This window comes from Immundisolibacter sp., from assembly GCF_050250495.1.
Taxonomy (GTDB): Bacteria; Pseudomonadota; Gammaproteobacteria; order Immundisolibacterales; family Immundisolibacteraceae; genus Immundisolibacter.
Genome location: NZ_JBFWOM010000016.1, coordinates 1 through 54,828, shown reverse-complemented (window position 1 = coordinate 54,828; position 54,828 = coordinate 1). Strand labels below are relative to the sequence as shown.

General features: G+C 69.0%; 57 protein-coding genes and 6 tRNA genes (1 of these 63 only partly in view). 46 read left to right on the top strand and 17 right to left on the bottom strand.

The annotated features are described in order from the left end of the window. Window positions 1–42: the beginning of a c-type cytochrome gene (locus AB7F93_RS10925; protein ID WP_428302938.1), read on the bottom strand. 564 nt of this gene lie to the left of the window's left edge; the window shows 42 of its 606 coding nt (coding positions 1–42); it begins with the start codon at window positions 40–42; its stop codon lies off the left edge, out of view. A gap of 172 nt (window positions 43–214) precedes the next feature. On the opposite strand from AB7F93_RS10925, the gene yihA reads away from it, so the two are divergent. After that, window positions 215–859, top strand: coding sequence for a ribosome biogenesis GTP-binding protein YihA/YsxC (gene yihA / locus AB7F93_RS10920; protein WP_428302937.1), 645 nt, complete (start codon window positions 215–217; stop codon window positions 857–859). Here the strand turns inward: yihA and AB7F93_RS10915 are convergent. Continuing rightward, the gene (locus tag AB7F93_RS10915) at window positions 846–1,313 is read right to left on the bottom strand and encodes a peroxiredoxin (protein ID WP_428302936.1); all 468 of its coding nucleotides are present in this window, start codon (window positions 1,311–1,313) and stop codon (window positions 846–848) included. The two genes, yihA and AB7F93_RS10915, sit on opposite strands and share 14 nt — an antisense overlap. 101 nt (window positions 1,314–1,414) lie before the next feature. Between AB7F93_RS10915 and dapA the strand changes: the two genes are divergently transcribed. From dapA to purL, 5 genes are read left to right on the top strand one after another with little or no spacing between them, the layout of a single operon-like run. Then, the gene (gene dapA / locus AB7F93_RS10910) at window positions 1,415–2,290 is read left to right on the top strand and encodes a 4-hydroxy-tetrahydrodipicolinate synthase (protein WP_428302935.1); all 876 of its coding nucleotides are present in this window, start codon (window positions 1,415–1,417) and stop codon (window positions 2,288–2,290) included. A 14-nt stretch (window positions 2,291–2,304) separates the two neighbouring features. After that, window positions 2,305–2,970 carry an outer membrane protein assembly factor BamC gene (bamC, locus tag AB7F93_RS10905; protein WP_428302934.1) on the top strand — a complete coding sequence of 222 codons (666 nt, stop codon included), beginning with the start codon at window positions 2,305–2,307 and terminating at the stop codon, window positions 2,968–2,970. A 6-nt stretch (window positions 2,971–2,976) separates the two neighbouring features. Beyond that, window positions 2,977–3,744 (top strand): MBL fold metallo-hydrolase, encoded by a 768-nt coding sequence (locus AB7F93_RS10900; RefSeq protein WP_428302933.1) that lies wholly within the window; start codon window positions 2,977–2,979, stop codon window positions 3,742–3,744. A gap of 29 nt (window positions 3,745–3,773) precedes the next feature. Then, a complete protein-coding gene (purC, locus tag AB7F93_RS10895) occupies window positions 3,774–4,502 on the top strand; it encodes a phosphoribosylaminoimidazolesuccinocarboxamide synthase (RefSeq protein WP_428302932.1) in 729 nt (242 codons plus the stop codon). Window positions 4,503–4,504: 2 nt separating this feature from the next. Then, window positions 4,505–8,410: a phosphoribosylformylglycinamidine synthase gene (purL, locus tag AB7F93_RS10890; RefSeq protein ID WP_428302931.1), complete on the top strand. Its 3,906-nt coding sequence runs from the start codon at window positions 4,505–4,507 to the stop codon at window positions 8,408–8,410. 101 nt (window positions 8,411–8,511) lie between these two features. Here the strand turns inward: purL and gstA are convergent, their stop codons facing one another. Beyond that, the gene (gstA, locus tag AB7F93_RS10885; protein WP_428302930.1) at window positions 8,512–9,123 is read right to left on the bottom strand and encodes a glutathione transferase GstA; all 612 of its coding nucleotides are present in this window, start codon (window positions 9,121–9,123) and stop codon (window positions 8,512–8,514) included. Window positions 9,124–9,283: 160 nt separating this feature from the next. Here gstA and AB7F93_RS10880 point away from each other — a divergent pair, with 160 nt between their 5' ends. Then, the gene (locus AB7F93_RS10880; protein ID WP_428302929.1) at window positions 9,284–10,114 is read left to right on the top strand and encodes an NAD-dependent epimerase/dehydratase family protein; all 831 of its coding nucleotides are present in this window, start codon (window positions 9,284–9,286) and stop codon (window positions 10,112–10,114) included. Window positions 10,115–10,135: 21 nt separating this feature from the next. Here AB7F93_RS10880 and moeA read toward each other — a convergent pair whose 3' ends face one another. Beyond that, entirely contained in the window at window positions 10,136–11,401 is a 1,266-nt protein-coding gene (gene moeA / locus AB7F93_RS10875) for a molybdopterin molybdotransferase MoeA (RefSeq protein WP_428302928.1), read from the bottom strand. 56 nt (window positions 11,402–11,457) lie between these two features. On the opposite strand from moeA, the gene AB7F93_RS10870 reads away from it, so the two are divergent. Genes AB7F93_RS10870 through AB7F93_RS10855 form a run of 4 tightly spaced genes read left to right on the top strand, consistent with a single transcriptional unit; the run spans window position 11,458 to window position 15,163 of the window. Next, window positions 11,458–12,273, top strand: a complete 816-nt coding sequence (locus tag AB7F93_RS10870) for an arylamine N-acetyltransferase family protein (RefSeq protein WP_428302927.1) — start codon at window positions 11,458–11,460, stop codon at window positions 12,271–12,273. After that, window positions 12,270–13,310 carry an S-methyl-5-thioribose-1-phosphate isomerase gene (gene mtnA / locus AB7F93_RS10865; RefSeq protein WP_428302926.1) on the top strand — a complete coding sequence of 347 codons (1,041 nt, stop codon included), beginning with the start codon at window positions 12,270–12,272 and terminating at the stop codon, window positions 13,308–13,310. Before AB7F93_RS10870 ends, mtnA begins: the two co-directional genes overlap by 4 nt. Then, window positions 13,307–14,548 (top strand): glycosyltransferase, encoded by a 1,242-nt coding sequence (locus AB7F93_RS10860; RefSeq protein WP_428302925.1) that lies wholly within the window; start codon window positions 13,307–13,309, stop codon window positions 14,546–14,548. The genes mtnA and AB7F93_RS10860 overlap by 4 nt, the downstream gene beginning before the upstream one ends. 18 nt (window positions 14,549–14,566) lie before the next feature. Next, complete coding sequence (locus tag AB7F93_RS10855; protein ID WP_428302943.1) at window positions 14,567–15,163, top strand: class I SAM-dependent methyltransferase; 597 nt, start codon at window positions 14,567–14,569, stop codon at window positions 15,161–15,163. Between the two features lie 212 nt (window positions 15,164–15,375). On the opposite strand, the gene AB7F93_RS10850 is transcribed toward AB7F93_RS10855, so the two are convergent. After that, a tRNA-Lys gene (locus tag AB7F93_RS10850) sits at window positions 15,376–15,454 on the bottom strand. Between the two features lie 147 nt (window positions 15,455–15,601). On the opposite strand from AB7F93_RS10850, the gene AB7F93_RS10845 reads away from it, so the two are divergent. The 9 genes from AB7F93_RS10845 (at window position 15,602) to AB7F93_RS10805 (ending at window position 23,194) form a co-directional block, all read left to right on the top strand. Continuing rightward, window positions 15,602–16,849: a tyrosine-type recombinase/integrase gene (locus AB7F93_RS10845; protein ID WP_428302924.1), complete on the top strand. Its 1,248-nt coding sequence runs from the start codon at window positions 15,602–15,604 to the stop codon at window positions 16,847–16,849. A gap of 36 nt (window positions 16,850–16,885) precedes the next feature. After that, on the top strand, window positions 16,886–17,161 hold the full coding sequence (locus AB7F93_RS10840; RefSeq protein ID WP_428302923.1) for a type II toxin-antitoxin system RelE/ParE family toxin: 276 nt from the start codon (window positions 16,886–16,888) through the stop codon (window positions 17,159–17,161). Between the two features lie 37 nt (window positions 17,162–17,198). Then, window positions 17,199–17,531 (top strand): HigA family addiction module antitoxin, encoded by a 333-nt coding sequence (locus AB7F93_RS10835; protein ID WP_428302922.1) that lies wholly within the window; start codon window positions 17,199–17,201, stop codon window positions 17,529–17,531. Window positions 17,532–17,549: 18 nt separating this feature from the next. Further along, window positions 17,550–18,563: a hypothetical protein gene (locus AB7F93_RS10830; RefSeq protein WP_428302921.1), complete on the top strand. Its 1,014-nt coding sequence runs from the start codon at window positions 17,550–17,552 to the stop codon at window positions 18,561–18,563. Window positions 18,564–18,724: 161 nt separating this feature from the next. Beyond that, on the top strand, window positions 18,725–18,934 hold the full coding sequence (locus tag AB7F93_RS10825; RefSeq protein WP_428302920.1) for a helix-turn-helix transcriptional regulator: 210 nt from the start codon (window positions 18,725–18,727) through the stop codon (window positions 18,932–18,934). Window positions 18,935–19,055: 121 nt separating this feature from the next. Beyond that, complete coding sequence (locus tag AB7F93_RS10820; RefSeq protein ID WP_428302919.1) at window positions 19,056–21,776, top strand: DUF927 domain-containing protein; 2,721 nt, start codon at window positions 19,056–19,058, stop codon at window positions 21,774–21,776. A 185-nt stretch (window positions 21,777–21,961) separates the two neighbouring features. Further along, a complete protein-coding gene (locus AB7F93_RS10815; protein ID WP_428302918.1) occupies window positions 21,962–22,330 on the top strand; it encodes a hypothetical protein in 369 nt (122 codons plus the stop codon). Window positions 22,331–22,341: 11 nt separating this feature from the next. Continuing rightward, on the top strand, window positions 22,342–22,707 hold the full coding sequence (locus AB7F93_RS10810) for a hypothetical protein (protein ID WP_428302917.1): 366 nt from the start codon (window positions 22,342–22,344) through the stop codon (window positions 22,705–22,707). Between the two features lie 25 nt (window positions 22,708–22,732). Then, window positions 22,733–23,194, top strand: a complete 462-nt coding sequence (locus AB7F93_RS10805) for a hypothetical protein (protein WP_428302916.1) — start codon at window positions 22,733–22,735, stop codon at window positions 23,192–23,194. 302 nt (window positions 23,195–23,496) lie between these two features. Here AB7F93_RS10805 and AB7F93_RS10800 read toward each other — a convergent pair whose 3' ends face one another. Further along, window positions 23,497–23,859: a hypothetical protein gene (locus AB7F93_RS10800; protein ID WP_428302915.1), complete on the bottom strand. Its 363-nt coding sequence runs from the start codon at window positions 23,857–23,859 to the stop codon at window positions 23,497–23,499. A 216-nt stretch (window positions 23,860–24,075) separates the two neighbouring features. Between AB7F93_RS10800 and AB7F93_RS10795 the strand changes: the two genes are divergently transcribed. Continuing rightward, the gene (locus AB7F93_RS10795; RefSeq protein WP_428302914.1) at window positions 24,076–24,678 is read left to right on the top strand and encodes a recombinase family protein; all 603 of its coding nucleotides are present in this window, start codon (window positions 24,076–24,078) and stop codon (window positions 24,676–24,678) included. Window positions 24,679–25,187: 509 nt separating this feature from the next. Here the strand turns inward: AB7F93_RS10795 and AB7F93_RS10790 are convergent. The 4 genes from AB7F93_RS10790 to AB7F93_RS10775 form a co-directional block, all read right to left on the bottom strand. After that, window positions 25,188–25,263: transfer RNA gene (locus AB7F93_RS10790), tRNA-Lys, on the bottom strand. A 19-nt stretch (window positions 25,264–25,282) separates the two neighbouring features. Beyond that, a tRNA-His gene (locus AB7F93_RS10785) sits at window positions 25,283–25,358 on the bottom strand. Window positions 25,359–25,379: 21 nt separating this feature from the next. Next, window positions 25,380–25,457 (bottom strand) — tRNA-Arg (locus AB7F93_RS10780). Between the two features lie 39 nt (window positions 25,458–25,496). Next, window positions 25,497–25,573, bottom strand: a tRNA-Pro gene (locus AB7F93_RS10775). Between the two features lie 146 nt (window positions 25,574–25,719). On the opposite strand from AB7F93_RS10775, the gene ndk reads away from it, so the two are divergent. From ndk to der, 8 genes are read left to right on the top strand one after another with little or no spacing between them, the layout of a single operon-like run. After that, window positions 25,720–26,151: a nucleoside-diphosphate kinase gene (gene ndk, locus AB7F93_RS10770; RefSeq protein WP_428302913.1), complete on the top strand. Its 432-nt coding sequence runs from the start codon at window positions 25,720–25,722 to the stop codon at window positions 26,149–26,151. Between the two features lie 14 nt (window positions 26,152–26,165). Further along, entirely contained in the window at window positions 26,166–27,260 is a 1,095-nt protein-coding gene (gene rlmN, locus AB7F93_RS10765) for a 23S rRNA (adenine(2503)-C(2))-methyltransferase RlmN (protein ID WP_428302912.1), read from the top strand. Between the two features lie 4 nt (window positions 27,261–27,264). Beyond that, window positions 27,265–28,080 carry a type IV pilus biogenesis/stability protein PilW gene (pilW, locus tag AB7F93_RS10760; protein WP_428302911.1) on the top strand — a complete coding sequence of 272 codons (816 nt, stop codon included), beginning with the start codon at window positions 27,265–27,267 and terminating at the stop codon, window positions 28,078–28,080. Continuing rightward, window positions 28,077–29,036 (top strand): RodZ domain-containing protein, encoded by a 960-nt coding sequence (locus tag AB7F93_RS10755; RefSeq protein WP_428302910.1) that lies wholly within the window; start codon window positions 28,077–28,079, stop codon window positions 29,034–29,036. Before pilW ends, AB7F93_RS10755 begins: the two co-directional genes overlap by 4 nt. A gap of 34 nt (window positions 29,037–29,070) precedes the next feature. After that, on the top strand, window positions 29,071–30,357 hold the full coding sequence (gene hisS, locus AB7F93_RS10750; RefSeq protein WP_428302909.1) for a histidine--tRNA ligase: 1,287 nt from the start codon (window positions 29,071–29,073) through the stop codon (window positions 30,355–30,357). Next, entirely contained in the window at window positions 30,354–30,968 is a 615-nt protein-coding gene (locus tag AB7F93_RS10745) for a YfgM family protein (protein WP_428302908.1), read from the top strand. The genes hisS and AB7F93_RS10745 overlap by 4 nt, the downstream gene beginning before the upstream one ends. After that, window positions 30,965–32,203, top strand: a complete 1,239-nt coding sequence (bamB, locus tag AB7F93_RS10740) for an outer membrane protein assembly factor BamB (RefSeq protein WP_428302907.1) — start codon at window positions 30,965–30,967, stop codon at window positions 32,201–32,203. Before AB7F93_RS10745 ends, bamB begins: the two co-directional genes overlap by 4 nt. A gap of 8 nt (window positions 32,204–32,211) precedes the next feature. Further along, entirely contained in the window at window positions 32,212–33,615 is a 1,404-nt protein-coding gene (gene der / locus AB7F93_RS10735) for a ribosome biogenesis GTPase Der (RefSeq protein ID WP_428302906.1), read from the top strand. On the opposite strand, the gene AB7F93_RS10730 is transcribed toward der, so the two are convergent. Beyond that, entirely contained in the window at window positions 33,605–34,588 is a 984-nt protein-coding gene (locus AB7F93_RS10730; RefSeq protein ID WP_428302905.1) for a helix-turn-helix transcriptional regulator, read from the bottom strand. The genes der and AB7F93_RS10730 overlap by 11 nt on opposite strands. Window positions 34,589–34,691: 103 nt before the next feature. On the opposite strand from AB7F93_RS10730, the gene AB7F93_RS10725 reads away from it, so the two are divergent. After that, a complete protein-coding gene (locus tag AB7F93_RS10725; protein WP_428302904.1) occupies window positions 34,692–35,306 on the top strand; it encodes a glutathione S-transferase family protein in 615 nt (204 codons plus the stop codon). A 74-nt stretch (window positions 35,307–35,380) separates the two neighbouring features. Further along, window positions 35,381–35,803 carry a BphX family protein gene (locus tag AB7F93_RS10720; RefSeq protein ID WP_428302903.1) on the top strand — a complete coding sequence of 141 codons (423 nt, stop codon included), beginning with the start codon at window positions 35,381–35,383 and terminating at the stop codon, window positions 35,801–35,803. A 30-nt stretch (window positions 35,804–35,833) separates the two neighbouring features. On the opposite strand, the gene AB7F93_RS10715 is transcribed toward AB7F93_RS10720, so the two are convergent. Continuing rightward, window positions 35,834–36,256 carry a type IV pilin protein gene (locus AB7F93_RS10715; protein ID WP_428302902.1) on the bottom strand — a complete coding sequence of 141 codons (423 nt, stop codon included), beginning with the start codon at window positions 36,254–36,256 and terminating at the stop codon, window positions 35,834–35,836. Between the two features lie 121 nt (window positions 36,257–36,377). Between AB7F93_RS10715 and AB7F93_RS10710 the strand changes: the two genes are divergently transcribed. From AB7F93_RS10710 to AB7F93_RS10695, 4 genes are read left to right on the top strand one after another with little or no spacing between them, the layout of a single operon-like run. Then, a complete protein-coding gene (locus AB7F93_RS10710; RefSeq protein ID WP_428302901.1) occupies window positions 36,378–36,965 on the top strand; it encodes a GspH/FimT family pseudopilin in 588 nt (195 codons plus the stop codon). Window positions 36,966–36,985: 20 nt separating this feature from the next. After that, on the top strand, window positions 36,986–37,684 hold the full coding sequence (locus tag AB7F93_RS10705; protein WP_428302900.1) for a prepilin-type N-terminal cleavage/methylation domain-containing protein: 699 nt from the start codon (window positions 36,986–36,988) through the stop codon (window positions 37,682–37,684). 18 nt (window positions 37,685–37,702) lie between these two features. After that, entirely contained in the window at window positions 37,703–39,160 is a 1,458-nt protein-coding gene (locus AB7F93_RS10700) for a pilus assembly PilX family protein (protein WP_428302899.1), read from the top strand. Between the two features lie 17 nt (window positions 39,161–39,177). Then, complete coding sequence (locus AB7F93_RS10695; protein ID WP_428302898.1) at window positions 39,178–41,304, top strand: hypothetical protein; 2,127 nt, start codon at window positions 39,178–39,180, stop codon at window positions 41,302–41,304. A gap of 247 nt (window positions 41,305–41,551) precedes the next feature. On the opposite strand, the gene AB7F93_RS10690 is transcribed toward AB7F93_RS10695, so the two are convergent. Continuing rightward, window positions 41,552–42,376: an alpha/beta fold hydrolase gene (locus AB7F93_RS10690; RefSeq protein WP_428302897.1), complete on the bottom strand. Its 825-nt coding sequence runs from the start codon at window positions 42,374–42,376 to the stop codon at window positions 41,552–41,554. Beyond that, window positions 42,357–42,914: an isopentenyl-diphosphate Delta-isomerase gene (idi, locus tag AB7F93_RS10685; RefSeq protein WP_428302896.1), complete on the bottom strand. Its 558-nt coding sequence runs from the start codon at window positions 42,912–42,914 to the stop codon at window positions 42,357–42,359. The genes AB7F93_RS10690 and idi overlap by 20 nt, the downstream gene beginning before the upstream one ends. A gap of 55 nt (window positions 42,915–42,969) precedes the next feature. Between idi and AB7F93_RS10680 the strand changes: the two genes are divergently transcribed. Next, entirely contained in the window at window positions 42,970–43,200 is a 231-nt protein-coding gene (locus AB7F93_RS10680) for a glutaredoxin family protein (RefSeq protein ID WP_428302895.1), read from the top strand. Window positions 43,201–43,374: 174 nt separating this feature from the next. Next, window positions 43,375–44,334 carry a dihydrodipicolinate synthase family protein gene (locus AB7F93_RS10675; RefSeq protein ID WP_428302894.1) on the top strand — a complete coding sequence of 320 codons (960 nt, stop codon included), beginning with the start codon at window positions 43,375–43,377 and terminating at the stop codon, window positions 44,332–44,334. 67 nt (window positions 44,335–44,401) lie between these two features. Here AB7F93_RS10675 and AB7F93_RS10670 read toward each other — a convergent pair whose 3' ends face one another. Next, window positions 44,402–45,070: a Bax inhibitor-1/YccA family protein gene (locus AB7F93_RS10670; protein WP_428302893.1), complete on the bottom strand. Its 669-nt coding sequence runs from the start codon at window positions 45,068–45,070 to the stop codon at window positions 44,402–44,404. Window positions 45,071–45,181: 111 nt separating this feature from the next. Between AB7F93_RS10670 and AB7F93_RS10665 the strand changes: the two genes are divergently transcribed. Both AB7F93_RS10665 and AB7F93_RS10660 read left to right on the top strand, forming a co-directional pair. Then, window positions 45,182–45,269 (top strand) — tRNA-Ser (locus tag AB7F93_RS10665). Between the two features lie 404 nt (window positions 45,270–45,673). Next, window positions 45,674–46,960, top strand: coding sequence for a DEAD/DEAH box helicase (locus AB7F93_RS10660; RefSeq protein ID WP_428302942.1), 1,287 nt, complete (start codon window positions 45,674–45,676; stop codon window positions 46,958–46,960). A 265-nt stretch (window positions 46,961–47,225) separates the two neighbouring features. On the opposite strand, the gene AB7F93_RS10655 is transcribed toward AB7F93_RS10660, so the two are convergent. Together AB7F93_RS10655 and AB7F93_RS10650 are read right to left on the bottom strand one after the other, a co-directional pair. Continuing rightward, window positions 47,226–47,600, bottom strand: a complete 375-nt coding sequence (locus AB7F93_RS10655) for a type II toxin-antitoxin system PemK/MazF family toxin (RefSeq protein ID WP_428302892.1) — start codon at window positions 47,598–47,600, stop codon at window positions 47,226–47,228. Next, window positions 47,597–47,851 carry an AbrB/MazE/SpoVT family DNA-binding domain-containing protein gene (locus AB7F93_RS10650; protein WP_428302891.1) on the bottom strand — a complete coding sequence of 85 codons (255 nt, stop codon included), beginning with the start codon at window positions 47,849–47,851 and terminating at the stop codon, window positions 47,597–47,599. Before AB7F93_RS10650 ends, AB7F93_RS10655 begins: the two co-directional genes overlap by 4 nt. Before the next feature lie 240 nt (window positions 47,852–48,091). Here AB7F93_RS10650 and AB7F93_RS10645 point away from each other — a divergent pair, with 240 nt between their 5' ends. From AB7F93_RS10645 to AB7F93_RS10615, 7 genes are all read left to right on the top strand, one after another. Then, window positions 48,092–48,883 carry an enoyl-CoA hydratase-related protein gene (locus AB7F93_RS10645; protein WP_428302890.1) on the top strand — a complete coding sequence of 264 codons (792 nt, stop codon included), beginning with the start codon at window positions 48,092–48,094 and terminating at the stop codon, window positions 48,881–48,883. Between the two features lie 24 nt (window positions 48,884–48,907). After that, the gene (locus AB7F93_RS10640) at window positions 48,908–49,687 is read left to right on the top strand and encodes an enoyl-CoA hydratase/isomerase family protein (RefSeq protein WP_428302889.1); all 780 of its coding nucleotides are present in this window, start codon (window positions 48,908–48,910) and stop codon (window positions 49,685–49,687) included. Window positions 49,688–49,696: 9 nt separating this feature from the next. Continuing rightward, the gene (locus tag AB7F93_RS10635) at window positions 49,697–50,146 is read left to right on the top strand and encodes a MaoC family dehydratase (protein ID WP_428302888.1); all 450 of its coding nucleotides are present in this window, start codon (window positions 49,697–49,699) and stop codon (window positions 50,144–50,146) included. Between the two features lie 28 nt (window positions 50,147–50,174). Then, entirely contained in the window at window positions 50,175–52,310 is a 2,136-nt protein-coding gene (locus AB7F93_RS10630; protein ID WP_428302887.1) for a thiamine pyrophosphate-dependent enzyme, read from the top strand. Window positions 52,311–52,325: 15 nt separating this feature from the next. Beyond that, a complete protein-coding gene (locus tag AB7F93_RS10625) occupies window positions 52,326–53,915 on the top strand; it encodes an indolepyruvate oxidoreductase subunit beta family protein (RefSeq protein WP_428302886.1) in 1,590 nt (529 codons plus the stop codon). Window positions 53,916–53,917: 2 nt separating this feature from the next. Further along, complete coding sequence (locus tag AB7F93_RS10620) at window positions 53,918–54,259, top strand: 2Fe-2S iron-sulfur cluster-binding protein (protein ID WP_428302885.1); 342 nt, start codon at window positions 53,918–53,920, stop codon at window positions 54,257–54,259. Between the two features lie 58 nt (window positions 54,260–54,317). Continuing rightward, on the top strand, window positions 54,318–54,828 hold a 511-nt coding region (locus AB7F93_RS10615), incomplete at its 3' end, for a VOC family protein (protein ID WP_428302884.1).

Below are 54,828 nucleotides of genomic sequence, written 5' to 3'. Positions count from 1 at the left end.
CGTCAGGGCGAACGCCACCACAATCCACTTGCCGCCTCGCATCCGCAGACTCCCGATATGCATACTGGTTGAAATTGGGTATCGATGTGCCGCGCCCGTCGTCGGGGGCGGCGCAAACGGGGCGGTATTCTAGCAGCACACTCACCGGCCATTCCCTGCCCGCGATGCGCGGCAGCGTGGCCGTTTGACCGGATTTTTCTGCCGCAGAGCGCCGATGACCGACTCCCTATCCAACCCGCTGAACGGGGCCCGCTTCTGGCGCTCGGCGACAACGCTCGATCACCTGCCGCCGGACGAGGGCGCCGAGGTCGCCTTCGCGGGACGATCCAATGCCGGCAAGTCCAGCGCGCTGAACACGCTCACCGGCCAGCGTTCGCTCGCGCGCGTCAGCAAGACGCCGGGGCGCACGCAGGAGTTGCTGTTCTTTCGCATCGACGACGCGCGCCGCCTGGTCGACCTGCCGGGCTACGGGTATGCCGCCACCTCCGCCGCCCGGCGCCGCGATTGGGGCGAGGTGATCCCGGACTATTTCGCCACCCGCCGAAGCCTGCGCGGGCTGCTGCTGTTCATGGACATACGCCACCCGTTGCAGGCGGGCGATCGTCAGCTCATCCAGGCGGCGGCGGAACTTGATTTGCCGGTGCAGCCGGTGCTGACCAAGGCCGACAAGCTGGCCCGCGGCGCGCTGCACAAGGCACTGCGCGAGGTGGCGAAGGAACTCGCAGGGCTATACTCGGTGCTGCCGCCGCTGCCGCTGTCGAACCTCAACGGCGATGGCGCGCAGGCCATTCGTGAACTCGTGCGGGCGTGGCTGGACGGCAGCGCAGCGGAAACCGCGGGCGCCGTCACAGCGCCCTGAGCGCCCCGAGCACGGCCCGGGCGTGGTCCTTGACCTTCACCTTGCGCCAGGCCGCGCGCAGCACGCCTGTGGCATCGATGAGAAACGTACTGCGCTCGATGCCGAGCACGGTCCGGCCGTACATGTTCTTCTCGCGAATCACGTCGTAGGCGCGGCAGGCGGTCTCGTCGGCATCCGACAGCAGGTCGAACGTGAAGCCCTGTTTGGCGCGGAACCTGTCGTGGCTCGTCACCGAGTCGCGACTCACGCCGAGGATCACCGCGCCCGGCGCCGTGAATTCACTCGTCAGCGCCTGAAAGTCCAGGCCCTCCTGGGTACAGCCGGGCGTGCTGTCCTTGGGGTAGAAGTACAGCACCACCGGATGCCCGCGCAGGTCGCCCAGGCTGACGGTGCGCCCGCCGCTCGCCGGCAGACTGAATGCGGGCGCGGGGGCGCCGATGGCGGGCTCGGTCATGAGGTTTTCCGCAGGTTCAATGGGGGTCGGGCGTCGGGCTGAGGTTGTCAGCCGGCGCGGCCGGTCAGTACCATACCCGACTTTTCCAGCCGGACTTTTGCATGATCCACGGCAGCGTTGTCGCCCTGGTCACCCCCATGACTGCGTCCGGGGCGATCGATCACGCGGCCCTGGCACGGCTGGTCGAGTTCCACATCGCGGCCGGCACGCACGGCATCGTGGCGGTCGGCACCACCGGCGAGTCGCCCACGCTGGACCACGACGAGCACATCGGCGTGATCGCCGAGGTGGTGCGTCTGGTCGAGGGACGCATCCCGGTCATCGGCGGCACCGGCGCCAATTCCACCAGCGAAGCGATCGAGCTCACGCGCGCGGCGGCCGACGCGGGCGTCGACGCGTGTCTGCTGGTGACGCCGTACTACAACAAGCCGCCGCAGGAAGGCCTGTACCGGCACTTTCGGGCCGTGGCCGAGGCGGTGGCGATTCCGCAGATTCTTTACAACGTGCCGGGGCGCACGGCGTGTGACCTCCAGACCGACACCGTCCTTCGCCTGGCCGAGATTCCGAACATCGTGGGCCTGAAGGATGCCACCGGCAGCCTGGAGCGTGGCGCGGAGTTGCTGCAACGGGTTCCGGCCGATTTCTGGCTGTTCAGCGGCGAGGACGCAATCGCTTGCGAACTCATGCTGCGCGGTTATCGCGGCGTGATTTCCGTGACCGCCAACGTGGCGCCCAAGGCCATGGCGGCGATGTGCGAAGCGGCGCTGGCCGGCAACCGCGAGCTCGCGCTGCGGCTCGACGCGCCGCTGCAGGCGCTGCACCGGGACCTGTTCGTCGAGGCCAACCCGATTCCGGTGAAGTGGGCGCTGACGGCGCTCGAACTGATCGAGCCCGGCATCCGCCTGCCGCTGACGCCGTTGTCAGTCGCCTATCACGACACGCTCCGCGCCGCCTTGCGCGCGGCTTCCCTTCTGTGAGTTCGCGAGGCTTCATGCAGTTTTCCGGTCGCTCGTCCCGTGCCCTGATCGCAACGCTTCTGGTGCCCCTGTTGGGTGGCTGTGGGGCGTTCTCGGGCCTGCTCAGTCACGACCCGCAGGAGCAGCAGTACGGGCAGGCCGAGGCGCTGCCGCCACTCGAAATGCCGCCGGATCTCACCGGCGCGGGTGGCTCGTCGGCGCTGGTCGTGCCGGGTGTCGACGACGGTGCCGCCGGCGCGCGGGCGGCCGACGGGGAGGGCGCGGGCGCAGCGCCGCCACCCGAGCAGCTGGCAGGTGACGCGGGCGTTCAACAGCCGGCGGTCGCCCGCATCGAAAAAGGCACCGAGGGCGCGCCGCGCCTGGTGGTGCCGGAAGACTTCTCGCGCGCGTGGCGCACCGTCGGCAAGGCCATCGAGGCGGCCGAGATGAAGGTGGACGACCGCGACCGGTCGCGCGGCCTGTACTTCGTCGACTACAAGCACAGCAAGCCGCGTGGGCGCGTGGCGCGCACGCTGATGTTCTGGAGCAGCGACGAGACGAGCGCCAGGGACCGCTTCCTGGTGCTGCTGCAATCCGAAGGCGAGCAGACCAACGTGCTGGTGTTCGACGAGAAGGAAAAGCTGGTCACGGCGCCGATCGCCGAGGACATCCTGCGCAAGATTCAGCAGAACCTCGACTAGCACTTCATGCGCTTTGCCTCGCTCGGCAGCGGCAGTCGGGGCAATGCCACCGTCGTGCAGGCGGGTGCGACCACGCTGCTGATCGACTGCGGGTTCGGGCTCGCGGAAACGCGCCGGCGCCTGGGGCGCGTCGATCTGGACCTGTCCGATGTGACGGCCATCCTGCTGACGCACGAGCACGGCGACCACGTGGCCGGCGTCGGCCCGGTTGCGCGGGCCGGTCGTCTGCCGGTGTGGGCTACGCCCGGCACGCTCGCGGCGCTTGCGCCGCAGGTGGGCGAATTGCCGCAGGTGCACAGCATCAACTGCCACGCGCCGTGGTCGATCGGCGACCTGCACATCACGCCGTTTCCGGTGCCGCATGACGGGCGCGAGAGCTGCCAGTACCTGCTGTCGGACGGTGCGCGGCGGTTTGCGGCGGTGACCGATCTCGGCCACACCACCGCGCACATGCAAAGCGTGCTCGCGGACTGCGATGGCCTGCTGTTCGAGTGCAATCACGACCGCGAGCTGTTGCTCGGTGGCCCGTACCCGCCGGCGCTCAAGCGGCGCGTGGACGGCGATTTCGGGCATCTGTCCAACGACGCGGCGGCGGCCTTCGTTGGGCGCCTGGGCAACCGGCGCCTGCAGCACTTCGTGGCGGCGCATCTGAGCGAGCAGAATAACCGCCCGGCTCTGGCCCGCGCCGCCATCGCCGATGCGCTCGGTTGCAGCGCGGCCTGGATCGGCGTCGCCGATCAGGATCTCGGCCTCGACTGGCGCGCGCTCGCCTGACGTTTTTCTCTCTCACACGGAATCCGCCCATGAGCTACCCGCACGGCGCCGAGCTGTACCGAGGCAAGGCCAAGACCGTCTACGCCACCGCCGACGTGGACCTGCTGCTCATGCACTATCGCGACGACACCTCCGCCTTCGACGGCGAGAAGAAGGCCGCGCTCGCCCGCAAGGGCCTGGTCAACAACCACATCAACGCCTTCATCATGGGCAAGCTGGCGGCGGCCGGCGTGCCGACGCATCTGGTGCGCGTGGTGGGGGCCGACGAGAGCCTGGTGCGCCGGCTCGACATGGTGCCGGTGGAGTGCGTGGTGCGTAACGTGGCCGCCGGCAGTCTCGTACGGCGGCTTGGCGTGACCGAAGGCCTCGCGCTCGACCCGCCGCTGTACGAGCTATTCCTGAAGAACGACGCGCTGCACGACCCCATGATCAGCGAGGACCACGCGCTCGCCTTCGGCTGGGCGAGCGCGCAGGACCTCGCGCGCATGCGCGAGCTGAGCCTCAAGGTGAACGCGGTGCTGAAGCCGCTGTTCGCCGCCTCCGGCATCACGCTGGTGGACTACAAGCTCGAATTCGGCCGCTGCGGCGGCGAGCTGCTGCTGGGCGACGAGTTCACGCCCGACGGCTGCCGGCTGTGGGATGCCGCCAGCGGCGAGCGGCTCGACAAGGACCGCTTCCGGCGTGATCTCGGCGGCGTGGTGGAAGCCTACGAGGAAGTCGCCCGGCGGCTCGGCGTGGACCTGCCGGCGGGGGGGTGAGCGTGACACAGCCTGCGTTCCTGACCGGCGCGCCGGCGCTCGGCGAATTTCGTCTCGCGCGCCTGCAGGACGCGCTCCGGGCGTGCCTGCCGGCGCTGACCGGCGTGCAGGCGGACGCCGTGTATCTGGCCGACCTGGGGGCCGACCTTGCCGGCGGCGTCGATCTCGACCGCCTGGCCGCGTTGCTGCCGGCCACGCCCGCGCCGCTGGTGCTGGCGCCGGGCGAGCTGCTGGTACTGCCGCGTCCGGGCACGCAGACGCCCTGGTCCAGCAAGGCGACTGACATCGCCGCCGTGTGCGGTCTCGCCGGCGTGCGGCGCGTGGAGCACGGCGTGCGCTATCGCCTGACGTTTGCCGACAGCGTGCCCGACGCCGCGCAGCTTGCCGCCGCGGCGCCGCTGCTGCACGACCGTATGACCGAGGTCGTGATCGCCGACGCCGCGCAGGCCGCGCGTCTGTTCGAGGCGCCGGCACCGGCGCCACCGGTGGAGGTTGATCTGGCCGGCGGCGGGCGGGCGGCGCTCGAAGGCGCCAACCGTGACTGGGGCCTCGCGCTGTCGGCCGACGAGCTCGATTACCTCGAACGCTGGTTCGCGCGCCTGGGTCGCAACCCGAGCGACGTCGAACTCATGATGTTCGCGCAGGTCAACTCCGAGCACTGCCGGCACAAGATTTTCAACGCCGAGTGGCTCATCGACGGCGTGGCGCAGGAACTGTCGCTGTTCGAGATGATCCGCCACACGCATCGCCGCAGCCCGCAGGGCACGCTGGTGGCCTACAAGGACAACGCCGCGGTGCTGGAAGGCTCGCCGGCGCGGCTGCTGGTGGTCGATCCCGACACGCGCGAATACCGGCCGCTCGAAACGTACGCGCACATCCTGGCCAAGGTGGAGACGCACAACCACCCGACGGCGATCGCGCCGTTCCCGGGTGCCGCCACCGGTGCGGGTGGCGAGATTCGCGACGAGGCCGCCACCGGGCGCGGCGCCTTCACGAAGGCGGGCCTGGCGGGTTTCATGGTGTCGAACCTTGAACTGCCGGAGCTGCCGCAACCCTGGGAGCAGCCCTACGGCCGCCCGGAGCGCATCGTGAGCGCGCTCGACATCATGATCGAGGGCCCGATCGGCGCTGCTGCGTTCAACAACGAATTCGGCCGCCCGAACCTCGCCGGGTTTTTCCGCACTTACCAGCAGACTGTCGGTGGGCGCGTTCGCGGCTACCACAAGCCGATCATGCTGGCCGGCGGCATGGGCAACATCGTGCCGCAGCAGGTGCACAAGGAGCTGCCGCCGGTGGGCGGGCTCGTGGTGCAGCTCGGCGGGCCCGGCATGCGCATCGGCATCGGCGGCGGCGCGGCGTCGTCCTTGGGCGTTGGCGACAACACGGCGGAACTCGACTTCAACTCCGTGCAGCGCGGCAATCCCGAAATGCAGCGCCGCGCGCAGGAAGTGATCGACCGCTGCTGGCAGCTTGGCGCGGGCAATCCCATCCTCGCCATCCACGACGTCGGCGCCGGCGGGCTCTCGAACGCCGTGCCGGAAATCGTCGATGCCGACGGCCGCGGCGGCGTGTTCGACCTCGCCGCCGTGCCGAGTGCGGACCCCAGCCTGTCGCCGCTGGAACGCTGGTGCAACGAGGCGCAGGAGCGCTACGTGCTGGTGATCGGCGCCGACCGGCGCGAGCAGTTCGCCGCCATCTGCGCGCGCGAGCGCTGCCCGTTCGCGGTGCTGGGCACGGTGGCGAGCGACGGCGGCCTGCGCCTGTACGACCATCGTGACGGCCGCACGCTGGTGGACGTCGAGCTGCATTCGCTGCTCGGTCAGGGCGCCGCGGCGCCATCCACACCGACGCAGACCGGCCACGACCGCCTGCCGCGCCTGCGCCGCGACGTGCGCACGCTGCCGCCGACGCCGGTGCCGTTCGACCTCGACGCCGTGGACATCGCCGACGCCGCCCGGCGCGTGCTGCAACTACCGGCGGTGGCCGACAAGCGCTTCCTCATCACCATTGGCGATCGCACCGTCGGCGGGCGCACGGCGCGCGACCAGTTGGTCGGCCCCTGGCAGGTGGCGGTGGCGGACGTGGCGGTGACGGTGTCCGACCACTGCGGCCACACCGGCGAGGCGATGGCGATCGGCGAGCGCACGCCGGTGGCGCTGCTCGACCCGGCGGCCGGGGCGCGCCTGGCCGTCGCCGAGGCGATCACCAACATCGCCGCCGCCGACGTGGCCGATCTGCCCGCCATCAAGCTGTCCGCCAACTGGATGGCCGCAGCCGGCGAGCCCGGCGAGGACGCGGCGCTGTACGCCGCCGTGCGCGCGGTGGGCATGGAGCTGTGCCCGGCACTCGGCATCGCCATCCCGGTCGGCAAGGACTCGCTGTCCATGAAGACCACCTGGCGCGATGCCGACGGCACGGACAAGGCCGTGGTGTCGCCTGTGTCGCTGGTAGTGACCGCGTTCGCGCCGGTCGGTGACGCGCGCGCCACGCTCACGCCGCAGTTGCGTCTCGACGCCGGCGACAGCCGCCTGCTGCTGATCGACCTTGGCGCCGGGCGCGGGCGCCTGGGCGGCAGCGCGCTCGCGCAGGTGCTGGGCGCCACCGGCTCCACGCCGCCGGACCTCGACCACCCGGCACTGTTGGCCGGCCTGTTCCGCTTTGTGCGCCAGGCGGCCGGCCGCGGCTGGCTGCTGGCCTACCACGACCGCTCCGACGGCGGCCTGTGGGCGACGCTGTGCGAGATGGCGTTTGCCGGCCACTGCGGGCTCGACATCGATCTTGACCACGCCGGCGGCCACGCGCTGCGCGCGCTGTTCAACGAGGAAGTGGGCGCCGTGGTGCAGGTGCGCGCGGCGGATCTGGCCCGCGTGCAGGATCTGGCCGGCGCGTGCGGCATCCGCGACCTGCTGGTCGATGTCGGTGCGCCGCGTGCCGGCGGCGACATCACCGTGCGCCACGGCGGGCGGGTGCTCATCGACGCCCCGCGGGTCGAACTGCACCGGCTGTGGTCCGCCACCTCGCACGCCATCGCCCGCCGCCGCGACGATCCCGACTGCGCCGACGCGGAATACGACGCGCTGCTCGACGCGGACGATCCTGGCCTCACCGTGCACCTGCCGTTCGCCGTCCGCAGCGCGCGGCCAACCGGCGCGCGGCCGCGCGTTGCCATCCTGCGCGAGCAGGGCGTGAACGGCCAGCTCGAAATGGCAGCCGCGTTCGAGCGCGCCGGCTTCACGCCGGTCGACGTGCACATGAGCGACATCCTGGAGGGCCGGCGCACGCTCGACGAGTTCCGCGTGCTGGCGGCCTGTGGCGGCTTTTCCTACGGCGACGTGCTCGGCGCCGGGCGCGGCTGGGCGCAGGCGATTCTCGGTAACGCGCGGGCGCGCGCGCAGTTCGCGGCGTTCTTTGCGCGGCCGGACACGCTCACGCTCGGCGTGTGCAACGGCTGCCAGATGCTGTCGCAGCTCACGGAGCTGATTCCCGGCAGCGACGGCTGGCCGCGCTTCGTGCGCAACCGCTCGCAGCAGTTCGAGGCGCGTCTCGCGCTGGTCGAGGTGGTGGCGGGCCCGAGCGTGTGGCTGCGCGGCATGACCGGCGCACGGTTGCCCATCGTGGTGGCGCACGGCGAGGGCAGGGCGCAGTTCACCGGCGCGCCCACGCCGGCCGCGCTGCGCTACGTGGACGGCCACGGCGCGATCGCCGAGCGCTATCCCGCCAATCCCAATGGCTCCGTGGGCGGCGTGACCGGCTTCAGCTCGGCCGACGGCCGGGTGCTGATCGCCATGCCGCATCCGGAGCGATTGTTCCGCACCGTGCAGCACTCGTGGCACCCGGACGGTTGGGGCGAGGACGGGCCGTGGCTGCGGCTCTTCGACAACGCCTACGACTGGGTGGCGGCCGGCTGATCGCCTGAACCAATAGCCGGACCGAGTGTTTTCGCGCACAAAAAAAACCGGACCCGCCGCGAGGCGGGCCCGGTTTTCGTGCGTCGTCGGGTGAGGGGCGATCAGCCCATCAGGCCCTCGGCCTTCATCGTTTCCTGCACGGACGCACGACCCATGACGCGGCCGGCGAAGGCGCCGATGTTCGGATAGCCCGAGATGTCGAACTTCACGAACTGGCACCAGCCGAGGATGGTGGCGAGGTAGGCGTCCGCCACGGTGAAGGTGTCGCCCAGCAGGTACTGCTTGCCGGCCAGCTGGTCGTTCAGGTACGCCAGGCGCTTCTTGATGTTGGCGCTGGCGGCTTCCTTGGCCTCGGCGCTGGCGGCGGGGTTGAACAGCGGCGTGAAGTTCTTGTGCAGCTCGCTGGTGATGAAGTTCAGCATCTCCATCAGTCGGTAGCGTTCCATTGTGCCGGCCGCGGGCGCCAGGCCGCTGCCCGGCTTCTGGTCGGCGATGTACTGCATCACCACGCCGACCTCGGTCAGCACCTGCCCGTTGTCGAGCTTCAGCGCCGGCACGTAGCCCTTGGGGTTGATGCTGGCATAGTCGGCGCCGGACTCGGTCTTGCCGCCGCCCATGAGATCGACCTTTTCGAGGTCGAAGTTCAGTCCCGCTTCGCGCAGCGCAATGTGCGCGGCCATCGAACAGGCACCGGGGAAGTAATACAGCTTCATGGAACGCTCCTCATGATCGTCGATTCGAGGCCGCCGCGCGGCACGCGCGGCGGCAGACTGGAAAGGCAGGGCCGGCGCGTGGCGCGGTCCCCAGCTCCTCCAACCGAAAGGGTAACCCAGGCGTATGACGGGCGTGCTGCGTTGTCGGGCGGGTTTGCGCTTGGCTGATTCAGCGGCGGTGCTGATCGCCGGCTGCGGCGATCTTGGCCAGCGCGTGGGGCGTTTGCTGGTGGCGTCGGGCCGTCGCGTGATCGGCCTGCGCCGCCGCGCGGGTGGCTTGCCCATCGGGATCGAGCCGCTGAGCGTCGACCTGGCCGCCGCGGCGCCGTCCGTGCCGGCGGTCGACCAGGTGGTGTTCTGCGCGGCGCCGGATGCCGGCGACGCGGCGGCCTATCGGCGCGTGTACGAGACCGGCTGGGGCAATCTGCTGTCGGCGCTCGCCACGGCGCGCGAGCCACCGCGACGGGTGCTGCTGGTGACCAGCACGCGCCCCTACGCGCAGCGGGACGGGCAGTGGGTGGACGAAGATTCGCCAGTCACCCCGCACGACGCCCAGTCCGAAGCCCTGCTGCAAGCCGAAACCCGACTGCGCGACAGCGGCCTGCCGGGACTGGTTCTGCGCCCGGCGGGGCTGTACGGCGCGGGTGAGGGGCCACTGCTGCGTAGCCTGCGCGAAGGCCGGGCGACGATCCCGCCGGGGCCGTCGCGGTGGAGCAACCGCATGCATCGGGACGATGCGGCGCGCGCCATCGTGCACCTGCTGGCGCTCGCCGAGCCCGCACCGCTGTACCTCGGCGTCGATGGCGAGCCGACCGACCACGCCGCGCTGCTGCGCGAACTGGCGCAGTGGATCGGCGCGCCAGCGCCGGTCAGCACGGGTGCGCCGGCGGCAGGTGCGAACCGTCGTTGCAGCAACGCCCGCCTGCTGGCGAGCGGTTTTCGCTTTCTGTACCCGACCTGGCGGGAGGGCTACCGGGCGGTGCTTGGCTGATCGGGGCGTGGCGGCACGGCGTCAGTCGCTTGCAACCGGCGTGCTGGGCCACGGCAGCAGTTCCACCGTTACCACGGCACCAGCCGGCAAGTCGCCGCTGTCCGCCGGCAGTACCAGCAGGCAATTCGCCGCGGCGAGGCTGCTCATCACGTGCGAGCCCTGGGCACCGGCGCTGCGCACGCCAGGACGCCCCTCGGGCCCCAGTCCAACGATGCCGCGCTGAAAATCGAGCCGGCCGGGCGCCTTGTGCAGCGGTTCGAGCAGCGGCAGGTCGAACCGAAGTGGAGGCGGTGGCGTTTCGCCCTCCAGCAGCCGCAGCGCCGGGCGCACGAACTCGTGAAACGTGACCGCCGTCGACACCGGGTTGCCGGGCAGGCCGAAGAACCAGGTGTCGCCCAGGCGCCCGAAGGCCAGCGGCCGGCCAGGCTTCATGGCGATGCGCCAGAAGTGGATGTCGCCGAATTCGGCGAACACGTCGCGCACGTAGTCGGCGTCGCCCACCGACACGCCGCCGGAGCTGATCACCACGTCGGCCCGGTCGCGCGCGGCGGCAAACGCGGCCCTCACGGCGGCCGGGTCGTCCGCCACGATGCCCAGGTCCACCACCGTGGCGCCCAGCTCCTGCAGCATGGCGCGCAGCAGATAGCGGTTGCTGTCGTAAATGCCGCCCAGCCCAAGCGGCTGCCCGAGCGGCGTGAGCTCGTCGCCACTGGTGAACAGCGCCACGCGCGGGCGCCGGTGCACCGTGACCGTGGCCTGCCCGAGCGCCGCGGCGAGCGCAATCTGCGCCGGGCCGAGGCGACTGCCGGCCGGCAGCACGGCTTGCCCGCCGCGCACGTCCTCGCCGGGCGCGCGCACGTTGGCGCCGACGGGCACCGCGCGCTGCACGCGCACGCGGCCGTCAACCACCGTCGCCTGCTCCTGCATCACCACCGTGTCGGCGCCGTCCGGCAGGATGGCGCCGGTGAGAATGCGCACGCATTGGCCGTGGCCGAGCCGGCCGGCGAACGGATGCCCGGCGAGCGAGGTGCCGGCCAGCACAAGGCCGGCGCCAATGGCCGCCTCGGTATCGGCAACGGCGTAGGCGTAGCCGTCCATGGCGGAGTTCGGCCACGGCTGCAAGTCCATGCCGGCGATCAGCGGCAGCGCCAGCACGCGGCCAAGCGCGTCTTCCAGCGTCACCGTCTCACTGCCGGGTAGCGGCGTCACCGTGCCCAGCACCTGCGCGAGCGCGGCCTCGAAACCAAGGCTCTCGGGCGTGCAGTCGGGCGGGGCAGGGCGGTCCATGGCGATTGATCCTGGCTTGTTAAGATGCCGGACCGCCATTTTAGTGAGCCCGCGCCGTGTCCCACGCCGGCAACCGCATCGATCTCGACCGCTACTTCGCCCGCATCGGCTACGCCGGCGGCACCGAACCCTCGCCGCAGACGCTCGCGGACCTGCATCTCGCGCACGTGCGCCACATTCCGTTCGAGAACGTCGACGTGCTGCTCGGGCGGCCCATCCGCCTCGATTCGGATAGCCTGTTCGCAAAGCTCGTCACCGCCGGCCGCGGCGGATATTGCTTCGAGCAGAACCACCTCTTCGCCGCCGTGCTGGAGCAGCTCGGCTTTGCCGTGCAGCGTCTCGCCGCGCGCGTGGTGTGGCGCACGCAGCGTGTGCTGCCGCGCACGCACATGCTGCTGCGCGTCGAGGCCGGCGGGCGGGCCTGGCTGGCGGACGTCGGCTTTGGCGGGATGGGGCCTCTGCTGCCGCTGGCGTTCGAGCCAGACCTGGCGCAGCCGCAGTTCGGTTGGCGGTATCGGCTGGCCGGGTTGGACGACACGTGGCAATTGCAGGCCGGCGCCGATACCTGGGAGAGCCTGTACGAATTCACCCTGCAGGCGCAGGCGCCCGCCGACTACGAGATGGCCAACCACTACGTCTCGACGCACCCAGACTCGCGCTTTGTGCAGGGCCTGATCGCGCACCGGCTCGCGCCCGAGCGGCGGCTGATCCTGATCGGCAACGAGCTCACCGAGGACCGCGGTGCGGCGGCGACCACACGGCGCGTGACGGATCGTGTGGAACTCGCCGCGGTGCTGGTGGACGGTATCGGCCTGCCGGCGCCTGATGTGGCCGCGCTGGTCGACACGCTGGCCACGCGGGGACAGGCATGAGCGCCGTCACCGCCCTGCGCTGGCACAGCGGTGCGCTCGACCTTCTGGACCAGCGCCGCTTGCCAGCCGAGCAGACCTGGCTGCGCTGCGCCAGTGCCGGCGCGGTGGCGGACGCCATCCGCGACATGGTGGTGCGCGGCGCGCCGGCCATCGGCATCGCGGCGGCCTACGGCGTGGCGCTGGCGGCGCGCGACGCGTACGCGGCAGCGGGTGACGGCTGGCGCGGGGCGATCGCGGCGGACATGGCGTATCTGCGTGCCGCCCGGCCGACGGCCGTCAACCTCGCCTGGGCGCTCGACCGCATGGCGCGACAGTTCGCCGATATCGCCGGCGACCCGGAACGCGCGCTGCTCGCCGAGGCGCGCGCCATCCATGACGAGGACGTCGCTGCCAACCACGCCATGGCGGCGCACGGCGCGGCGCTGATCGACCCCGGCAGCCGCGTGCTCACGCACTGCAACACGGGCGCGCTGGCCACGGGCGGGCACGGCACGGCGCTTGGCGTGATCCGTACCGCCCACGCGCAGGGCCGCATCGCCGAGGTATTCGTGGACGAAACCCGGCCCTGGCTGCAGGGCGCGCGCCTCACCGCCTGGGAACTGCAACAGGAGGGCATCCCGGCGCGGCTGGTGGTGGACGGCGCCGCGGCGTGGCTGTTCGCGCGCCTGCGTCCGGCCTGGCTCATCGTCGGCGCCGACCGCATCGCCGCCAACGGCGACACCGCCAACAAGATCGGCACCTACACCGCGGCGCTCGCCGCCCGCGCCCATGGCGCGAAGGTGATGGTGGTGGCGCCGTTGTCCACCTTCGACCCGGTGACGCCGGACGGCGCCGCCATCGAGGTCGAGGAACGCCCGGCGCAGGAACTCACGCAGCTCGCCGGCCAGCCGGTGGCGCCGGCCGGTTTCGCGGCCTGGAACCCGGTGTTCGACGTGACGCCGGCCGGGCTCATCGACGTCATCGTCTGCGAGCACGGCGTCATCGAGCGGCCGGACGCGGCGCGCATGGCGGCGTTTCTGCGCACGGCGGGGCGGTGAGCCCGACGGCCGGCGGCGTCAGGCCGCGCCTGCTGGTGCTCACGTCCACCTTCCCGCGCTGGGCGGGGGACCGCGAGCCGCCGTTCGTGTACGAGCTGTCGCGTCGTCTCACCGAGCAGTTCGAGGTGCACGTGCTGACACCGCACGCGCCCGGCGCGCGGCGCGAGGAAACGCTGGACGGCGTGCACGTGCACCGGTTCCGGTACGCGCCGGAGCGGTTGCAGCAACTCGCCTACGACGGCGGCATCCTGGCCCGCCTGCGCGAACGGCCGTGGCGGTTGTTGTTGGTGCCGTGCCTGTTGGCAGCCCAAGCCTGGGCGCTGCGCCGGCTGCTGGCGCGCCAGCGGTTCGACGTGCTGCATGCGCACTGGATCATCCCGCAGGGTCTGGCCGCCCTGCTGGCCGGCGCGCCGCGGCGCGTGCCGATGCTGTGCACCAGCCACGGTGGCGATCTGTTCGGGTTGCGTGGGCCGCTGGCGACGCACCTGAAGCGCCGGGTGCTCGCCCAAAGTGCAGCCGTTACGGTGGTCAGTGAGGCCATGCGCGAGGCGGTGCTGGCCCTGCGCCCTGGGCGGGTGGTCGACGTGGTGCCGATGGGCACCGATCTAGGCGGCTGTTTCACGCCGCCCGAACAGCCCGCGCGGGCGCCCGACACACTGCTGTTCGCCGGTCGGCTGGTGGAAAAAAAAGGCGTGGTTCACCTTCTCGATGCAGTAGCCAGGTTGCGCGCGACGGGGAGGGCGGTGACGCTCATCATTGCGGGTGATGGCCCACTGCGCGGCGCCCTGCAAACCCATGCCGCGCAACTCGGTATCGGGGCGCACGTCACGTTCATGGGCGCGGTGGAGCACACGCGCTTGGCAGGATTGTTCCAGCAGGCCGCCGTGGCCGTCGTGCCGTCGGTGGTGGCCGTAGATGGAGACCAGGAAGGCTTCGGGCTGGTCATCGTCGAGGCCATGGGCTGTGCTTGCCCGGTCGTCGCCTCGCGCCTGCCGGCCATCAACGACATAGCGCTTGACGGCGAAACCGCGTTGTTGGTGCCGCCGGCCGACGCCGACGCGCTGGCGTCGGCCATCGCTCGCGTGCTCGACGACACCGACGGCGCCGCTCAGCGCGCCGCCGCAGCCCGGGTCCGCGTGCTTGAGCGTTTCGGGTGGGAATCGGTCAGTCGTCGCTATGCCGACTTGCTCGATCGATTGGCGCGTAGCGGCGAGCGGGTGAGCGAAACGAAGGTGTAATGCCACGCGGCGCTCGATCTGACCGGTCGCAACGCCAAGGCGCGCAAGATCGAGGCGTTACTGGGCTTGGCTGCGGCCGCTCACCCTGTGCGCCTGCTGGAAGTCGGTACCGGTTCCGGCGGCATAGCCCACCACTTCGGCACGCACCCCGGCCGGCGTTTCGAGGTCGATGCCGTCGACGTCAACGACAGCCGGCAGATCCACGACGGGTATCGATTCACCCAAGTCAGCGACATTCAACTGCCGTTCCCGGACGGCCAGTTCGACGTGGTGATCAGCAATCACGTCATCGAGCACGTCGGCGATCGCGCCGCGCAGCGCGGGCATCTGGCCGAGCTACGGCGCGTTCTGAAACCGGATGGCTTGGGCTACCTCGCCGTGCCGAACCGCTGGCAACCGGTGGAGCCGCACTACGGCCTGGCCTTCCTGAGCTGGCTGCCGGTAGCCTGGCGCACGCCTTACCTGCGTTGGCGGCGGCGCGGCGATGACTACGACTGTCGCCCCCTCAGCGTGCGCGAACTGGAGCCGCTGCTGGCCGAGGCGGGGTTCGATTTCGTCCAGCAGCACGGTCGAGCCCTGCGGACGACGTTCGAGCTGGAGCGTCCGGGCGCCTAGCTGTATCGCACCGTCCTGAAGCGTGTGCCGGATGCGGTCTACGCGCGATTCCGGCGCGTGTTCCCGACGCTGATCTACGTCCTGAACCCGAGTCGCGCCACCCACCCGAAAACGGGCTGAGCTGACACCGGGGAGTCATGAGGCGCGCGGGCGATCTTGCGATCGCCAGAGGGCGGAGGCAGGAGAGCATCCTCCTGCGCCGTCGAGTTAAATGGTGGGCCGCGTAGGGCTCGAACCTACGACCCGCTGATTAAGAGTCACACGAGAAGCCGTTTTTCGCCGTTCCACCCCGTTTTTTGAATCGGCCGCAACGCGCTGAAATAGCGCAGATATTCCGGTTTCACTGTCTCGCCTTGTCTCAACCCGTTTCGCCCATTACCCTGTCGAAAGGTCACCGCAGCGGTCACCGCAGCGCAATACGCTGATATTCGCGCGGTTATGGACAAACTGACAGGGCAGGCATCCATGAAGCTCACCGCCGCCGCCGTCGCGCGGCTCAAGATCGCCCCAGGCGAGCGCCAGCAGGACATCAAGGACGACGGCACGCCCGGCCTTTACCTGCGCCTGTTCGCCAGCGGCAAGCGTTCCTTCATCTACCGCTTCAAGCTCGCCGGCAAGGTGCGGGTGCTGACGCTTGGCGATGCCGCCACCGTGGGGCTGGCCGAGGCCCGCCGCCTTGCGCATGAGGCCGCCGGCAAGGCCCGCGCCGGCACCGACCCGGCCGCCGCCGAGCAGCAGGCCAAGGCCGAGCGCCGCCGCATGCCGACCGTCGCCGAGTTCGCCGTCGAGTACATCGAGCGCCACGCCAAGCCGCACAAGCGCACGTGGGCCGAAGATCAGCGCCTGCTGAACCGCGAAGTGCTGCCGGTCATCGGCGCGCTCAAGCTCGACGCCGTGCACCGGCGCGACATCGTGGCCTTGCTTGACGGCCTGCGCGACCGCGGCGTGCCGGTGCTGGCGAACCGCGTGCTCGCCGTGGTGCGCAAGATGTTCGCGTTTGCGGTCGAGCGCAGCGTCACCGAGCAATCCCCCGTGACACACATCCGCCAGGCGCGCGAAACCCCGCGCGAGCGCGTGCTGACCGACGCCGAAATCGTCGCCCTGTGGCAGGCCGACCGCGGGCGCATGAACCCCGCCACCCTGCGCGCCCTGCACCTGCTGCTGCTGACCGGCGCCCGCTCGGGCGAGGTGGTCGGCATCGCCCGTGCGGAAATCGACCTTGCCGCCCGGCGCTGGCTGCTGCCGGCCGCGCGCAGCAAGAACCGCATGGCCCACACCGTGCCGCTTACCGACCCCGCGGTCGAGCTGGTCACCGCGCAGCTTGCCGAAAGCTGGTCGGGCACGTGGCTGTTCCCCGCCGCCCGCGGCAGCGGCGCCATGACCACCTTCGGCTTGCAGCAGGCCATGCGCCGCCTGTTCGGGCCGGAGCATCCGAATGTGCATGACATCCGCCGAACCGTCGGCACCCGCCTGTCGGCGCTCGGCTTCAACCGCCTCATCATCGACAAGGTGCTCAACCACAAGGACCAGACCGTCGGCGGCATTTACGATCGCCACAGCTACGACGCCGAGAAGCGCCAGGCGCTGGACGCGTGGGCGGCCGAGATCGACCGGCTTGTGACGGGCCACCAGCGCAGCAACGTCGTTGCGCTGCGCCGCAGAGGCGCCCCGATCATTCCCGCTTAGTCCCGGCCTGTCGCATGGCGTGCTACATTGCCCGCCATGATCCGCAGCTTCCGGCACAAAGGCTTGGCCGCACTGTTTGAGCACGACGACGCCAGCGGCGTGCGGGCGGACCTCGTGGAGCGTTGCCGGGCGCGCTTGGGCGCCTTGCAGCACGCGCAAAGCCTCACGGACCTTGACCTTCCCGGCTGGCGCCTGCACGGCCTGCACGGGCGCCCCAAGCGGCACGCCATCGCCGTGAACGGCCCGTGGCGCATTACCTTCGAGTGGCGCGACGGCGACGCATGGCGCGTGGACCTGGAGCAGTACCACTAGCCCGCGCCTGCGCCCGACCACACCAGAGGACAATCCCATGAACGCCCCGGAATATCCCGCCACCCCGACGCCCCGCATGCGGCCCGTTCACCCCGGCCAAATCCTGCGCGACGACGTGCGCCCCGCGCTCGGTCTCAGCGTCACCGACATGGCGCGGCGCCTGCGCGTGTCGCGCGCCACGCTGCACCGCCTGCTGGCGAGCGAAATCGGCGTGTCGCCGGAAATGGCGCTGCGCCTTGGCCGGCTGTGCGGCAACGGCGCCGGCCTGTGGCTGCGCATGCAGGCCGACTTCGACCTGTGGCGGGCAGAACGCACCCTGCGCGACGAGCTGGCGCTGATCGAGCCGGCGCCCCACGATCAAGCCGCCTGACCCGCAGCGGCCCCGCGCGTGTCCAAGCTCCCCGCCGACGCCGTCGCTGCTGCCGTCAATCTCCACCTCGCCGGCCGCCTGCCCGCGCCGGACCGGCCCGCCGCTACCCCGCCCGCGTCGCCGCCTGCCCGCCCGCGCGCTAGGGCACCAGCGCGCGCCGTAGCCGCCACGCCGCGCCCGCCCGCGTCGCCGCGTGTCGCCGCCCGCCCGGCATGGATCGATCCCTACACCGTCCGCACAGCCAGCGACGGCCTCGATGAGGTACTCGACTACGTAAACTGGGTGCTGCACATCACCGAAACCGCCCTGTGCGCCGAACCGGACCCGGCCGGCCCCGATGCGTGGTTGTTTGCTGGCGCCGTCTGGGAACGATTGGGCCACCTGCGCGAAACACCGTGCTGGCTCGCCGTGCACCGGGCCGCCAATCTCGGCGACACCGCCACCGCCGCGGCCCTCGAAAGCGCCATCCGCCAGCACAACGCGGGCGGCCTGTTGCTACCGGACCACCTGCGCACCTACGCCGCTCAGAGCGTGGAAACCGGCACCGACTACACCCGGCGCAAACGGGGCGGCGACCCGTGGCGCCACGCCGAGCGCGACCGCGCCCTTGCACGTGAAGCCTACGATTGGCGCTTGATTCATCACGACTGGCGCCGGGCGCACCCCGACCTTGCCGCGCCGTCCGCCTGCCTTGCCTGGACGGCCAACCACCTGACGGACACCTTGGACCGCATCGCCAAGCGCTACGGCGAGTGGCCGACCGACCCGCCGAAAGAGCAGCAGTTCTTCCCCAGCGATGAACTGTGCGCCGCCCACGGCCGGCGCGTCGGCGACGATCAGGATGCGCTGCGGCATCGGCCAGGCCGCCGCCTGAAGCGGCCCCGGAACGAGCTGCACGCCGACAACGATCAGGACGCACTGCTTCACAACATCTACCCGCGGCATTTCCGCGGCCTGCTGATTGGCCACGTGGCCGCGCTGTGCCTGGAGGAATGGGCGCGGCGCATCACCGACGGTCCCGCGCCGATCTAGCCGCCCGCGCCGCCCTCAAGCCCGCCACCCGACCCGGGTGGCGCCTCTATCACACCCGCGCCCGAAAGTCCAAAATCGAATCCGCCGAATCGGCGTTCGCAAACGCGCCGCGCGCTGTATTGAATCCATGGCCCCCGTTTCATGCGATGGAGGCCGTTCCAATGCAATTCCTAACCGACCGCCAACTCGCCACCCGCTTCGCCGTGGGGCGCACGACCATTTGGCGATGGACTCAAGAAGGCCGCTTGCCGCCGGCCGTGCGCCTGTCGCCGGGCGTGACGCGCTGGCGGCTCTGCGACATCGAGATGTTCGAGGCGCGGCACGCCGCGGCCGAAGCCGCCGAAACCGCCGCTACCCCGGCCCCGCGCTGAGGCCGGCATGGGCGAAAAAAAACCCCGCACCGGCGGCAACCGGGGCGGGGTCATCGATCAAATCACACGCCGCTCATTCAACCCCACCCGCACCGGCCGCGCAAGCGCCGGCCCGGTTGACTTGGACGCTGCCCGCGACGCGCTGGCCTGCATTCCGCCCGACTTGTCGCGCGACGATTGGGTCCGCGTGCTGGCGGCTGCGAAAGCCGCCGGCTGTTCGGAAGCCGAGGCGCGCGCGTGGTCGGCCGGCGGGGCCACCTACGACGCGCGCGCGTTCAGCGACACGTGGCGCAGCCTGAACACCGACGGCGGCATCGGCCCCGGCACGCTGTTCTTCATCGCCAAGGAGCACGGCTACCGGCCCGACCCGTCGTCGGCGCGCCCGCCGCCACCGACGGCCGCCGAGCTGGCCCGCCAGCAGGCCGAGCGCGACGCCCGTGCCGCCGCCGACGCCGCCGAGCGCCAACGCCGGGCCGAGGCCGCCGCCATCGATGCCAGCCAACGGATTGCCGCCGCCGATCCGGCCAATCCGCAGCATCCGTATCTGGCGCGCAAGGGCCTGACCCCGACCGCCAACATGCGCCAGGAAGGCGGCGCGCTACTGATGCCGCTTGTCGACAACGACGGCGTCACTCGTGGGCTAGAACTCGTCCTCGCAACCGGCGACAAACGCTCGTCGTACGGCATTGCCAAAAGCGGCCTGCGCTGGTGGGCGCGCGAACCGGATGTCGAGCGCGGCTTCGTCGTCTACCTCGCCGAGGGTGTAGCGACTGCCCTGACGCTCGCCGAGGCGATACCTGATGCGGCCATCGCTTCTACTGCCGGCGCTGGCAATGTTCCAGCCGTGGCAGCCGCTGTGCGCCAGCGCTGGCCGGACGCGGTAATTGTCGTCGCGGCCGACGCCGACAAGGCCGGCCGCGAAGCCGCGGACAAGGCCGCCAGAGCGGACCCGCGCATCATCGTCCGCCACCCGCGTATCGCGGCGGGCGCGCTGGTCGGCGGCAAGACGGCCAAGGATTTTGACGACCTTCGCCAACTCGCCGGCCTCGACGAGGTGCGCCGCCAACTGCTGGCCGAGCCGCCCGCCGACACCCCGCCGCTTGCCGATCCACCCGCCGCCGCGCCGCTGCCGGACCTGCTTGACACCTTCCCCCACGCTGGCGGCGCATTCGCGGTGCGCGATTCCGGAGTCTATTTCCAGCCGCCCGCAGACGCTAAAGACAACAAAGAGTTGCGGCTGTCTGGTTGCCTCGTGGTGCGCGCGATTGTCCGCAACAGCGAGAGCACGGAATGGGGCTTTTTGGTGGAATGGCTCGACCGGGACGGCGTCCGGCATAGCTGGGTGATTCCGGCCGAGCTGCTGGACGGCGACGGCGCCGAGGTGCGGCGCGAGCTGGCCCGGCGCGGCCTCGCTATGGCCTCCGGCCGCGCAGCGCGTGAACTGCTGCTGGCCTACCTCGCGGCCCACCCGACCACAGCCCGCGCCTGGTGCGTGAGCACCACGGGCTGGCACCACGGCTGCTACGTAACCCAAAACCGCGTCTACGGCACGCCCGCCGACGGCGTGCCCGTGGTTCTGCAAGCCGCCGGCACGCCCAGCACCGCGCCCAGCGTGGCCGGTACGCTCGCCGACTGGCAACAGCATGTAGCCGCGCCGGCGGCCGGCAACACTCGGCTGGTGCTGGTGATCAGTGCCGCTTTCGCCGGCGCGCTGCTCGACGTGCTCGGCCTGGAGGGCGGCGGCCTGCACCTTCGCGGCGCCAGCAGCACCGGCAAGTCAACGGCTCTGGTCGCTGGTGCGTCGATCTTCGGCGACCCGGCCGTCGTGGTGCGCTCGTGGGATACGTCGCCGGCCGGCTTCGAGGCCATCGCCGCGCAACACAACGATTCCGCGCTATTCGCCGACGAGTCCGGGCAGTCCGACCCGCGAAACTTCGGAAAGACAGCCTACAAAATCACCAACGGAATCAGCGCCACGCGGGCCACCGGCAACGGAGGGGCGCGCCAGATCAAAACGTGGCGGCTGTTGCTGATATCCACCGGCGAAATTTCGATGGCGGCGCACATGGCCACCGCCGGCCTTCGCCCGGCTGCCGGCCAGGAGCTTCGTATCGCTGACATCGAGGCCGACGCCGGGGCCGGGCACGGCATCTTCGAGCACCTGCACGGCCACCCGCACGCCCGCGCGCTGGCCGACGCCCTGCGCGACGCCGTGGCGCTGTACCACGGCACCGCCGGCCCGGCTTGGCTCACGTGGTTGGCCGAGCACCGCTCGGCGATCACCGCCGACGCCCGCGCGTCGTTCGATCAATTCGTCGCCGCGGCGCTGACCAACACCGACGCCACCACCGCACAGGCCGGGCGCATGGCGCGCCGGTTCGGCGCCGTGGCCGTGGCTGGCGAGATGGCCACGCGCGCCGGCATCACCGGCTGGTCGCCCGGCGAGGCCATGCACGCGGCGCACGTGTGCTTTGCGGCTTGGCTTGACGGATTTGGCCGCGTGCCGGCCGAAGAGCGGGCGCTATTGGACGGCGTGCGCGAGTTTCTGGAACGGTTCGGCAGCTCGCGGTTTCGGGACTTCGCGCACGCCGGGCACGTGGTGCAGCAGCTTGCCGGGTACGCTCGAACCGAGGATGACGAACGTGTCTATTTGTTCACGCGCACCGGCCTTGAGGAAGCCTGCCGGGGCGCCGACTTCAAGCGAGCAGTGGCCTTGCTGGTGGCGCGTGGCTGGATAAAGCCCGGCCCCGATGGCAAGCCCTCGCAATCCAAGCGCCCGGCCGGTCTGCCGAAGACGACTCGGCTCTATGAGATGACCGACGCATGGGCTGCCCATGAGTGACAAACGCGAGCATGCCGTTTTTCGCGGTGACAACGGTGACACGGTGACACCGTTGTTTCAAAAAGTATTTTTTTGTCACCGACTGTCACCGTGTCACCGCGCTGTTTCATCCCGTCGCACGCTCCCGGAACCCTTCCAACCGCCGCCAAACGCAGCACCGGCGCCATTTTTTCCAAGAGACCAGCATGAAACCTGAGCAAATCATCAGCACGCTGACCGCCCACGGCGTCCACCTGACCCGCGGCGCCGCGGGCGCCCTGCGCGCCGGTCCCGCCGCTGCCATCACGCCCGAGCTGGCCTTGCTGATCCGCGCACACCGCGCCGACCTGCTGGCGACATTGGCACCGCCGCCCGATCCGTTGGCCGTGCGCGAGTTCTTCGACGAGCGCGCCGCCGTGTTCGAGTTCGAGGCCGGCGTGACGCGCGAGGAAGCCGAGGCCGGCGCCCTGCGCCGCACCCTCGAACACTTCCGCCTGCCCGACCCCGGCGCGGGCGGCATCGAGGCCGTACTCGCCGCCCTGGTGGCGCAGCAACCTGACCCTTCAACCCCGTGAGAGGCACCGCGATGGCAACCGATCGAACCAATTCCGCGGAGCGCCAGGACCCGCGCATCAAGCGGGCGCGTGAGCTGGCCGCCTACGCCCGGAATCTTGAGGCCGTGCGCAAGGCCAAGGCCCTGCGCATGCGACAGGAAGGGATGGCGAGCTGCGGCCGCTGCATCTTCTGGCAAGCCGCCTCGCGCGACTGGTTGCGCCGCAACGGCCGCGCGGATTCAATCCTGAACTTTTACGGCCTCACGGGCTGGTGCACCGGCGACCCGCGTCACGCCCCGCGCCAAGTGAAGGGGCACCCGACCGAACGGCAGGACTACGACCTGCCGTGCGGGCGCTTCCTGCCCTACCTTGACGCCGATTTCGACCCCGCCGCGTAACGTGGTTCACCACCAGAGGAAAGCCATGAACAATGTCACCCAGCACCCCGCCTGCCGGCCCGTGCCCGCCCTCGAATGTGTTGATTGCCTCGACCGGGCCGTCGAGAACATTTGCGCCGCCGCATCCATGCTGCACACCATCGCCAAGCGCACCCGGCAGCCGGTTACACCCGAATGGCTGTGCCTCGTGGCCCGCGTTACGCACAGCATGGCCGAAGACATCGACTACACCGCCGACCTGTGGCACGGCCTGCCCGCCGATTCGCTGCTAGCGGCCGATCACAAGCGCATCGCGGAGCACGTCGCCAACCTTCGCCAGCAGGCCGACGGGCTGGAAGCCGTCATTGACCTGATCGATATTTGCGCCCCGAGCCGCGAAGGCATCGCCGACCTCACGGCCCGCCTGCTGGAAACCGCACAAGCGCTGCACCAGACAACGAAAGCCGCGTGGGCCGCCTGCCGGACGCAACCCGAACCGGCCGCCTGACCGGCCGCCGCCCGAAAAATCAAAATTCGGCCTGTGGGGGTGGAACTCCCCGCGCGCTCGGCCGTGGGCGGGGGTGGGGGTGGGCGCGCCCGCCTGCCCGCCGCGCGCCCACGCAGCGCGCCACGCGCACCGCGCAGCCCGCGCCACGCGCACCACGCCAAGACAACCGCCGCCATCCCCGCGCCCTGCGCGGCAGTAGACTGCGCCCGCACAGGCGCCACGGATCGGGGGAGGCTCGATACCTGCCGGGGCACCGCCGCCGATCCTCCCGGCGCCCTGCGCCTGTGCCTCTGCGTCCGCGGCTAGAACGCCAGGTAGATCGAGCGGCCGGCCGCGTCCGAGCACAGCCCGGACCCGGACCAAGACTCAAGCGCTACCTGACACGTCAGCGCCCCGCCGCGGTCACCGACCAGCAGGGCAAAGGCCGTTACCTGATCCGCCAGCCGCGCCGCTTGCGCGTTGCCGGTCGAGACCGTCGCCGTCGGCCCCGTGCCCGGCAGCTTGCCCGTGAAGGCTTCCCCGCTCGCCGGATCGGTCACCGTCAGCACCGCGTCGCGGAACAGTGGCCGCTCGATCTTCGCCGTCCACGGTCGCCGGCCGGACACGTCCGTTACGGTCGGCGTGCTCACCGTGGCGCAGCCGCCCGCCAGCATCGCCAGTGCCAACCCGGCACCACATCGCCTTGGCCGCCTCATTCGCCCACTCCCTGATCGTCGCCGGGCCGCCGCGCGCCCGCCGGCACCCCATACCGAAAACCCCACCGCAGCACCGCCCGCAAACCCGCATAACTGCGTGGTCTCGGAAGGCCGTTTCAGGTCATACCGAAAACAGTCGTTTTTGGTACAATGCCGGCACCTTCACCACCAGCGAGGAAACCGGCCATGACCGCCAAGCGCTGCGCCTTGTACCTGCGCGTTTCCACCGACGGCCAGACTACCCTGAACCAGCGCCGCGAGCTGGAAGCCGTCGCCGAGCGGGCCGGGTGGCAGATCGTCGAAGTCTACGAGGACGCGGGCGTCAGCGGCGCCAAGGGCCGCGAGCAGCGCCCGGCTTTCGACCGGCTGCTGAAAGACGCCGCCCGGCGCCGTTTCGACCTGATCGCCGCCTGGTCGGTCGATCGGCTGGGCCGATCCTTGCAGCACCTGGTCGGCTTCCTCGACGAAGTGCACCAGCTCGGCGTTGACCTCTACCTGCACCAGCAGGGCATCGACACCACCACGGCGGCCGGCAAGGCGCTGTTCCAGATGATGGGCGTCTTTGCCGAGTTCGAGCGGGCCATGATCCGCGAGCGCGTGCATGCCGGCCTGAACCGCGCCCGCTCGCAAGGCAAGCGCCTAGGCCGGCCGACCATCGACGCCGACAAGGCCGCCGCCATCACCGCCGCCCTGCGCGCCGGTGGCGCTGGCCTGCACAAGATCGCCAAGGCGCATGGCGTCGGCGTGTCCACCGTGCAGCGCCTCAAGGCCGAACTTGCCGCCGCCTGACCCGCGGCGCCCCGTCATTGCCCTGGTGAAGCCGCGCCGCGCCCGCGGCCGGCACCGACACGCGCCCGCTGCCCGCCAGAACACCAGCCAAGCATCACCAGAAAGGGAAGGGGTGGTTTGAGCCGCGACGTTTGAGGCGCGCGCAGCGCCTGAATCGGGCGTTTTCTTTGATTTCGCCGAATAGGGCGCATCACTGTATGCGTGTGCACCACGGCACGCCGTGGGAAGGCAAGCGCCCCCGGCGGGGGGCGCGCGCCAGCGGGGGGAATCAAGAAAGGAGTAGACCAAAAAATCGGTCTGACTTGCTCAGGACGGAATCTATATATCTAAGGAGAGAGGAAAAGACAGTAGAACCATGCGGCGCGGTGGCCGCTGATCGAACTGCGGTTCAGGCTTGCGCGCACCGGCGCCAGCTCAAGACCTTGTTGTAAGGTCACCGCAGCGGTAACCGCAGGCCGTTTTCGTGGCTGGAACCCCGGCTTGAATCGACGCTAAGTGCTTGAGTTAAATGGTGGGCCGCGTAGGGCTCGAACCTACGACCCGCTGATTAAGAGTCAGCTGCTCTACCAACTGAGCTAGCGGCCCATTAACTCGCACGTCAAACTGGGGTGAGCGATGGGGATCGAACCCACGACCACCGGAATCACAATCCGGGGCTCTACCGACTGAGCTACGCTCACCATAAACCTGTGCCGGCAACCTGGCGCGCCCGGCAGGATTCGAACCTGCGACCGACGGCTTAGAAGGCCGTTGCTCTGTCCTGGCTGAGCTACGGGCGCGGTGAACCCGAAACCTGCCCCAATCCTGCCGCGACGAACTGGTCGGGGTAGAGAGATTCGAACTCCCGACATCCAGCACCCAAAGCTGGCGCGCTACCAGACTGCGCCATACCCCGAGATTTCGTCCGGCCCACGCCGCTGCGCGGGGCGCGAACTATACAAGTACTCGCCGCGCAGGGTCAACGTATCGGGGCGGCTGGCTGGCAAGCTGCTAGAATTCGCCGCCTTTCCGCACCCCTGTCCATCTCAACTCGAACTCATCATGGCCATCGAACGCACACTGTCCATTGTCAAGCCCGACGCCGTCGCCAAGAACGTCATCGGCGCCATCTACAGCCGCTTCGAGCAAGCGGGCCTCAGGATCATCGCCGCCCGCATGGAGCATCTGTCGCGCGAGCGCGCCGAAGGCTTCTACGCCGTGCACCGCGAGCGGCCGTTCTTCAAGGATCTGGTCGCCTTCATGACCAGCGGCCCGGTGATGATTCAGGTGCTGGAGGGCGAGAACGCCGTTGCGCACCACCGCGAGATCATGGGCGCGACCGATCCGGCCAAGGCGGCGCCGGGCACCATCCGCGCCGACTTCGCGAGCAACATCGAAGAGAACGCCGTGCACGGGTCCGACAGCCAGGAGAACGCGGCGATCGAGATCGCCTATTTCTTCGGCCCCGACCAGATCTGCCCGCGTACGCGCTGAGCGCACGCTGCGCCTTGGACAGCACCGTCATCAAGCCGAACCTGCTGGACCTGGATCGACCGGGTCTGGCGGGCCTGCTGACGCAACTCGGCGAGAAGCCGTTTCGCGCCGATCAGCTGTTGCAGTGGCTGCACGCACGTGGCTGTGATGATTTCGGCGCCATGACGAATCTCAGTAAGGCGCTGCGCGAGCGCCTCGCGGCGCAGACGGAAATCCGCACGCCCGAGGTGCTGGCCGACCAGCAGGCGCCGGACGGCACGCGCAAGTGGCTGCTGCGCCTTGCGGGCGGCAGCGCCATCGAGACCGTGTACATCCCAGAGACGCGCCGCGGCACGCTGTGCGTGTCCTCGCAGGTCGGCTGCCAGCTCAATTGCAGCTTCTGCCAGACCGCCCAGCAGGGCTTCAACCGCAACCTCACCACGGGAGAAATCCTCGGCCAGATGTGGACGGCGAGCCGCCTGCTGCCGCCGCACCCGGTGCGCGAGAAACCGATCACCAACGTCGTGTTCATGGGCATGGGTGAGCCGCTGCTGAACTTCGACAACGTGGTCGCCGCCATCCGTGTGCTGCTGGATGACCTGGCCTACGGCCTGTCCAAGCGGCGCGTCACGGTCAGCACGTCGGGCGTGGTGCCGATGATCGACCGCCTGCGCGAGGAGTGCCCGGTGGCGCTCGCCGTGTCGCTGCACGCGCCGGATAACGCGCTGCGCGACGAGCTGGTGCCGCTGAACCGCCGCTACCCGATTGCCGAGCTGCTGGACGCCTGTCGCCGCTACGTGGCGGGCGATGACCGGCGGCGGGTGACCTTCGAGTACACGCTGCTGGCCGGCGTCAACGACCATCCGGCGCAGGCGAAGGCGCTTGCCAAGCTGCTCGCGCGCGTGCCATCCAAGGTGAACCTCATTCCCTATAACCCTGTCGCGGGCTTGCCCTACGAAACCTCACCGCCCGCCGCGGTGGCTGCCTTCCGCGACGAGGTGCTGCGCCATGGACTGGTTGCCACGGTTCGCAAGACGCGCGGTGACGGCATTGATGGCGCCTGCGGGCAGCTTGCGGGCCAGGTGCTGGCGCGCCAGCGGCGAGCCATACCGACATCTACAGCGGCCTGAAGTCATGATCCGACTGTTGACACTCGGCGTGGTGCTGACACTGCTTGGCGGCTGCGCGAGCCACGGTGCGGACCCTGCGGTCCGCGACGCCGCCGGCGGCGAGCTCGCCATCGACCAGAACATCTGCACCCGCGTGGCACAGGAACCCGACCGAAAGCAGAGCAAGAACGAGAAGCTCGCCGATCTGCGCGCGGCGCTCGGCGCCGGCTACCTGCAGGAGGGCGCGCTCGATATTGCGCTGCGCGAGCTCGATGAGAGCCTCAAGCTCAACCCGCGCAGCGCCACCGCACACGCCACCATGGCGCTGCTGCAACTGCGCCTGTCGAAGCCCGAACTCGCCGGCGAGCACTACCGGCGGGCACTGGCGCTGTCGCCGAGCGACCCCGAGATCCGCAACAACTACGGCGTTTACCTGTGTGGCCTTGACCGTGCGAAGGAGGCCGACGCCCAGTTCCGCTGCGCCATCGCCAATCCGCTGTACCGCACGCCGGCGCTGGCCTACACCAACGCCGCCGAATGCGCGCTGCGCAACGGAAACACCACGCGGGCCGAAACCGACCTTTTGACTGCGGTCCAGCTCGACCCCACCTTCGTCACGCCGAGCCTCATGCTGGCGGACATGAAGTTCCAGGCCGGCGACGCGCGTGCAGCGCGCGAGCACCTGGCGCGCTACGTGCGCCGGGCCGGTCAGACCCCGGCCGGGCTGGCGCTTGGCATTCGCGTCGAGACCGCGCTCGGTGATCTCGACCGCGCGGCCAGTTACCGGCTGTTGCTCAAGGACCGCTTCCCCGACTCGCGTGAAGCGCGAGAGCTGAATTGAACCCGAGCGCGCCCGTCACCGAGCCGCCGCCCAGCACGCCCACCAGCGGCGAGCGGTTGCAGGCCGCCCGTGCGGCGCGCGGCTGGTCGGTGCAGCACGTGGCCACGCGACTGCGCATCCGGCCGGCGCTGGTCGAGGCGCTCGAGCGCGGCAACTCGGAGCCATTCGGTGCGGCCGCCTATGCCCGCGGGCAACTGCGCAACTATGCGCGGCTGCTGGGTCTTGATGAGCACGCTCTGTTGGCCGGCTTCGACGCGCCGACGGTCGCCAGCAAGAGCAGGCTCATGCGCCGGGCACCGGAGCTGCACCCGCGGCGGCCGTGGCTGGTGCGTCTGGGTGGACTCGCGATCGTCGGCGTGCTGGTCGTGCTTGGCGCCTTGTGGGCCGGAGCCGATCGCTCGCCGCAGGCGCCACCCCCCGAGAACACGGCTGAACCTGCCGGGCAGCCTGCAGCGCAGGCACCAGTCGAGCCAGTGCCGTCGCCCCCGGAATCGGCGCCACCGACAACCGCGGCGGCACCCTCTGTCGATGTGGCGCCCGTCGTCGGCGCGCCGGCGGCGTCTTCGCCGGCCGAGGCGGTGCCCTTGTCCGCGCCTGGCGCCGAGCCCGTCACAACGTCTGCGTCCGAGCCGGCGGCAACCTCGTCGCCGCCCGCGCCTGCGACGGCCGGCGCGGAACTGCGCTTGCGCAGCCGCGCCGTGAGCTGGGTGGAGGTCACCGACCATCGCGGCCAGCGCCTCATCTACGAGCTGGTCGGCCCGGAGCGGGAGCGAGTCGTGAGCGGCGAGCCGCCGCTGCGCGTGCTGCTCGGCAACGCCCCGGCGGTGGACGTGGTATTCGCCGGCCAGGCGGTAACGCTGCCGCCGGGTCAGCACGTCGTGCGCATGACACTCGGCACCGCCCAGCCGCCTGCCGATGCCCCAGCCGGTGCGCCGGCCGCGATGCCGACCCCGTAGCTCCCGTTTCAGACTAGGCCCGACGCACCCGACCATGGCTGCCAAGCTCCAGGCCGTCCGCGGCATGAATGACCTGTTGCCCGGCGCCAGCGCCCGCTGGCGCGGTGCCGAACAGCGCCTGCACGGCGTGCTGGCCCGCCACGGCTACGACGAGATCCGCCTGCCGCTGGTGGAGCCGACGGCGCTGTTCGCGCGCACCATCGGCGAGGTGACCGACATCGTCGAGAAGGAGATGTACACCTTCCTCGACCGCAACGGCGACAGCCTCACCCTGCGCCCGGAAGGCACCGCCGGCGTGGTGCGCGCCGGCATCGAGCACGGTCTTTTCCAGGGCCAGTTGCTGCGCCTGTGGTACCAGGGGCCGATGTTCCGCCACGAGCGCCCGCAGCGTGGCCGTTACCGGCAGTTTCATCAGGTCGGCGCCGAGTGCTTCGGCAGCGCCGAGCCCGAGCTCGACGCCGAGCTGATCGCGATGACGGCGCAGTTCTGGCGCGAGCTCGGCCTGCCCGGGCTGCGACTCGAAATCAATTCGCTCGGTTCGCGCGAGGCCCGCGCCGCCTACCGCGGGCATTTACAGGACTATTTCCGGGGCCATTGCGCGGCGCTCGACGCCGACAGCCAGCGCCGGCTGGAGACCAACCCGCTGCGCATTCTGGACAGCAAGAACCCGGACCTGGCGGCGCTGATCGCCGCCGCGCCGAGCCTGCCGGAGCACCTCGACGCCGAATCGCGCGCCCACTTCGAGCGCCTGTGTGCGCTGCTGGACGGCCTCGGCGTCGCCTACAGCGTGAACCCGCGTCTGGTGCGCGGCCTCGACTACTACGGGCGCACCGTGTTCGAGTGGGTCACCGACGCGCTCGGTGCGCAGGGCACGGTGTGCGCCGGCGGGCGCTACGACACCCTGGTCGAGCAGCTTGGCGGGCGGCCGACGCCGGCCATCGGCTTCGCGCTCGGTCTCGAACGCCTGCTGGACCTGCTGGCCGTGCACGAGGTCGACCTGTCGCCGCAGCCGGCCATCTGGTACATGGTGTCAACCCCCGGCGCCTGCCGCGCGCGCGCCCTGCAACTGGCCGCCGAGCTGCGCGCGGGGCCGGGTGCCCCGGTGGTGCTGATGGACCACGCGAGCGGCAACTTCGGCAAGCAGATGCAGCGCGCCGACAAGGCCGGTGCCGCGGTGGCGCTGATCCTCGGCGAGGACGAGCTCGCCGCCGGCACCGTCACCGTGCGCCTGCTGCGCGCTGCCCAGACCACGCAGGAAACCGTGCCGCAGCAGGCCATACACGCCACCGTAGCGCACCTCATCGCCAAGGACTCCCTATGAGCAATGTCGACGACGATCAGATAGAACAACTGCGCCGCCTGTGGGACCGCTACGGGCGCCTGCTGGTGACCGTCGCGGTGCTGGCGCTGCTCGGCGTGAGCGGCCGCTACTTCTACGAGGGGCGCCAGCAAAGCCAGGCCGCCGGCGCATCCGCGCTGTATGCCGCCTGGCAGCAGCCGCCGGCCGGCGAGAGCGCCGAGACCCTCGCCGGGCGGCTTCGCGCCGAGTACCCCCGCTCCAGCTACGCCACCTTTGCCGCGTTCGCGCAGGCCAGGCAGGCGGTCGAGGCCGGCAAGCTGGCGGATGCCGAGCAGCACCTGCGCTGGGTGGTCGAGCATGCGCCGAACACGGACGACCGCGCACTGGCCAGCCTGCGTCTTGGCCGCGTGCTGCTCGACCACGGCAAGCCACAGGCGGCGCTCGATGCGCTCGGCAAGGACGTGCCGGCCGGCTCACCGACGCTGGCCGAACTCAAGGGCGACATCGCGCAGGCGCAAAACAAGCCCGATGACGCGCGCAAGGCCTATCAGGAAGCGATTGCTGGCCTGCCGCCGGAATCCGGCCAGACGGCGCTGATCAAACTCAAACTCGACGCCCTGGGCCAGCCATGATCCCGACCCGCTCATCCCTCACGCTGCGCCTGACCGTGGCCGGCCTGCTGGTCACCACGCTCGGCGCGTGCAGCGCCGTGTCCGATGTGGGCCGCGGCGCCGTGCGCGGCGTGACCCGCGCCAGCGAATCGGTCGCCGGGCGCATCACTCAGACCGATACGCCCGACATCAAGGCCGAGTTGCCGGCGCTCGACCATGAAATCGCGGTCGAGGTGGTCGCCAGCCCGAAGGTCACCGACGGCACGCCAGACGGCTATCCCAAGCCCGTGCCGGCCTTCGACGGCGAGCGGGTCTACACCCTCGGCGAGTCGCGCCGGCACGTGTTTGCCCACACGCTGACCGACGGCAAGCGGCAGTGGAAGGCGACCCTGAAGGACACGATAACCGGCGCGGTCGGCGTCGGTGATGGCCTGGTTCTGGTCGGCACCAACAACGGCGACGTTGTGGCGCTGTCCGCCGAGGACGGCGAGGAGCGCTGGCGAGCCCCGCTCGAAAGCGAGGTGCTGGCGCCGCCCGCGGCGCGCGAGGGCGTGGTCGTGGTCGCCACCGGCGACGGCCACCTGTACGGCCTTGCCGCCGCCGACGGGGCGCGCAAATGGAGCGTCGAGCGCGACGTGCCGACGCTGTCGCTGCGCGGCGGCAGCGCACCGCTCACCACCGCGACGCTTGCCGTGCACGGCTTTGCCGATGGCCACCTGGCGGCAGTTGCTCTACAAACCGGCCGCGAGGCCTGGGATACCCCCATCGTGCAGCCGCGCGGGCGCACCGAACTCGAACGCATGATCGACGCCGACTGCCAGCCCGTCATCGACGGCGGCACCGTGTACGCCGCGGCCTACCAGGGCCGCATCAGCGCCGTTGATCTTGGCACCGGCACCGCCAGTTGGGCGCGCGAGCTGTCCTGCGACAGCGCGCTCACGGTCGACACCTTCAACGTCTACGCCACCGACACCGACGACAAGATCAGCGCGTTTGATCTGAGCGGCGGCGTCGTGCGCTGGGAGCAGGAAGCCCTCAAGGGCCGTCACCTCACCGCCCCGGTGGCGGTGGGCGCCTACGTGGCGGTGGCGGACGTTGAAGGCTACGTGCACTGGCTGCGCGGCGAGGACGGCACACTCGCCGGCCGCACCCGGCCGACCAGGGACGCCTTCCTGCTGGCGCCGACCGTGCGCGACGGCGTCGCCTACTTCCTGTCCGAAGGCGGGCGCCTGTACGCGCTGCGGCCGGGCAACTGACGCACCGCATGACTCCCATCATCGCGCTGCTCGGCCGACCCAACGTCGGCAAGTCGACACTCTTCAATCGCCTGACGCGCAGTCGCGACGCGCTGGTGGCGGACTTTCCCGGCGTCACGCGTGACCGGCTGCTCGGCGAAGGCCGGCTCGGCGAGCGGCCGTTCTGGGTCATCGACACCGGCGGCCTGCTGGGCGAAGACCCGGAGCTGTCGGGCAAGGTCAGCGCGCAGGCGCTGGCGGCGGCCGAGGAGGCCGACGCCGTGATCCTGGTAGTCGACGGCCGCGCCGGCGTGACTGCCGACGACCACGCCATCGCCGGCACGCTGCGCGAGCTCGGCCGGCGCGTGTGGCTGGTGGTCAACAAGGCCGAGCACATGAATCCCGAACTCGTGCGCGCCGACTTCTTCGAGCTCGGCCTTGGCGAGCCCGAGCCGATTTCGGCAAGCCACGGCCACGGCGTCGCCGACCTGCTGGAAGCCGTGCTGGCCGAGTTTCCAGCCGACGATGAGGCACCTGCCCCGGACGAGGCCGACACGCGGCCGGTGTTCGCCGTGGTCGGCCGGCCGAACGCCGGCAAGTCCACGCTCATCAACCGCCTGGCCGGCGAGCAGCGCCTCATCGAAAGCCCGCTGCCCGGCACCACGCGCGACTGCGTGCGGGTGCCGGTGCTGGTGGACGGCCGCGACTGCGTGCTGCTGGACACGGCCGGCCTGCGCCGCCGGGCGCAGGTGCACGCGCCGATCGAGAAATTCAGCGTCATCAAGACGCTGCAGGCCATCGACCAGGCGCAGGTGGTCATTCTGGTGCTGGACGGCACGCAGGGCGTCACCGACCAGGACGCGCACATCGCCGGGCAGGTGCTGCAACGGGGACGCGGCCTTGTGCTCGCCGTGAACAAGTCCGACACGCTGGATGACAGCGCCCGCGCGGCGCTCAAGCGCGAGATCGCGCGGCGCCTGCCGTTCGTCGACTTCGCGCCGGTCGAGTTCATCAGCGCCAAGACCGGCCGCGGCGTGAAGGCGCTGATGCGCGCCGCGTTCGCGGTGCAGCACAGCGCCATCGCGCGCGTCGCCACGCCGGAACTCACGCGGCTCATGGAAACCATCGTCGCCGCCAATCCGCCGCCCATGGTGGCCGGCCGGCGCGCCAAGCTGCGCTACGCCCACCAGGGCGGGCACGTGCCGCCCACCATCGTCATCCACGGCACGCAGGTCAACGGCCTGCCGGCGAATTACCTGCGCTACCTCGAAAACAGCTTCCGCGAGGCGCTGGATCTCGCCGGCACGCCGGTGCGCATCGTCACCAAGCAGGGCGCAAACCCCTACGCCGGGCGCACCAACACCCTCACGCCCAGCCAGCTCGAACACAAACACCGCGCCCGCCGCCGCGGGCGCAAGCTGTTCAAGGATTGACGTCCTCCGCATACAAGGCCGCCGCCTCGCGCAGGCGGGCCGCCACCTCGGCGCGCAGCGCCGGTGGCTCCAGCACCTCCACATCCGGCCCGTAGCGCAGGATGTCCAGCACCAGCTCGCGCGCGTCGCCAAACGGCACCGACAGCTCGTAGCGCCCATCCTCCAGCCAGCGGCCGAACTGCGCCGGGTGCCAGCGCTCGCTCGCAATCCAGCGCGCCCGGCCGGGCGCGAACCGGAGCACCGCGCGCTGCGTGGCGGGGCCGGAAAAAATCCCGTAGGCCGCGCCGAGGTGCTCGTCGAGATCCTGCTCCGGCAACACCCGGGCGGGCTGCTCGGACTCGATCCGCGCCGACTCGATGGCGTCGACCGCAAAGCTGCGCAGGCCGCCCCGCAGGTGGCACCAGGCGTCGAGGTACCAGTTGTCGCGGTAGCGCACCAGGCGCTGCGGGCTCACGGTGCGCTCGGTCGCCTCGCCCGTGCCGCGTGACAGGTACCGGATGGCGAGCCGGCGCGCGCCGAGCGTCGCCGTCACCGCCAGCCGGAATACCAGCGCGTCGCAGGCCCGTCCGGCGGCCGGTAGCACGCGCAGCACCTGGCTGGCGCGCTGCGGCAGCACGCCACCGCGCGCCAGCAGGCTCGCGATGCGCCCGCGCAGCGCCTCGATCTGCTGCGGGATCAGACCCTCGCCGAGGTCGGACAGCAGGCTTTGCGCCACCAGCAGCGCCTGCAGCTCGTCCGCCGAGAACCACAGCCCCGGCAGCTCGGACCGCGCCGCCGCGCCCTCGATGCGGTAGCCGCGGGCGGCGGCATCCCACACCAGCGGCACGCCCAGCAGGTCGCGCAGCTCGGCGATGGCGCGCATCAGCGTGGCGCGCGAGCAGCCGAGTTCTGCCTGCAGTTCGGTCGCTGAACGCGCCTGCCGCCCGCCGGCGAACAGGGCATACAGCCGGTAGATGCGGTCGAAGCGGTCCATGCTGTCAAATGCTACAACACCGCCCGCGGCGCGCTTGCGCAGCGCGTCGGCGCCGTGCCACGCTTCGCCGCGCCCGTTTCAACCCACCCGAGGAGAACCACCCATGCTCACGCTTTACGGCCAGTACATGTCGCGCGGTCAACGCTGCCTGTGGACGCTGGAGGAACTTGGCGTGCCCTACGAGCACGTCAAGACCAACCAGGGCGCCGGAGAGTCGCGCACGCCGGATTTTCTGCAGATCAACCCCAACGGCCACGTGCCGGTGCTCAAGGACGGCGACTACATCCTGTGGGAGTCGATGGCGATCGCCATGTACGTGGCCAAGAAATTCGGCCAGGGCAGCCTGTGGCCGGCCAGCGTGGAGGACGAGGGTCTGGTCATGCAGTGGGCGCTGTGGGCGTCGCTGGAGGTCGAGATCTTCGTCGTCAACTACCTGCGCCACGCCGTGATGTACCCGCCCGAAAAGCGCCGTCCGGAACTCGCCGAAGAGGCGCTGCGCGTGCTGCCGGCGCCGCTGAAGGTGCTGGACGACGCCCTGGCCGGCAAGGACTACCTGGTCGGTAATCGCTTCTCCGTGGCCGACATCAACGTCAGCACCGTGCTGCTGCTGGCCGACATCTACAAGCAGCTTGGCGTCGACAAATACGGCAACGTCATGGCCTGGCTGAACCGCGTCGCCGCGCGGCCGGCCTGGCAGAAACTGCCGTCGCTCAAGTAAGGCTCGCGCGTCGTGCCATTCCCGGTGCTGCCCCGCGGCGGCACCGGGCAGCCCAGCAAATCGAAGGTTCAGCCATGAAAACAGCCCGCGCGTTCATGATCGGCATCGGCATCTTCTACGCCGTGTTCAACTTCTTGGGCACGCTGCCGTTCGCCACCGCGGGCTACCTCGGCACCATGTACCCCGGCGTCGACCTGCACACGGGGGAGCCGATCTTCCAGCTGCTGCAGGACGCCTGGATCATCGTCGGCATCCAGTTGGGGGCGATTGGACTCGTGGCGCTGTGGGGCGCGCGGGACCCGCTGCGCTACGCCGCCGTCATCCCGGTGGTCATCGTCACCGAGGTCGTGGACGGCATCTGGGATTTCTACAGCATCACCTGGAGTTACGAGGTGACGTGGATGGGCATCCTCACCATCGCCATCCACGCCGTGTGGATCGCCTGGGCGGTGGTCGCCTGGCGGGCGCTGTTCCCCGCCCACGGCGTATCGCGCTGACCCGCCCGGCGGCAGGGCAGGGCGCCGCGACTACTTCCAGCAGTCCGCGTTGGCGTAACTGCCGGTCTTGTTGGGGCCGCTCTGGCTCACCGCGAAGGTACCGCAGCGGTCGCCGGCCTGCCGGCCGCCGCTGATCGGCGCCGCCGTCATGTTGTACGCGGTGGCGCTGGCCGCCGTCACGGCGAGCCGGTAATGGCCGTCCGTGGACGTGGTCACCCAGTTCAGGAAGTTCGGCGGCGGGCCCAGCGTGAGCGTGTACGCCACGTTGCTCGCCCGCCACTTCTCCTGCTGCAGTTGCAGCGCGATCAGCGCCTGCTTGGCGTCCGCCCGGCGTGCCTTGCGGGCGTATTCCTGATACGCCGGCACCGCGATGGCGGCCAGGATGCCGATCAGCGCCACCACGATCATCAGCTCGATCAGCGTGAAGCCCCGGCTGCGTTTGGGTCCGTACATGGTCGATTTGTCCTGTTTTCCGACGAACGGCGTCTGTGGCCCGACGAACGGTTCAAGACCGTCGCCCGGGGCGTCGATACACAACCCTAGAATTCGGTTGCAACCGAAGGGAGTTTAGGCGGTGCGGCAAAAAAATCTCGGCTTCACGCTCATCGAGGCACTGGTGGTGGTCACCATCATCGGCATTCTGGCTGCGCTCACCGTGCCGGCGTTTACCAAGATGCTGGAGCGCAACCGCCTCAAGGGTGCGGCGGAAGCCGTGTTCAACGACCTGCAACTGGCGCGCACCGAGGCCATCAAGCGCAATCAGGATGTCACGGTCAGCTTCTCCGCTGCCGGCCCCACGACCACATGGCAATACGGCATGCGCACCGGCACTACATGCGATCCCGCCTTGCCCGTCACGGATGCCAACGCATGCAAGCTCGCAGCCGACGACGTGTTGCGGGTCACCCGCAGCGCCGATTACCCCGACGTTTCTTTACGGGTCACATTCAATACTGCGGTTTCGCCGGCGGTCACGAAGCCGCGTGCCGAGTTCGAGCCGCGCCAGGGCTTGGCGGATGTAGCGGGAACTGCATGCCTAGTTTTGAAGAACGACAAATTGGAGGTGCGTGTCAGCCCGCTCGGGCGGATTCTTCTTTGCACCACCACTGGTATGCCGGGATATCAATCATGTCCACCCCTATCTCCGGCTCCCTGCCCATGATCAGGAACCAGAGGCATCCGATGCTCCCTCACCGTCCTCAGTATCAACGCTCGCGCGGCTTCACCCTCATCGAGTTGATGGTCGCCCTGGTGCTGGGGCTGGTGGTGGTCGGCGGCGTGATGGCCGTGTTCATGAACACCTATCAGGCCAACGCGCAGAACATCAAGGCCGTCCGTCTGAATGAAGAACTGCGCGCCGTGATGTCCCTCATCACACGCGACCTGCGTCGCGCCGGCGCGCGCGACCTTGCCTGGCAGCCGTCGCTGCTGGGCACGGCCAACGCGTTCGCCAACAACACCAACTGGGTACTCACGCGCTACGACGCCACCGTGCCGACCAATTCCTGCGCCCTGTTCGCCTACGACACCGACGGCAACGACGCGGTCGACAACGTGGACCGCCGGGGCTTCCGGCTGCGCCGGGATGGCACTCAGCAATCTGTAGAGATGCGCCGCACCGGCACCGCCTGCAACGGCGGCGGCTGGCAAAAGATCACCGACGAGAACACGATGAACGTGCTCGACCTCAACTTCACCACCACGCTGGAGCCCGGCATGTCCGGCGTGGCGGTGCGCAGCGTCATCGTCACCCTGCGCGGCGCCACCCACACGCGCAGCGGCGACCCCGCCACGCTTACTGCGGCCGACTGCACCAACATCGACGTGGTGTGCCGGCAACTGGTGGAAAAAATCCGCCTGCGCAACGACGCCGTCCTGTAACCCGCCGGAGCCCCGCCCATGCACACCCACATCCCCGCGGCCGGTCACCGTCAACGCGGCGTGTCCACGTTGGTGGTGGCCATCGTGCTGCTGATCGCGGCCACCTTCCTCACCTTCTTCGCGGCCAAGATCGGCATGCAGGAACAGCGCATGTCCGGCAACGACTACCGGCACAAGGAGGCGTTCTCGACCGCGGAGGCGGGTCTTGACCGGGCCAAGGCGTTTCTTGCCGCCAACCGTATGGATTTTGCTACCTGGGGCTGGACGGCCTGCGCCGGCACCGAGACCACGCCGCCCTGTGGCGACGGCACGGCCAACCTGTTCAACACCAACTGGTCTTGGATAAACGTCTATCGCAGAAGCAGCGGTGCAGCACTGGCGGGGCTCAACTGGCCTCAGTCCACCGCCGACGGGCCTTTTATCCTGACGCGCACCACCGGTGACAGCTTCCAGCCGGTCGTTTTGGCAGCCCAGGCGCGATCGCTGGACGGCACCGGCCGCGCCGTGGTGCGCCAGAGCATGTCGCGTTACCTGATCGCCCAACCGGGGCCGGTGCCGCCGATCATGGCGCCCACGGTGCCTCTCGGCGGCAACTTTACGGTGGTGGGCAACCCCAACCACGACCTTGACCTCACGGAAGTGACCCTGGCCAATTGCGACAGCCTCACGGGTAGCGGACAGATGCTGTCCATCTGGTCGGAGGGAGCAGTACCGACAAGTGGGACTTGGAAGACTTGTAGCGCGGGATCGTTCCGTGAGGGGACGTCGTCGACAGCAAATCGCTGCATTGGCGTTGGAATTCCCGACCCGGCCACCGGCGACGGCCCGTCAACCGACGCGGAGTGGCATAGCTGCAATTGTCAGGACAATGCCGCCGAGAAAAGCCCCTACAGTGGCGGGAGCACAGGCTCGGGCGTGGGTATCAACGAAGACGTCGTCGACAGCGATCCGGACTTCCCCGGCGACATATTCCTGTACGTATTTGGCCGCCCCAAGAGCGCGGTCAAGGCCAGCGCCGCTGCCGCAGGGCACATCCTGCCCGATTGCAGCAGCCTCAATGCCAGTTCGACCGGCCTTTACTGGGTCACCGGCAATTGCGATATGCCGGCTAACAGCACCGTCGGCAGTCGCGCCGCGCCCGCCATTGTGGTGTTCGAGGGGAACGCGAGTTTCCGAAGCAACTCCCATTTCTGGGGCATGGTGGTCGGGGCTGATATGCAGCGGTCCTGCCCCGGCGCTACCCCGACGGACCCTTATTCCGTGGACACCGCCTGCACCAGTACCGATGGCACGCCGAACGAGGTGGATGTGAACGGCACCTTCACCGTCCACGGGGCGATGATTGTCGAGGGTGAAGTGGATGGTGTTGGCGACTACAAGGCCGTTTACGACCCCTGCGTTTTCGCCGCCATGGGCGCCGGTACGTCGTTCGACCAGTACGGACCCGTCGCCGGTAGCTGGAACGACGCCCTCTAAACCCAAGGTAACGCGCCATGTACGTGAACACGCAGCGCCTGCAACGCGGGCTGTCCCTGGTCGAGGTTTTCGTCGCCCTGCTGGTGCTCAGCGTCGGCCTGATCGCGCTCGCCAAGCTGCAAGTGGACCTGGTGCGCGGCAGCAGCGATGCCCGCACCCGTACCGTCGCGCTGGCACTGGCCGAGGAAAAGGTCGAGGACCTGCGTACCTTTGCAGTGACGACCGGCGGCGGCAGCTGGAGCACCACGGCGAGTCCAATGGCCTGGTCGTACGTCAGCGGTCCCGCTTTGGCGACGCCCGCCGACACCGGTTGCAGCCCCGCCTGCACCGGCGGTCGCCTCCCGCCGCAAGCGACCTACAGCAGCGCGCTCGAAGTGGCCGGCGTGCGCTTCAAGCGCACCTGGGAGGTTGCCAACCGCAACTTCACCGGCACCGGGGCGATCACGTCGCGTACCAAGGACGCGCGCGTTACCGTCGCCTGGCTGAATGAACTGGGCGTCGAGCAGCAGGTGAGCGTGTTTGCCAATCTGGTCGACATCCCGCCCGGCAACGTGGCGCTGGCGTCCCGGCCCGTCGCAGAGCGGCCCGAAGGGCCGCAGATTGCCTATACGCCGGGTCTGGCGCCCGAGGTTATTGGCGTACCCATAGACACCGGTACCGGCAAGCGCGAGACCACCAAGCCGATACCCACCGTCAAGAAGACGGCCGAGTCGACAACAGTCACGTTTGATGTGGTCAATTACAACGCCGATACGAACACCGTGTCCCGGCGAGAGGAGTTCGTGACGATCAACTGCAAATGCACATTCAGCGGTACTGGCCGTGGGCGGACGCCGGCCAAGGTGGCGCTGGTAGGTAACCAACTTAGAGACGTCCCGGGGCAGGTGTTTACCGACAAGGTGGTTGGGGTTTCCGCCGACAGCCTGCAGCCGAAGCTATGCGACGTTTGCTGTCGCGACCATCATGATTACAGCGCGGACGGCGTCGACTATTTTTACAAGCCAGCGGATAGTGTTGCGCATCAGCATTACCGGATAACGGATCTTTCCACGCCGGTGACGTCTGGCAATTATGACGAGGCCTGCCGACTGAAGCGGGTCAATGGTGTTTTTCAGGTTTTTGAAGACTGGCAGCTGCGCACGTTGACCGTTTTGCCCAAAACTGACCTACTTGAGGGAGCCCCAAAACAGGCTGAATATATCAATGCTGTCAAGGCTTATGTTTTGGCTTACGGCGATGCGGTAGCCGATGGAACAACTCCACCCGCAGCATTGACTTTCACACCTAGTACGGTGAATGTCGGCACTAGCCAGTTGCTGTCGCGTGCCATCTACATTGACGACATGCCGGCGTCCCTCGTCTCGAAAGTCGGAACACTTCTTAACGATGCCGACTCGACAAATGACGCTCTGGCCTTATCGCTCATTCCGTTTTACGAGCTCCATTTAACCAAGCTGGCCGAATGGATTTCGGGTGATTCGACTCGGGTGCAGGTAAGCAGTGCGTATGTCGTCGACGCTGACGATGGTGTCGCGGGTGGCGGCGTGTACAGTCGTGGGTTTGTTCAGGCCAAGGCGGGAGCGGCATCTGGCACACCGACCATTATTTCTACCGCAAAGCGTTACAACACCGGCCTTACCGCGACGTCTCCTATCAATCCAACCGAAGACAGTTTGCATCCCATTACCTCTACGGTCATCGTCGGATCCGGCCCAAGTGCCACGCCTTATTACTATACAAGCACACCGCCTGAGGTATCGCCGGCCCCGACCGAGCATAGAGACGGCTCCACGCCCGTTACAATCGTCGGGGATATCACAATCAGCGGTACATTTATCAAGGCAGCCGTTGGCGCTACGCTCAACATCAACAAAATCAACCCGGCAACGCGTACGGCTGGGACCTGCACGGAGGTTGCCGTGAGCTCAGGTGTGGAGGGTTACTCGTGCACTGTTCCGTCTGGATGGACCGGGACCATTACGTTCTCTTCGTCCAATCCAAAAGACTATTCTTTCTGCCTCAGTGACACACCCGCCTGTAGCACTACAACCAAGCTACCTGGCACCAGCTCTAGCGGAAATTGGGTAATAACGTCGCCCGTTACAACGAGTATTGTGCAACCGATCTATGTTTACGACCCGTAAGCGAGCGGTAGGGTGGGCAAAGGCTGTCAAGCCGTGCCCACCGTCTTTCCCCATCGACGCGAATTGATGAGTCGCGGGATTTCGCCCTGACTCCGCGCGGGCACGCTGCGCTTTGCCCGCCCTACGACGCCACTGTCACCCTTGTGGGAGCGGCGCCCCCGCCGCGAAGGCCTGAACTGGCGCAGATTCGGCCCTAGGGCGGGCCTCCCACTTGGGAAGTCACGGCCCCGCCGTTCATCGGCCCCAGTTATCGGCCGTGGTTCAAGAACTCCAGCGCCAGCCGATTGAACAGGTCAGGATTTTCGACGGACGGGCCGTGACCGAGTTCGGGCAGCAGATCCAGGCGCGCATTGGTCGCCTGCGTAGCCAGCGCCTCGCCCATCTGCACAAAATCCGGCAGGTCGCGGGTGCCCACCAGCACCAGGGTGGGCGCGAGCAGCCCGTGCAGGCGCTCCGCTAGCGGGGGTTCCAGGCCGGTTTCCGGGTCGCGGTGCTGCCAGTGCCAACCGCTGTAGTCGGCCATGACGGGCGGCAGCAGGGCTGCGCCGCCGGGTGTTGCCAGCGAGGGCGCGAACAGCTCCGCGCCCAGCCACGCCGCGCGGGCGGCGTCGAGGCCATCGCGCGCAGCGATCTGCCAGACGCTTTTGAGTAACGCCATCAGCGCGCCGAGCCCGGTGTAACCGCGCAGCAGCGGCGCCGACAGCACCAGCCGGCCGGCGCGCTGCGGGTGCGCAACCGCAAAGCTCGCCGCGATGCCGCCGCCGAGCGAGTGGCCGATGAGGTGCGTACGCTCGACGCCGAGCGCGTCCAGCAGCGCATGCAGATCCTCGTGGTGCGCGTAGGGCGCGGCGCCCGGCAGGCTGGAGCGGCCGAAGCCGCGCAGGTCCACGCTGATGACGTCGAAAGCGGCGGCCAGCGCCGGCCACTGCGGCGCCCACACGCGGTGATCGAGCCCGAAGCCGTGCACCAGCAGCAGCGGTTCGCCACGGCCCTCGCGGCGGTAGAACAGGCGGCCGCCGCCCCCAAGTTCGACAAAGCCGTCGACGTAGCCTTCAGCGGGCGCGGTGTTCATCGATCCAGGTCTCGATGGCAGGGCGGCAGCGGGCCAGGATTTCCCGCAGCCACGGGGTGAAGGTGTCCGGCGCGGCGGCGATTTCGGTCATCAACTCGGGCCAGGCGATGCGCCGCCAGGCGCTCACTTCCTGCGGGTCCGGTTGCGGGTCGGTCTCGCACTCTCCGCACAGCAGGTGGTCGAATTCGTGCTCGGTCAGATCGCCGATCACCGGCAGGCGGTAGTGCAGGCTGCCGACGGGCTCCAGCGGGCAGTCGAAACCCATTTCCTCGCGCATCCGGCGCTTGGCGGCATCGATCAGCCCCTCGTCCGGCCGCGGGTGGCCACAGCAGGTGTTGGTCCAGAGGCCCCCCGAGTGGTACTTGCCATCCGCGCGGCGTTGCAGCAGCAACCGGCCGGCGGCGTCGAACACGAACACGGAAAACGCCCGGTGCAGCAGGGCGCGGCGGTGGGCGTCGAGCTTTTCGGCGCGGCCGGTGGGACGATCCTGCGCGTCCACCAGTTGCACCCATTCGGTGGCGGGGGAGGGGGTGTTCATCGCGGCAGGATGCCAGAGCCGAAGTGGCCGGCCAAGACGCCGTTATGATCCGGCGATGGAACTCACGCTGTACGTGACGCGCGGCTGCCACCTGTGCGAGGACGCACTCGCCGTGCTGGCGGAGGCCGGTCTTGGCGACGCGGTGCAGGCGGTGGAGATCGGCTACGACGAGGCGCTCGCCGAACGCTACGGCGTGCGCATCCCGGTGCTGCGCGTGCCGGCCAGCGGCCGCGAGCTGGACTGGCCGTTCACGGTGGCTGACGTGTTGGCCGCGATCAAGAATTGATCTTGTGGTAGCTGATCAGCGGCGTTTGCCGTCGAGGGCAGGATGCCCGAGCGTGAATCGGGGGCGAAGCCCCGGATTCACGGAGCGCAGGGCGGGCGTGTGCCGCGCTGAAGCGAGCCGCAAAATTCCAGGGACGGAATTTTTCGGCAAATCCAATCAGGAGGAGAGAACGACATGGACTACACCCGCAGCGAGGCCAAGGCCTGGGCCGGCAAGACCTTTCACGGCTTTTTCGAGGCGCCGTTCACGCCCATCGGCGCCGATGGTGAGATCGACGCCAAACAGCTTCAGGAGAACATCGACCGCTATATCGAGTTGGGCGTGGATGGCCTCGTGGTCGGCGGCTTCATCGCCGAGCTGTGGACCATGACCTACCAGGACTGGCTGCGCTACCACCAGCTGTGCGCGCAGGCGGTGCGCGGGCGGGTACCGCTGTTCACCATCATTCTGGAGTCGTCCGCCAAGCAGGCCATCGAGAAGCTGGCCTACGTGCAGCGGCTCGGCTACGACGGCGCGGAGATCATGAACCCGTCCGTGCAGCTGCGCTCGGACAACGAAATCTTCGACTACATGAAGTACGTGGCCGACCACTCGCCGCTGGCGCTGGTGCTGTACCGCACGCCGATGCCGGGCACGCTGATGTCGCTCGACCTCATCCAGCGCCTGGCCGAGATCGACACCGTGGTCGGCGTGAAGCAGGGCAGCTTCAGCCGCTCGGACACGCTGACGCTGCGCCGCCGGGTGCGGCCGAACTTCATCGTGAGCGAGCCTATGGAGAGCTTTTTCCTGGACGACCTGCGCGCCGGCGGGCAGGTGCTGTGGGCGGCGTTCTGGTATCTCGCCTACGGCAAGCTGCGCCCGCTGATGCGCGAGTACTACACGCTCGGCCGCGCCGGCCGCTGGGAAGAGGCGCGCAAGCCCTGGGAGGCGCTGCAACCGGCGCGCGTGTTCTTCGAGGATCTCGCCACCGACATGGCGCGCACCGGCACCTACGCCAGCCACATCGCCATGATGAAGCCGTGGATGGACGCGATCGGCTTTCCGGTTGGCCCGGTGCTGCCGCCGGTGCGCAGCCTGCCGGCCGAGCGGCGCGAGTGGCTGATCGATCAGCTCAGGACGCTCGGCATTGCCTGAGGTTTGATCGACCGGAAACGAAAAACCCCGCCGAGGCGGGGTTTTTCATGCGCCGGACTTGCCGGGCTCAATCGTCGCCGCTGGCGAAGCCGAGCAGTTGCAGCAGGCTAAGGAACAGGTTGTAGAGGCTCACGTACAGGCCGACCGTGGCCAGCAGGTAGTTGGTCTCGCCGCCGTGCACCATTGCGCTCGTCTGGTACAGGATGGACGCGCTCATCAGCAGCACGAACATGGCCGACACCGCCAGCGACAGCGCCGGCATTTGCAGGAACACCGCCGCCAGCCCGGCCAGGAAAGCGACCATCACGCCGGCGAACAGGAAGCCGCCCATGAAGCTGAAATCCCGCCGCGAGGTGAGGGCGTAGGCCGAGAGTCCCAGAAAGATCGCCCCGCTGCCGCCGAGCGCCGTCATCACGAGCTGGTGGCCGTTGCCGAAGGCGTTGAGGTACAGATTGATGATCGGCCCGAGCGTGAAGCCCATGAAGCCCGTCAGCGCGAACACGGCCAGGATGCCCCAGGCGCTGCTCCGCAGTTTGTGCACCGCGAACAGCAGCCCGAAGTAGCCGACCAGCGTCAGCAGCAGGCCGGGGCCACGCAGGTCGAGCGCCATGGCGAACGCGGCCGTGGCGGCGCTGAACAGCAGCGTCATCGACAGCAGCAGGTAGGTGTTGCGGATCAGGGCGCTGGCGGAGGCCGCGCCGGTGCGAGTCGTGACGTCGTAGGCTTGGTTGGGCATGCCAAACACCGCGGTTGATGGGGGAAAGCCCGATTCTACCCAAACACCCGCCGCCGGCCAGCCCCCGCACTGGTCACGCCGGGGAGCCGTCCGCTATGCTTCGCGCCCCGCGGAGAGGTGGCTGAGCGGTTTAAAGCGGCGGTCTTGAAAACCGTTGACCCGCAAGGGTCCGGGGGTTCGAATCCCTCCCTCTCCGCCACGTTCAACACCCCGTCTGCCCGTCAGGGGCCACGCAGCGCAGGTCGCAACGGCTGTTGTCGGTCCGCTCGTCTGGGCATTGGCCGATGGCGCATCCGGAACCGGGCCACCGCCGGGGCGCAGACAGCGCCCGTGAGGGGTGGGAGCCGGCGACCGTTATAATCGACGGGCTCAGATCTCGTCATAAAGCAAAGCAGTCAATACGTGATCAATCGTCTCATTACGGCCATCAAGGCCTTGTTTTCCGCCGCGCCCGTTCCGCCGCCTCCTGCGCCTGTCGTACAACCACCGCCGGCCGAACCCGTGCGCCGGCCCCGCCGCGGCAAAGGGCAGGGCGCCAAGGCCGCCCCAAAGGCGCCTGTCACCGCAAAGCCGCGGCCGGCTCGCGAGGCCCCCAAGGCGCCGATCCACAACACCGGGCTCCCGTTTGACGCCCTGCCGCTGGATGCGCGCCTGAAGGCCAGCGTCGCCGCGGCCGGCTTCACGCACTGCACCGACATCCAGGAAAAGGCGCTGCCGGTCGCACTGGCCGGCAGGGACGTGGCCGGCCAGGCACAGACCGGCACCGGCAAGACGGCCACCTTCCTGTTGGCGCTGTTCAATCGCCTGTTGACCACGCCGCCGCCGGCCGGCCGTGTGCCGACGCAGGTGCGTGCGCTGGTGATGGCGCCGACGCGCGAGCTCGTAATCCAGATTCACCGCGACGCACAGGCGTTGGGGGAGGGGCTCGACATCTCGCTCGGGCTCGCTTATGGCGGGGTCGATTACGACAAGCAGCGCGACCAGATCGCCGCCGGCGTGGACGTGCTGATCGGCACCCCAGGCCGGTTGATCGATTTCCTGAAGCAGGGCGTGTATGACCTCGACGCCACGCAGGTGATCGTGCTCGACGAGGCCGACCGCATGTTCGATCTTGGCTTCATCAAGGACGTGCGCTACGTGATGCGCCGCATGCCGCCGCCCGGCGAGCGCCTGTCGATGATGTTCTCGGCCACGCTCGCCCAGCGCGTGCTGGAGCTGGCCTACGAGCACATGCACGAGCCGGAACTGATCCGCATCGAGCCCGAAAAGGTGACGGTCGATCGCATTCAGCAGCGCATTTACCACACCGCCACGGACGAGAAGATTCCGCTGCTGATCGGCCTGCTGCAGTCCATGCCGGACGCCCGCAGCATGGTGTTCGTCAACACCAAGGCCGAGGCCGAGCGCGTGTGGGGTTACCTGCAGACCAACGACATTCCGGCTGGCCTCATGACCGGCGACGTGCAGCAGCGCAAGCGTGAGCGCCTGCTGGAGCAGTTCCGCAAGGGCGAGCTCGCGGCGCTGGTGGCGACTGACGTCGCTGCCCGTGGCCTGCATATTGACGGCGTGACGCACGTCTTCAACTACGACCTGCCGCAGGACATGGAGGACTACGTGCACCGCATCGGCCGCACCGCGCGCGCTGGCGCTACGGGTGACGCCATCAGCTTCGGCTGCGAGCGCTACGTGTACTCGCTGCCGGAGATCGAGAAGTTCATCGGCAAGAAGCTGCCCGTGGAGCCGGTGCCCGCCGACAAGCTGGTGAAGCCGAAGCCGCGCATTCGACTTGCGAGCGAGGATCGCGTGGCACCGGCACCTGGTGGTGGTGGCGGTCGCTCGCGCGGCCCACGCCGTGGTCCGCCGCGTAGTGGGTCGAGCCGGGGTCGCTGAGACGTCGAATCGGCGGCCGCGAACGTGGCCGCCGAACGGGGGTGTGTGGAAGGCGTCGTGGTGCCGTCTGAATACGTTATTTAACATAATATACATTATGCGCATTTGAGGCCGCCGATCCGGCCCCGCAGCCGCGCCCGGTGCGCTGGTGGCTGGATCGCCTGGAGCGCTGGCAGGCGCACGAGCCGGACTTCATGACACTGCGCCAGGTCGTCGGCGGGACGTGCGAAGACCTGCCAGTGCGTTTGCGTTTCGTGCCACGCGCTCACGCCAGTTGCACGATCTGGTTGAGTATGAGGAGCACCGCGGCGAAGCGCTCATCCGGAATGCGTTTTATCGGATGCGGAGCACCGCCACGGTGACGCCAGTCGAACGATTTCGGCTGGTGACAGAGAACGTAACTGGTTTCCCCGGCTTTGCGGCTCCCGGCGCTACCAACCGCCACCGCAAAAGGATTGTCGGCGTTGTAGCTGGCAGTGGTCATCGGCAGGCCGATGACCAGCGACGAGCGTTCGTTGAAGGTCTTGGGCGAGAGCACCAGGAAGGGATGCACGTCGCGCATTTCCCGACCGCGCTGCGGGTTGCAATCGATCCAGATGACACCCTGTCGGTCGGGAGCCCAAGCCTTGGCTGGTTTCACCACCGCTCGGCGCCGAGTGGGCTGTCGGTGGCCATGGCTTCGCCGCCGTGGCGCTCGGGATCAAAGCCGGTCAGGCGCTGCTCCAGGCTGAGCGCCTGGTCCTGGATCGGCGTAATGATGACCCGCTCACCCTCGACCGTCACACGGACGCGCTGGTCGGCATGCAGATGAGCGGCACTGGCGATGGCGGCGGGCAGACGCACGCCAAGGTTGTTGCCCCAATGTTTGATATTGAGCACGGTTGAGGTCATCAGTCTGCCTCCTATCGATGTTTATACGAAGTATAAACGAGTCGCTGTTGAGTCCACGATGCTCGCACAGCAGCCGATCTTGGTTGACGGGCGCTGCCACACGCCCCCGGCCGCTCGCGCTCACGTCGCAGCCGCTGCGCGTGGCCTCGGCTCATCGGTTAACGCGCTATCCTAAAAGCCCGGACCGACGCGCGGCGTCGGCGTTCTCGCCACCAACAACATCCACGGGCAGGAGAAAACATGTACGAGGGTTACACGCGCCTGAAATTCCGCCGCGACGGCGCCATTCTCACCATCGAGATGTCGAACCCGGCCGCGCGCAACGCCGTCGACGGCGCCATGCACGCGGAGCTCGCCCGCGTGTTCACCGAGGTAGCCAAGGACACCGCCACGCGCGTGGTGGTGCTGACCGGCGACCCGGACGGCAAGGCGTTTTGCGCCGGCGGTGACCTCAAGTGGATCGAGAGCATCGAGGGCAAGGGCGAACGTTACGCGCTGGTGCTGAAGGAAGGGCTCGACATCGTCAAGACCATGGCCGACCTGCCGCAGCCGGTGGTGTCGATGATCAACGGCCACGCCATGGGGCTCGGCGCCACGGTGGGCCTGTTCGCGGACGTGAGTTTCATGGACGAGGCAGCCAAGATTGCCGACCCGCACGTGTCGATCGGCGTGGTGGCCGGCGACGGCGGCGCCATCATCTGGCCGCTGCTGATCGGCCCGAACCGTGCCAAGGAATTCCTGATGACCGGCGACGCCATGTCTGGCACCGAGGCCGCGCGCATTGGCCTCGTCAACCACGCGGTGCCGGCGGCGGAGTTGCAGGAACGCGCGTACGCCTTCGCGCGCAAGCTGGCGTCCGGGCCGCAGCTCGCCATCCAGCTCACCAAGCGCTCGGTGAATCTGTTCGTGGGCCAGGTCATCGAGCAGGTGCTGACCGCGTCACTCGCCATGGAAGGGCTGACCTTTGCCAGCGCCGACCACCGCGAGGCGCTGCGCGCGTTCTTCGCCAAGGAAAAGCCGAAGTTCCAGTAAGCCCCCTGCCCGCCCGAGAGCACCATGGAAACGATCACCTACGCCCTTGACGGCGCCGTCGCCACGATCACGCTGAACCGCCCGCAGGTCAGAAACGCCATGAACGGGCGGATGATCGAGGAGCTGCGCCAGACGCTGGAGCAGGTGAACCTCGACCCCGCCGTGCGGGTGGTGGTGCTGCGCGGCGCGGGGCCGGTGTTCTGCGCTGGCGGCGACCTGCGCGATCTGTTCACGGACACGCACCCGGTGGCCATCCGCAACCTGATCGCGCTGCGCATCCGGCCGCTGTCGCGGGCGCTGATCACGCTCGACAAGCCGCTGGTGTGCGCGCTGCAGGGCGCGGTGGCCGGGGCGGGTCTCGCGCTCGCGCTTGCGTCGGACTTCGTTGTCGCCACGGAAGAAGCGAGCTTCGTCACTGCGTTCGGCAAGATCGGCGCCATTCCGGATGCCGGCGTGATGTGGCTGCTGGCACAGCACGTCGGTCTCATGCGCGCCAAGGACATCGTGATGCGCTCGCGCACGCTCACCGCGGCGCAGGCGCTGGAGCTTGGCATCTACACGCAGGTGGTGCCGAAGGCCGGTTTCGACGACGCCGTGAACGGCCTGGTGGCGGAGCTCGCCGACAGCGCCACGCTCGCCATCACGTTCGCCAAGCACGCGCTGCGCGACGCGGTGCGGATGCCGTTCGACGCTTTCATGGACTTGGAGTCCGCCGGTCAGGGCCTGATGCACGCCTCGCACGATCACGCCGAGGGCGTGCAGGCGTTCCTCGAAAAGCGCGCGCCGCGCTTCACCGGCCGCTGAGAGTCAGCCATGACCGTTCAATGGTGGGAAGACTACGCCGCCGACTGGTCGCTCAAGACCGGCCGGCGCACGGTGACGGAGTTCGACATCCTGAGCTTCGTGACGCTGATCGGCATGAACGAGGCGTTGTTCATGGACGCCGAGTACATCGCGAGCGACACGCCGTTTGGGCGCCGCGTCGCGCCCGGTGCGCTGGTGTTCAGCTACGCCGAGGGGCTGGTGATCCAGACCGGCCACCTGCACACGGCGGCGATCGCGTTTCTGGGTGCCGAGATGAAGATGCAGGCACCCGTGTATTTGGGCGACACCATCGACGTGACGGTCACGCTTGCCGAGCGGCGCGAGACGTCCAAACCCGACCGCGGCCTTGTCACCACCCGCAACACGGTGCGCAACCAGTCCGGCGCCGCCGTGCTAGAGTACCTTGCTACGCGCATGCTGCGCCGTCGCCCCGCCTGAGCCCCCTCCCCCACGTCCGGACCTGTTTATGAGCCACGCCTTCACCCGCTCGGACATCGCGCAACTTGAACACCACGCCGGCGAGTCGCTGTACGGCGACGGCGCGCTCGTGGTCCTGAAAGGCTTGCTCGAAGCGGGCATCAGCTATTTCGGCGGTTACCCGGGCGCGCCGACGGCGAACCTGATCGACGCCGCCGCCGACGCCTACGACCCGGTGCTGAAGAAGTACGGCGTGTACGTCGAATCGTCGGCCAACGAGATGTCCGCTGCCGCCATGTGCACGGCGTCCGTGTTCGCGCCTGTGCGCGGCGCGGTGACCTGGAAGGTGCTCGGCAACGGCGTGTCGACCGACGTCATCGACCACGTGTCGCAGATCGGCCCGGTCGGCGGCTGCGTGCTGGTGGTCGGCGAGGACTACGGCGTATCGAGCACCACGGTCGCCCAGCGCACGCTGCCGTGGGCCATGAAGTCCGGCATCCTCGTCGTCGACCCGCGCGCCGATCAGCAACTGCTGCTGCGCCTGACGCGCGAGAGCTTTGATCTTTCGGAAGCGTCCACCTGCGTTGTCGCGCTGCTGCTGCGTCCGCAGTTGTCGCATGCCAACGCGCAGGTCACGGTCGGCGACAACCGCGTCGGCCAGTACAACGTCATCAGCAAGCTGAAGGAAGGCATCAAGGACCCGCTGCGCTACCCGCTGCCGCCGAACACGCAGCGCCAGGAGCTCGAACGCTACCGCGACCGCCTGCCGAAGGCGCGCGAGTACATCATGCAGCACGGCCTGAACGAGGTGTTCGGCGCGGCCGACGCGCCGATCGGCCTCATCACCCACGGCACGGTGTTCAACACCGTGATGCGCTCGCTTGCGAACCTTGGCCTCGCCGACGAGGACGGCGTGACCGACCCGGCCATCAGCGTGCTGCAACTGAACGTGGTCTACCCGCTGTGCGATGACCAGATCGTGGACTTCATCCAGGGCAAGCGCGAGGTGCTGCTGGTCGAGGAAGGCCAGCCGGACCTCATGGAACAGCAGATCCGCGCCATGCTCCACCAGCGCGGCGTCGGGACGCCGTTTCACGGCCATGATCTCGTGCCCGGTGTGGGTGAGCTCGTGCCCGGCCGAGTGCTGCCGGCACTGGCGGACTTCCTGGCGCGGCTGCTGCCGGAACGGGCTGACGCCATCCGGGGCACGGCGAGCGGCTTCATGGATCGCCAGAAGCTCGCCGCCTCGTTGTTCCCGAAGCCCGTCACGCCGCGGCCGCCCACGTTCTGCACCGGCTGCCCGGAGCGGCCGGTGTTCAGCATGATGAAGATCAACGAGATGCTGACCGGCCAGAAGGACTGGCACGCCACGGACGTGGGCTGCTATGGCATGGCCGGTCTCGCGCCCTTCCACATGGCCGATTCCAACATGGGCATGGGCGGCGGGCTGGCCGCGGCGACGGCGCTGTCGGCCATGTCCGAGCAGAAGAACGTCTCGGTGGTCGGCGACGGCACGCTGTGGCACTCGGCGCTCAACACCTGCGTGGTGAACGGCCTCTACAACAAGCAGGACGCGACGTATCTGGTGCTCGACAACAAGTGGACGGCCATGACCGGCGCCCACGAGAACCCGAACTCGGGTCCGCAGTTGACCGGCGAGCAGAGCGGCGGCGACTTCAACATCGAGCGCACCTTCCGCGGGCTTGGCGTCAAGCACGTGGAGAAGGCCAATCCGTACAACTTCCGCGACTTCCAGAAAAAGCTCAAGAAGATTCAGGCCGATCCCGAGCCGCAACTGCGGGTGCTGATCTCGGAAGCCGAATGCCAGCTGCAACGCCAGCGCACGGTGAAGCCCATGCGCGCCAAGGCGATCGCCGAGGGCAAGCGCGTGGAGGTGGAGCGCCTGGGCGTGGACGAGGAAGTCTGCGTCGGCGATCACTCCTGCATGCGCGTCAACGGCTGCCCGTCGCTGACGCTGGAGGAATCGCCCAACACGCTCAAGACCGCGCCCGTGGCCGCCATCGACACCACCTGCGTCGGCTGCGGCGTGTGCGGCGAGATCGCCCACGCCGCCCAGTTGTGCCCGTCGTTTCACAAGGTGACCGTGGTGCGCAACGCCAGCCGCTTCGAGCGCTTCATGCAGCGCGTGAGCGCGCGCCTGCTGCCGGCGCTGCGGGCCGCCTGATTCCGGAGTTTTTCAATGCCTCGGCACGATCGCGCCACGCGCATCCTCATCGGTACCGTCGGCGGCCAGGGCGGCGGCGTGCTCAGCGACTGGCTGGTCAAGGGCCTGCTGAACGCCGGCTGGCAGGCGCAAAGCATCGGCCTGCTCGGCCTGTCGCAACGCGCCGGATCGGTCATCTACTACGTTGAAGCGCGGCCCCACGGCGACAAGCCGCCTGTCCTGTCCGCCTACGCCGCGCCCGGCGACGTCGACCTGCTGCTGGCGCAGGAATTCCTGGAACTCGGCCGGCTGTTGCAGGGCGGCTTCGCGCATCCGGACTGCACAGTCATTGCCAACACCTACCGCTACTACGGCACGCTGGAGAAGACGCCCGCGGAGGGCGGCATCTATCCGTCCGGCGTGATCCGCAAGGCGGCCGAGACGCTGTCCAGCGACAGTTATCTGTTCCACGCGCAGGAGCTGGTCGCTCAAGCGGGCCTGTCGCTGCTGTCGAGCAACGCCATCCTGCTCGGCGCCGTGGCGGGGAGCCAGGTGTTCGACCTGCCGGCCGAGCCGTTCCGGCGCGCCATCGAGGAAGCCGAGGTCAACGTCGCGGACAACCTGAAGGCCTTCGATCTGGGTTATTCGATGATGCGGGGCGGCACCCTGCCGCGCGCGCTGTTCAAGGAAAGCGAGGTGCTCGACTGGGAACAGCTCGCCCAGCAGCGCGAGGCCGCCCTGCCCGCTCGCCGCCGCGCCGAGTACCGCCAGTTGCTGGAGCAGGCCCGCAGCGCGGCGCCCGCGCTGTCGCGTGTGTTCGCAGAGGCCTGCTACCGCGTGCTGGATTTTCAGGACGGCGCCTACGTTCGGGATTATCTTGGCCGTCTGCAGGCGATACAGGCCGCGGAGACGGCCAAATGCGGCGCAGATGCTAGCGTCATAACAGCGAGTTACGCACAGCATCTCGCCAACTGGATGACCTACGAGGATGCGCAGCGCGTCGCCCAGCTCAAGCTGCGCCCGGAGCGCTTCGCGAAGATGCGCCAGGACCACAACGTGCGCGGCGAGGACCCATTCTGGGTCGACGATTTCCTCGCCCCGGACCCGCCGCAGATCTATGGCATGTTGCCGGTGGCGCTCGGCCGCTGGGTACGCGAGCGTGGCCGACGATGGCGGCCGGACTTCGACCGCATCGCCATGCCCATGCGCGTGCGCAGCAACCGGCCGTGGGGATATTTCACGCTGTCGCTGGTGTCGGCCATGCGCCATCTGCGCCGGCGCTCGCTGCGCCACCACGAGGAACTCGCGCTCCTCAAGCGCTGGCACGACGCCGTGCTGCACTGGCTAGGGCGCGACCCGACGCTCGGCCGCCTCGCCGCGGACGCCGGCCGGGTGGTCAAGGGTTACGGGCGCGTGCGCGACAAGGCGCTCGACGATCTATGGGCCTTCATCGATCAGGGCCTGCCGCTGCTCGAACAGCTCGCGGCAGCCGGCGGCAACGCCGGCGCCACGGGCGATGAAGCACTCAAACTGCTCGCCAGCGAGGCCGGCAAGGGCGCTGCGGCGCTGTATCTACTGCGCGACCGGCTGGCCGCCGTGCTGCCGGCATCGACGGCTGCCGCCTGACCATGGCCGACTCGGTCCCTGTCACGCTGCGCCACGCCGGACAGGCCGAAATGACCTTTTCCTGCCCCACTGATGAAACCGTGCTGGTGGCCGCGCGCCGCGCGGGTGTCATCCTGCACGTGGCCTGCGAACAGGGTGGCTGCGGTGCCTGCCGGGCGCGCATCGTCGAGGGCGCGGTGCACTACCCGTTGCCTGCTTCGCTGCGCTGGCTGGATGAGGGCGCCGGCAGCGATTGCTATGCGCTGCTATGCCGGGCGGTACCGCAGTCCGCGCTGGCGGTAGAAACGGCGCACCCGTGGAAACAGCGGGCCAAGGCGCCCCTATCACGCCTGATCGGCGGATAATCGAACCCATTCAATGGGCCGCAGAGCCCGACCCCATACCCCCACAGAGGAGCCGGCGATGGCCATCAGTCGATTCTCGTACGCGAGCATGAACGTCATGGACGTGGACGCCGCCGTGCGGCACTACGTGCACGTGGTGGGGCTTCGAGAAACCGATCGCGATGAACAAGGTCGCGTGTACCTGCAGGCGGCGGACGTGCAGGACCATCACTGCCTGATCCTGAACCCGGCCAAATCCGCCGGCGTGGAGCACATCGGGTTCAAGGTCAACGACCCGGCGGACCTCGACGAAGCGGCGGCCGCCGTGGCGGCGTATGGCCAGCCCGTGACGCGCATCGCCGCCGGGGCGGTCAAGGGCCAGGGCGAAGGTATCCGTTTTCCGCTGCCGTCCGGCCAGCACATGCTGCTGTACTTCCACGCCGACAAGATCGGCTACGCCACCGGCATGGAAAACCCGAGCCCGGTGCCGCCGCACGGCACCCCCGGCGGGCGGGTGACACATCTAGACCACACCCTGTTGTCGGCGCAGAACCCGCAGGATGATGTGAATTTCCTGATGCAGGTGCTTG

Bases quoted from the DNA above. Each gene is read 5' to 3' on its own strand.
- AB7F93_RS10845 (WP_428302924.1), top strand. From the start codon at position 15,602: ATGGACAAACTGACAGGGCAGGCATCCATGAAGCTCACCGCCGCCGCC.
- yihA (WP_428302937.1), top strand. From the start codon at position 215: ATGACCGACTCCCTATCCAACCCGCTGAACGGGGCCCGCTTCTGGCGC.
- AB7F93_RS10805 (WP_428302916.1), top strand. From the start codon at position 22,733: ATGAACAATGTCACCCAGCACCCCGCCTGCCGGCCCGTGCCCGCCCTC.
- AB7F93_RS10810 (WP_428302917.1), top strand. From the start codon at position 22,342: ATGGCAACCGATCGAACCAATTCCGCGGAGCGCCAGGACCCGCGCATC.
- AB7F93_RS10815 (WP_428302918.1), top strand. From the start codon at position 21,962: ATGAAACCTGAGCAAATCATCAGCACGCTGACCGCCCACGGCGTCCAC.
- AB7F93_RS10630 (WP_428302887.1), top strand. From the start codon at position 50,175: ATGAGCCACGCCTTCACCCGCTCGGACATCGCGCAACTTGAACACCAC.
- AB7F93_RS10695 (WP_428302898.1), top strand. From the start codon at position 39,178: ATGTACGTGAACACGCAGCGCCTGCAACGCGGGCTGTCCCTGGTCGAG.
- AB7F93_RS10650 (WP_428302891.1), bottom strand. From the start codon at position 47,851: ATGACCTCAACCGTGCTCAATATCAAACATTGGGGCAACAACCTTGGC.
- ndk (WP_428302913.1), top strand. From the start codon at position 25,720: ATGGCCATCGAACGCACACTGTCCATTGTCAAGCCCGACGCCGTCGCC.
- AB7F93_RS10635 (WP_428302888.1), top strand. From the start codon at position 49,697: ATGACCGTTCAATGGTGGGAAGACTACGCCGCCGACTGGTCGCTCAAG.
- AB7F93_RS10915 (WP_428302936.1), bottom strand. From the start codon at position 1,313: ATGACCGAGCCCGCCATCGGCGCCCCCGCGCCCGCATTCAGTCTGCCG.
- AB7F93_RS10840 (WP_428302923.1), top strand. From the start codon at position 16,886: ATGATCCGCAGCTTCCGGCACAAAGGCTTGGCCGCACTGTTTGAGCAC.
- AB7F93_RS10625 (WP_428302886.1), top strand. From the start codon at position 52,326: ATGCCTCGGCACGATCGCGCCACGCGCATCCTCATCGGTACCGTCGGC.
- AB7F93_RS10620 (WP_428302885.1), top strand. From the start codon at position 53,918: ATGGCCGACTCGGTCCCTGTCACGCTGCGCCACGCCGGACAGGCCGAA.
- idi (WP_428302896.1), bottom strand. From the start codon at position 42,914: ATGAACACCCCCTCCCCCGCCACCGAATGGGTGCAACTGGTGGACGCG.
- AB7F93_RS10640 (WP_428302889.1), top strand. From the start codon at position 48,908: ATGGAAACGATCACCTACGCCCTTGACGGCGCCGTCGCCACGATCACG.
- AB7F93_RS10680 (WP_428302895.1), top strand. From the start codon at position 42,970: ATGGAACTCACGCTGTACGTGACGCGCGGCTGCCACCTGTGCGAGGAC.
- AB7F93_RS10825 (WP_428302920.1), top strand. From the start codon at position 18,725: ATGCAATTCCTAACCGACCGCCAACTCGCCACCCGCTTCGCCGTGGGG.
- AB7F93_RS10720 (WP_428302903.1), top strand. From the start codon at position 35,381: ATGAAAACAGCCCGCGCGTTCATGATCGGCATCGGCATCTTCTACGCC.
- moeA (WP_428302928.1), bottom strand. From the start codon at position 11,401: ATGGACCGCCCTGCCCCGCCCGACTGCACGCCCGAGAGCCTTGGTTTC.
- purC (WP_428302932.1), top strand. From the start codon at position 3,774: ATGAGCTACCCGCACGGCGCCGAGCTGTACCGAGGCAAGGCCAAGACC.
- hisS (WP_428302909.1), top strand. From the start codon at position 29,071: ATGGCTGCCAAGCTCCAGGCCGTCCGCGGCATGAATGACCTGTTGCCC.
- dapA (WP_428302935.1), top strand. From the start codon at position 1,415: ATGATCCACGGCAGCGTTGTCGCCCTGGTCACCCCCATGACTGCGTCC.
- AB7F93_RS10705 (WP_428302900.1), top strand. From the start codon at position 36,986: ATGCTCCCTCACCGTCCTCAGTATCAACGCTCGCGCGGCTTCACCCTC.
- AB7F93_RS10670 (WP_428302893.1), bottom strand. From the start codon at position 45,070: ATGCCCAACCAAGCCTACGACGTCACGACTCGCACCGGCGCGGCCTCC.
- AB7F93_RS10645 (WP_428302890.1), top strand. From the start codon at position 48,092: ATGTACGAGGGTTACACGCGCCTGAAATTCCGCCGCGACGGCGCCATT.
- AB7F93_RS10745 (WP_428302908.1), top strand. From the start codon at position 30,354: ATGAGCAATGTCGACGACGATCAGATAGAACAACTGCGCCGCCTGTGG.
- pilW (WP_428302911.1), top strand. From the start codon at position 27,265: ATGATCCGACTGTTGACACTCGGCGTGGTGCTGACACTGCTTGGCGGC.
- AB7F93_RS10835 (WP_428302922.1), top strand. From the start codon at position 17,199: ATGAACGCCCCGGAATATCCCGCCACCCCGACGCCCCGCATGCGGCCC.
- AB7F93_RS10730 (WP_428302905.1), bottom strand. From the start codon at position 34,588: ATGGACCGCTTCGACCGCATCTACCGGCTGTATGCCCTGTTCGCCGGC.
- AB7F93_RS10700 (WP_428302899.1), top strand. From the start codon at position 37,703: ATGCACACCCACATCCCCGCGGCCGGTCACCGTCAACGCGGCGTGTCC.
- der (WP_428302906.1), top strand. From the start codon at position 32,212: ATGACTCCCATCATCGCGCTGCTCGGCCGACCCAACGTCGGCAAGTCG.
- AB7F93_RS10675 (WP_428302894.1), top strand. From the start codon at position 43,375: ATGGACTACACCCGCAGCGAGGCCAAGGCCTGGGCCGGCAAGACCTTT.
- bamB (WP_428302907.1), top strand. From the start codon at position 30,965: ATGATCCCGACCCGCTCATCCCTCACGCTGCGCCTGACCGTGGCCGGC.
- AB7F93_RS10900 (WP_428302933.1), top strand. From the start codon at position 2,977: ATGCGCTTTGCCTCGCTCGGCAGCGGCAGTCGGGGCAATGCCACCGTC.
- gstA (WP_428302930.1), bottom strand. From the start codon at position 9,123: ATGAAGCTGTATTACTTCCCCGGTGCCTGTTCGATGGCCGCGCACATT.
- AB7F93_RS10725 (WP_428302904.1), top strand. From the start codon at position 34,692: ATGCTCACGCTTTACGGCCAGTACATGTCGCGCGGTCAACGCTGCCTG.
- AB7F93_RS10690 (WP_428302897.1), bottom strand. From the start codon at position 42,376: ATGAACACCGCGCCCGCTGAAGGCTACGTCGACGGCTTTGTCGAACTT.
- AB7F93_RS10715 (WP_428302902.1), bottom strand. From the start codon at position 36,256: ATGTACGGACCCAAACGCAGCCGGGGCTTCACGCTGATCGAGCTGATG.
- mtnA (WP_428302926.1), top strand. From the start codon at position 12,270: ATGAGCGCCGTCACCGCCCTGCGCTGGCACAGCGGTGCGCTCGACCTT.
- bamC (WP_428302934.1), top strand. From the start codon at position 2,305: ATGCAGTTTTCCGGTCGCTCGTCCCGTGCCCTGATCGCAACGCTTCTG.
- AB7F93_RS10795 (WP_428302914.1), top strand. From the start codon at position 24,076: ATGACCGCCAAGCGCTGCGCCTTGTACCTGCGCGTTTCCACCGACGGC.